Genomic DNA, 44777 nt, shown 5'->3' with positions numbered 1-44777 from the left:
AGGAGTTCAGACGTGTCGACCAAGATTCCCCTGCTGGTGCTCAACAGCCTCTCGAGCGCCCACCAGGCCCAGATTGCCGAGGTCTACGACGTGACCTACGCCTTCGACCCCGCCGCGCGCGCGGCAGCCGTTGCGGAGCACGGCAAGAAATTCCGCGCGGTGCTGACCATCGGCGTGATCGGCATCACCCCCGATGAAATCGCAGCCATGCCGGCCCTGGAGCTGATCTGCTGCCTGGGCGCGGGCTACGAAGGCGTGCCGCTCGAAGTGACGCGTGCGCGCGGCATCGCCACCGCCAACGGCGCGGGCACCAACGACGACTGCGTGGCCGACCACGCCTTCGGCCTGCTCATCGGCATCGTGCGCGAGTTCCGCAAGCTCGACCGGCTGTGCCGCGAAGGCGTGTGGCGCGAGGCCATTCCGCAGCCGGCCAACGTGTCGGGCAAGAAGCTCGGCATCCTGGGCCTGGGCACCATCGGCCAGAAGATCGCCAAGCGCGCCGCCGCGTTCGACATGGAGATCGGCTATCACAACAGGAAGCCGCGCGAAGGCGCGACGCACCGCTACTTCGACGACCTGAAGTCGCTCGCCGCCTGGGCGGACTTTTTGATCCTCGCTGCGCCGGGCGGGCCTGCGACGAAGCACCTGGTCAACGCCGAAGTGCTCGATGCGCTGGGGCCGCAGGGGTATCTGGTGAGCATCGGTCGCGGCAGCGTGGTCGATACCGAGGCGCTGGGCGCTGCGTTGCGAGAGCACCGCATCGCGGGCGCCGGTGTCGATGTCTACGAGAGCGAACCCGAGCGGCCCGAGCCGCTGGTTGGCCTCGACAACGTGCTGCTCACGCCGCACATGGCCGGCTGGTCGCCCGAGGCGACGCAGAAGTCGGTGGACCACTTCCTCGCCAACGCCCAAGGGCACTTCGCGGGCCGCGGCGTCCTCACGCCGATCTGAAGGTCTTGCTTCTTCCCCCTCTGGGGGAAGGTTGGGATGGGGGCAGACGGCGCTTGCAACGCAGGCAGCGCTTGATCAGCGGCCGCTTGCCCCCACCCCAACCCTCCCCCAGCGGGGGAGGGAGTCAATCCAGAGCCGGGGGGCGCTGCGAACCCCAGCCGCAGGCCTGGTCATACGCATGACCGAGCCGCAGCACGTCGAGGTCGGAGTGGATCGGCCCGGCCAGCTGCAGGCCCATCGGCAGCCCGCCTTCGCCGAAGCCGGCGCGCACGTTCAGCGTCGGCAGCCCCGCCAGCGTGAACGGCGTGACGATCTCCATCCAGCGGTGGTAGGTGTCGCTCTTCACGCCATTCACTTCGGCGGGCCAGTGCAGTTCGGCGTCGAACGGAAAGACCTGCGCGGTCGGTGCCACGACGAAATCGAAGCGCTCGAAAAGCTTCAGGAACGCGCGGTACACGTTCGAGCGATAGAGCGAGGCCTGGTACAGCGAGGCCGCATCCAGGTGCTGGCTCTGCTCGATTTCCCATTGCGCCTCGGGCTTCAATTGCGCGAACAGCTTCGGATCGCTCAGGTACGCGCCGAGCTTGCCGCCGACCAGCAACTGCCGCAGCCGCAGCCAGGCGCTCCAGTTGTGCTCGCGCGGCACGTCGAGCGTGCAGGGCTCGACCTCGCAGCCGATGGTGCGGAACGTGTCGAGCGCCTTCTCCCCGAGCTCGCGGATGCCGGGCGCCAGCGGCAGGTCGGGCCAGATGCTGCCGAGCCAGCCGATGCGCAGGCCCTTGCCGTCGCCATCGAGCGCGATGTCGTCGGGCGAGGGCAGGGCGTGTGGCGACGAAAGCGGCACGCGCCCGTCGAAGCCCGACTGCACCGCGAGCAGTCGCGCGGTGTCTTCCACCGTGCGCGCCATCGGGCCTTCGCAACCCAGTTGCTGGAAGAACAGCTCCTGCTCCGGGTCGCCGGGTACGCGCCCGCGCGAAGGACGCATGCCGATCACGTTATTGAAGGCGGCGGGGTTGCGCAGCGACCCCATCATGTCGCTGCCGTCGGCCACTGGCAGCATGCCCAGTGCCAGCGCCACGGCCGCGCCGCCGCTGCTGCCGCCCGCGCTGCGCTCGGGCGCGTAGGCGTTGCGGGTGATGCCGAACACGGCGTTGTAGGTGTGCGAGCCGAGGCCGAACTCGGGCGTGTTGGTCTTGCCGATGACGATGGCGCCGGCCGCGCGCGCGCGGGCAACGTGCAGGCTGTCGACGCGCGAAGGCGACCGCGGCGACAGGGGCGAGCCCATCGAGGTCGGAAGTCCCGCGGCGTGGCTCAGGTCCTTCACCGCGAGCGGAAAGCCGTGCATCCAGCCGCGCCGCTCGCCGCGTGCCAGTTCGGCATCGCGCTCGCCGGCTTCGGCCAGCAGCCTCTCGGGTTCGCGCAGCGAGACGATGGCATTGAAGCGCGGGTTCAGCGCCTCGATGCGGGCGAGCGAGGCCTGCATCAATTCGCGGCAGGACACCTCGCGGGCCGCGATGCGGCGCGAGAGGGCGGTGGCGCTGAGGGCGAGCAGGTCGTCGGAAGGCATGGCGGATGCGGAAATGGGAGGGGGCGCCCAGTATGGCGCGGCGCTCGCATAATCGTCACTCATGGAAACAAAGTGGCTTGAAGACTTCATCAGTTTGGCGGAGACCCGCAGCTTCAGCCGCTCGGCCCAGTTGAGGCACGTGACGCAGCCGGCGTTCTCCCGCCGCATCCAGGCGCTCGAAGGCTGGGCCGGCACCGACCTCGTCGATCGCAGCTCCTACCCCACGCGCCTCACGCCCGCGGGGCAGACGCTCTACAGCCAGGCCATCGAGATGCTGCAGTCGCTGCAGAGCACCCGCGCCATGCTGCGGGGCCACTCGGCCGCCGGGCAGGACGTGATCGAGATCGCCGTGCCGCACACGCTGGCCTTCACCTTCTTCCCCTCGTGGGTGACCAGCCTGCGCGAGCACTTCGGGCCGATCAAGAGCCGGCTCATCGCGCTCAACGTGCACGACGCGGTGCTGCGGCTGGTCGAAGGCAGCTGCGACCTGCTGATCGCCTACCACCACCCCTCGCAGCCGCTGCAGCTGGACAACAACAAGTACGAGATGGTCAGCCTGGGCGAGGAAACCGTGGCCCCTTGGGTCAAGGCCGATGCCGACGGCGCGCCGCGCTTCCGGCTGCCGGGCCGACCGGGCCAGCCGCTGCCCTACCTGGGCTATGCGCCCGGCGCCTACCTGGGCCGGGTGGTCGACCAGTTGCTGAAGGAATCGGGCACGGCCATCCACCTGGACCGCGTCTACGAGACCGACATGGCCGAGGGCCTGAAGGTCATGGCGCTCGAGGGGCATGGAATCGCCTTCCTTCCGCAGAGTGCGGTGCGCAAGGAAATCAAGGCCCGCAAGCTGGTGAGCGCGCTGCCGCCCGAGATCGACAGCCTGGAGGCGACCATGGAAATCCGCGCCTACCGCGAGCGGCCGAGCGCGCCGGTGCCGGTGAAGACCGGCAACGGACGGTCCGCCAAGATCGCGGCGGTGTCCGAGGGCACGCAGCCCAAGCGCACGGCCGACGCGCTGTGGTCGTACCTCGTCGGCACCCAGCCGACGGCCGGCTGACACCGGATTTGTGCGCCGCACAATCTATAAATGCCGTGCATGAGGCCTCCCGGATTCAGCATTGGCGCCATGAGCACCGCGGTACTACAGTCGCGGCAGTTTTTACCGCTGTCACAGCATCCTTCCCAGGCACGCTCCCCTTGCGTGCTTTTTTTTAAACCGAGGAATCCCGTATGAGCTCCAATTTCAGGACCGAGCACGACTTCCTCGGCGAGAAGCAGATTCCCGCCGCCGCCTACTGGGGCGTGCACACGGCGCGCGCCGTCGAGAACTTCGCGATCTCTGGCACCCGCATCTCGGCCATGCCCGACCTCGTTCGCGCACTGGCCTACGTGAAGAAGGCCGCGACACGCGCCAATGCCGACCTGGGCGCCATCGACCGCGACCGCGCCGCCGCGATCATCCTGGCCTGCGAAGACCTCATCGAGGGCAAGCTGCTCGACGAGTTCGTGGTCGACGTGATCCAGGGCGGTGCCGGCACCTCGACCAACATGAACGCCAACGAGGTGATCTGCAATCTCGCGCTCGAAAAGCTCGGCCACGAGAAGGCGCGCTACGACGTGCTGCACCCCAACGACCACGTCAACGCCTCGCAGAGCACCAACGACGTGTACCCCACGGCGGTGCGCCTGGCGCTGTGGTTCGCCATCGACAAGCTGCTCCAGGCCATGGCCGCGCTGCGCCGCAGCTTCGAGGCCAAGGCGCTGGAGTTCAAGGACGTCCTGAAGATCGGCCGCACCCAGTTGCAGGACGCGGTGCCCATGACGCTGGGCCAGGAGTTCCTGACCTACGCGATCATGATCGGCGAGGACGAGGCGCGCCTGGGCGAGGCCCGCGCGCTCATCGAGGAAATCAACCTCGGCGCCACCGCCATCGGCACCGGCATCAACGCGCCGCACGGGTACGCCAACCTCGCCTGCCAGTACCTGGCCGAGCAGACCGGCGTGCCGCTCAAGCAAGCCGCCAACCTCATCGAGGCCACGCAGGACACGGGCGCGTTCGTGCAGCTGTCGGGCGTGCTCAAGCGCGTGGCCACCAAGCTCAGCAAGACCTGCAACGACCTGCGCCTGCTCTCCAGCGGCCCGCAGGCCGGTTTCGGCGAAATCCGCTTGCCCGCGCGGCAGGCGGGCTCCTCTATCATGCCGGGCAAGGTCAACCCGGTGATCCCGGAAGTCATGAACCAGGTGGCCTTCGAGGTGATCGGCAACGACATCACCGTGACCATGGCGTCCGAGGCCGGGCAACTGCAGTTGAACGCCTTCGAGCCGATCATGGGCTGGAGCCTCTTCAAGAGCATCAAGCACCTGGGCAACGCGTGCAACACGCTGCAGCTGAACTGCGTGGACGGCATCGAGGCCAACCGCGAGTTCCTTGCCAAGCGGGTGCGCGAGTCGGTCACGCTGGTCACCGCGCTCAACCCGCTCATCGGCTACGAGAAGGCCGCGCTCATCGCCAAGACGGCGCTGGCCACCGGCGGGCCCATCGACCTGGTGGCCGAGTCGCTCGGGATCATGACGCGCGCCGAGATGGAGGCGCTGCTCGTGCCCGAGAACCTCACGCAGCCGGTGCGCCTGTCGGCCGCACCCGTTCCGCCCGCCGCCGAGCCTTCGGGCACAAAGGCTGCTTAGTGAAAGTCGGACAATGCCAGGAGGCAGGATCGCACCACGCTGGCGCTGCAATGCGCGCGGCCGGTGCAATGCACGGCGGGATGCCCCCCGGATGCACCGGGTTGGTCCGGGTATCACGCAAAATGTGAATGTCTAAAATTTCGTTGTATCTGTTTCAGTCACCCTCAGGAGTTTTCTGTATGAAAAAACAAGTAATGGCATTGGCAATCGCGGCGCTCGCCACCAGCGGCGCCTTCGCTCAAGCCAATGACACCCTGGCCAAGATCAAGGCCTCGGGCACCATCACCGAAGGCGTGCGGGAATCTTCCGGCCTGTCGTACACGCTGGGCAACGGCCAGTACACCGGCTTCCACTACGACGTCTGCGCCAACATCATCAAGGACCTGGAGAAGGCCGCTGGCAAGAAGCTCGAAGTCAAGTACCAGCCCGTCACCTCGCAGAACCGCATCCCCCTCGTGCAGAACGGCACCGTGGACATCGAGTGCGGCTCGACCACCAACAACGCCACCCGCCAGAAGGACGTGGCCTTCGGCGTGACCACCTACGTCGAGGAAACCAAGATCGTCGTGAAGGCGAACTCGGGCATCAACTCGCTGGCCGACCTGAAGGACAAGACGGTTGCCACCACCACCGGCACCACGCCGCTGCAGACCGTGCGCAAGCAAAAGCGCGCCGAGAACCTGACCTTCAAGGAGGTCTACGGCAAGGACCACTCCGACAGCTTCCTGCTGCTGGAAACCGGCCGTGCCGACGCGTTCGTGATGGACGGCTCGATCCTGGCCGCGCTCGCCGCCAAGTCGAAGTCGCCCAAGGACTACAAGATCCTGAACGACGTGCTGGCCGTGGAACCCATCGGCATCATGATCCGCAAGGACGACCCCGCCTTCAAGAAGGCCGTGGACGACAGCATCAAGGCACAGGCCAAGTCGGGCGAGCTGGCCAAGCTCTATGACAAGTGGTTCCTCAAGCCGATTCCCCCGGCAAACGTCGTGATCAACCTGCCGCTGGGCGAAGCCACCAAGAACGCCTGGGCCAACCCGAACGACAAGCCCGCTGAAGAGTACGTCACCAAGGAATAAGCACGCGTCGCTGCGTGAATGACGCCCACCTTTCGCGGTGGGCGTTTCTTTTCAAGGGACGGTTTCGTCGAAGACGGTGAAGGAGTAAGAAATGGGAAACTGGGATTGGCAGGTGTTCCTGCAGGACCCGGGTGGGGACTATCCGACCTACTGGCAGTGGATGCTCTCGGCCTGGGGCTGGACGGTGTCCGTGGCGCTGCTGGCGCTGGTCGTGGCGCTCGTGCTGGGCTCGCTGATCGGCATCACCCGCACGCTGCCCGACAGCCCGTGGCTGGTGCGGTTCGGCAATGCATGGGTGGAGCTCTTTCGCAACATCCCGCTCTTGGTGCAGATCTTCCTCTGGTACCACGTGATTCCAGCGCTGATCCCGGTGATGAAGGGCGTGCCGAGCTTCATCCTGGTGGTGCTGGCGCTGGGCTTCTTCACCTCCGCGCGTATCGCCGAGCAGGTGCGCTCGGGCATCCAGGCGCTGCCCAAGGGCCAGCGCTATGCGGGCATGGCGGTGGGCTTCACCACCACGCAGTACTACCGCTACGTGATCCTGCCGATGGCCTACCGCATCATCATCCCGCCTCTCACGAGCGAGACGATGAACATCTTCAAGAACTCGTCCGTCGCGTTCGCCGTGTCGGTCACCGAACTCACCATGTTCGCCATGCAGGCGCAGGAAGAAACCTCGCGCGGCATCGAGGTCTACCTGGCGGTGACGGCCTGCTACGTGGTGTCCGCCCTGGCCATCAACCGGCTCATGGCATTCATCGAGAAGAAGACCCGCGTGCCGGGCTTCATCGTCTCGGCCAGCGCCGGCGGCGGAGGTCACTGACATGATGAATCTCGACCTGTCGTTCTACAACTGGGACGTCATCAGCAACTTCGTCATCAAGGGCTTCTACTTCAGCATCATGCTGACGGTGGTGGCCACGATCGGCGGCGTGATCTTCGGCACGATCCTGGCGCTCATGCGCCTGTCGGGCAAGAAGTGGCTCGATGCGCCCGCCGCCATCTACGTCAACGGCATGCGCAGCATTCCGCTGGTGATGGTGATCCTGTGGTTCTTCCTGCTCGTGCCGGCGTCGTTCTATTCGCTGTTCGGCTCGCTCGGTTCGAACTACCGCTCCGAGATCTCGGCCGTGATCACCTTCGTCGCGTTCGAGGCGGCGTACTTCTCCGAAATCATGCGCGCGGGCATCCAGTCGATCCCGCGCGGCCAGGTGAATGCGGGCCAGGCGGTGGGCATGACCTACGGCCAGAACATGCGCCTGGTGGTGCTGCCGCAGGCGTTCCGCAACATGCTGCCGGTGCTGCTCACGCAGACCATCATCCTGTTCCAGGACACCTCGCTGGTCTACGCCATCGGTGCCTACGACATGCTCAAGGGCTTCGAGACGGCGGGCAAGAACTTCGGCCGCCCGATCGAGGCGTACCTGCTCGCAGCCGTCGTGTACTTCGTCATGTGTTACGCCCTTTCTTGGCTGGTCAAGCGCCTGCACAAGAAGATCGCCATCATTCGCTGAGTGGCTGAACCGGAGAGAAAGAAATGTCCGAAAAAATGATCGAAATCAAGAACGTCTCCAAGTGGTATGGCCCGGTGCAGGTGCTCAACGACTGCTCGGTGAACATCGCCAAGGGCGACGTGGTGGTGGTGTGCGGCCCGTCGGGTTCGGGCAAGTCCACGCTCATCAAGACCGTGAACGCGCTGGAGCCCTTCCAGAAGGGCGAGATCACCGTCAACGGCATCCCGCTGCACGATCCCAAGACCAACCTGCCCAAGCTGCGCTCCAAGGTCGGCATGGTGTTCCAGCACTTCGAGCTGTTTCCGCACCTGTCGGTGACCGAGAACCTCACGATCGCGCAGATCAAGGTGCTGGGCCGCACGCCCGACGAAGCCAAGACGCGGGGCCTGAAGATGCTCGACCGAGTGGGCCTGATGGCGCACAAGGACAAGTTCCCGGGCCAGCTCTCGGGCGGCCAGCAGCAGCGCGTGGCGATCGCCCGTGCGCTGTCGATGGACCCGATCGTGATGCTGTTCGATGAGCCCACCTCGGCGCTGGACCCCGAGATGGTCGGCGAAGTGCTCGACGTGATGGTGAGCCTGGCCAAGGAAGGCATGACCATGATGGTGGTCACGCACGAGATGGCCTTTGCCCGCAAGGTCGCGAGCCGCGTGATCTTCATCGACGTGGGCGGCAAGATCCTGGAAGACTGCCCGAAGGACGAGTTCTTCAATCACCCCGAGAACCGTCAGCCGCGCACCAAGGATTTCCTCAACAAGATCCTCCAGCACTGATCGGCTGCGACACCAAAACAAAAGCCACGCTGTTCTGCAGCGTGGCTTTTTTCATGGGGGCAGGTGCGATCAGGGCAGCCGCGAGATCCGCTGCGTCAGCAGATCGAAGAAGCCCTGCGCATCGCCCTCGGCGATCCAGTGCACGTTGGCCGGGCGCTTCAGGCCGCCGTACCAGTCGACCGCCGTCTGGCCGAAGCCCATGCCTTCGCGGCTGTCGACCTCCACGTTCACCTGCCTGCCCTTGAAGAGCGACGGCTGCAGCAGGTAGGCGATCACGGTGGCGTCGTGCACCGGACCGCCGGGCAGGCCGTAGTACTGCATGTCGTGCTGCACATAGGCATCGAGGATGTCGGCCACCGTCTTGCCAGCCTGGTTGCCGAGGCCGCGCAGCTTGGCGATGCGCTCGGGGCTCGTGAGGATCTTGTGCGTCACGTCCAGCGGCAGCATGGTGATCGGCACGCCGCTCTTGAGCACGATCTCGGCCGCATGCGGATCAGCGAACACGTTGAACTCCGCGGTCGGTGTGATGTTGCCGCCGTTGAAGTGCGCGCCGCCCATGAGCACCAGCTCGCGCAGCCCGCGCACGATGTCCGGGGCCTGAGTGAGCGCCAGCGCGAGGTTGGTCTCGGGGCCGAGCATCGCGAGCGTCACGCTTTTCTCGGGCGCGGCGCGCAGCGTGCGGATCAGGTAGTCGACCGCATTGCCTTCGGCCAGCGGCTGCTTCGGCTCGAACACCTTCACGCCCGTGATGCCTTCGCTGCCGTGCACGTCGGCCGCGTAGATCGGCGTGCGCAGCAGCGGGCGCGGCGCACCGGCGTAGATCGGGATGTCGGGGCGCCCGGCCCATTCGCGCGCGAGGCGCGCATTGCGCGAGGTCTTTGCGAGCGGCACGTTGCCGGCCACCGTGGTCAGCGCCTGGATCTTCAGCCGCTCGGGCGATGCCATCGCGAACAGCAGCGCGATCACGTCGTCTGCGCCCGGGTCGGTGTCGATGATCAGCGTGTGCACCGTGGTGGCGTCGGCGGCGTGCGCTGCGGTCGGGGCGATGCTGATGGTCATCAAGAGGGCGAATCCCGCGAGAAGGAAAGAGGAAAGGTCGGCTTTCCAACGCGAAGACAGGGGCATGAAACGGCTTCCTTCAAGCGCGAAAGAACACGCGTTGAAAACCAGTCTGCCAGAGCAATTCGCGTTGGCGGCATGAAATCGAAGGCGTGTTTTTCGCCGCTGCCGCAGGGCATCGGTCGGTCCGCAAACCAAGGATTTCGCCCGCCATTTTCGTTGCAGTTGAAAGTGCGCAAGCGGCAAGGAAAAAGCCCCGCAAGCGGGGCTCCGGCGAGGCCATCGAAGGCCCTGCAGTGTTGTGAAAACGCTGCTTACTTCTTGCGTGCGGCGATCGCCTTCTCGGCCTGCGCGACGAGGTCGGCACCCACCGTCGACTTCCACTTGTCGTACACCGGCCGCGTCGCCTTCACGAACGCATCGCGCTCGGCCGGCGTGAGGCTGGTCACCGTCACGCCCATGGCGGCGATGTCTTTCAGCACCGGCTTGTCGGCTTCCACGAGGCCCTTGCGCGCAATCGCGATTTCCTGCGTGCCCGCATCGACGGCGGCCTGGCGCACGATGGCCTGGTCGGCCGGCGTCCACGAGGCCCAGATTTCCTTGTTCACCACGAAGACCAGCGGGTCGGCCACGTAGCCCCAGGTGGTCACGAACTTCTGGCCCACGGTGTGCATCTTGAGCACGGTGAAGAGGAAGAGCGGGTTTTCCTGCCCATCGACCGCGCCGCTCGCGAGCGCCGGCTGCGCATCGGCCCAGCTCATCTGCGTCGGGTTGGCGCCCAGCGCGGTGAACATGTCCGAATAGATCGGCGAGCCGACCACGCGGATCTTCATGCCCTTCAGGTCTTCGGGGGACTTGATCGGCTTCTTCGAGTTGGTGATCTCGCGGTAGCCGTTCTCGCCCCAGGCGAGCGGCACCACGCCGGCCTTGTCGAGCGTCTTGAACATTTCCTTGCCCACGTCGCCTTGGGTGAGCGCGTCGATGGCCGCGTAGTCGGGCATGAGGAAGGGCATCGAGAACAGGTTGAGCTGCTTCACTTGCGGCGACCAGTTGATGGTCGAGCCCACGGCCATATCGATCACGCCCTGGCGCAGCGCGCTGAACTCGCGCGTCTGGTCGCCCTGGATGAGCGACACGCCCGGGTACAGCTTTATGTTGATGCGGCCCTGGGTGCGCTCCTTCACGAGGTCGGCCCAGATCTTTCCGGCCTGGCCCCAGGGCGTGGGCGGGCCCAGCACCAGCGACATCTTGTATTCGGGCTTGTAGGCGGCCTGCGCCATGGCGCCGGTCGAGAACATGCCCAGGGCAGTTGCCACGGCGGCGAGGCCCAGCAGGGTGCGGCGGAATTTCATGGAAGGTCTCCTCTTTGAAGATGGAACGAATGTGGAACGAAATGCGGAACGAAAAAATCAGTAGCCCAGCTTGCGTGGCAGCCAGAGCGCCAGCTCGGGGAATGCGATGACCAGCACCATCACCACGAACATCGAGAACAGCATCCAGCCCACCCAGCGCACGGTCTCTTCCATGCGCACCTTGGCGATGCGGCACGAGACCATGAGGTTGACCGCGAGCGGCGGCGTGAACTGCCCGAGCGCGACCTTGAGCGTGAGGATCACGCCGAACCACACTGGGTCCCATTTGTAGTACTGGACGATGGGCAGCAAGAGCGGCACGAAGATCAGGAAGATCGACACGCCGTCGAGGAACATCCCCACGGTGATGAGCAAGAGGATCAGCAGCGCGAGGATGCCGTACTCGCCAAGGCCCGAATTCACGATGGCCCGCGTGACCGGATCGATGATGCCCAGCGTCGAGAGCGAGTACGCGAAGATGCCTGCGAGCGACACCACCAGCAGGATCACCGCCGACAGCTCGCCCGACTCGCGCAGGATCACGAAGAGGTCGCGCACCTTGATGGTCCGGTGGATGCACATGCCCACGAAGAGGCCGTAGAACACCGCGACCACCGCCGCCTCGGTCGGCGTGAACCAGCCCGCGCGCATGCCGCCCAGAATCAGCACCGGCGCCGCGAGGCCCCAGATCGCTTCGCGAAAGCTCTTCCAGAACGGTGGGCGTGGCAGCGTCGCCTCGAGCGCGCCCATCTTGTGCGTGCGGGCCAGCCACACGGCCGGAATCATCAGCGCGAGGCCCGCCATGATGCCGGGGATCATGCCGGCCGCGAACAGCGCCGGCACCGAGGCGCCGGGCACCAGCACCGAGTAGACGATGAACGCGACCGAGGGCGGAATCAGGATGTCGGTGGCCGCCGCGGCGCCCACCACGCTGGCCGAGAACGCGGCCGGGTAGCCGGCGCGCGACATGGCCGCGATCATCACCGCGCCCACGGCCGCGGCGTTGGCCGGGCCCGAGCCCGAGATGCCGCCGAGGAACATGGCCACCGCAATCGCCACCAGCGGCAGCATGCCCGGGCCGCGCCCCACGATGGCGACCGCGAAGTTCACCAGCCGCAGCGCCACGCCCGAGCGGTCGAAGATGGAGCCGACCAGCACGAACATTGGAATGGCCAGCAGCGGGTATTTGCCCAGGCCCGCATAGAAGTTCTGCGGCACGGCCAGGAGGCCGAACCACTGGGCGTCGCTGTTGGCGAGCGCGATGCAGGCGGCGCCTGCCAGGCCGAGCGCGGCGCCGATGGGCACGCCCACCAGCATCATGAGCACGAAGGCGACGAAGAGCAGGGTGGCGATCACTTGGCGTCGCCTTTTCTGCTATTGCTGCTGTTGTCGGACTCGTAGTTCGTCTTGCGCCCGCGCCGGACCATGAGGCCGATGGCCCGCCCCGCGATGGCGAAGGACACGATGGGCAGCCAGATCGAATACCACCACGCCGGCAGCCCGATGCCCGGCGTGGTTTCCTCGAAGCGGTAGTCGTCCCAAACCATGCGGATGCTGAGCGCGCCGATCAGGCCGAAGAGGATGGCGATCATCAGCGCGCCGAACTGCGCGAGGCGCTTGCGCCGCGCCATCGAGCCGCTCTCGGAGAAGTACTCGATGCGGATGTGCCGGTCGCGCGCCACCGCGGCCGAGCCGGCCACCAGGGCCAGCATGATCATGAGGAACACCGAGAACTCCTCGGTCCAGGCGAACGACGAGCTGGTGAAGTAGCGCACCAGCACGTTGGCAAAGGTGATGAGCGCCAGCGCGCCCATGATGATGACGGTGAGCCAGTCTTCGATGGCGAGCGGCACCTTGGTCGGTTCGTCGGCGGCTTCGATGTCGGGGGGAAGGGGGCTGGCGGCGTCCAGCGTGGGGCCGGACTCGGGAGGAGTTGTCATCGCAGGAAGGGCAGGTGAGGCAGGCGCCATGTCACCGGGCGGACGCCGGGACGCGGTCCGTACACCTCGACAGGGGGGAGCAGCCGCCGATGCTAGAGGGTCGATGACCATTCATGTATCGGGGGTTTCCTTAGCTGGGGTCTTCCTTTCGGGGCTTGTGCGAAGAGGCGACCGGGTACTTCACACTCAAGCGATCCGAGCGCAGTGAGTTCTGGCGACGGTGGAGGGGCTGAAAGCGGTCATCGAGTTCATGCCAGCCGCCGTGGGCTCAAGTCAGCCAAACATGTGATGACGGGACCTTCGCTTCTGCGAACTGGATGGCCACTATGAGGTGCTCGAAGTGCAGTCACTTGGGTGCTGGCTTCGCTCGCGATCTTTCGTCAGGTCCGTCGAGCCAACAATCCAAACCGCCCTTCGCTGGGCTGGCCTGTGAGGACTTCAATGCGCGCTAGCGACCGGATAGTCTCTGGTGGGTCGGAGTTCTCTATAACGACAATCTGCACGTGCTCCTTAAGGCTGGCTAGGTGCCGGTAGAAATGCTCCGCAAGCGAACTGACCTTGAGGGCCTGCTCGTCCTGCGACAACTCTCCGTGTTTGGAGGTCAACGGCTCGCGATAGGTCAGAAGAGGCGTGTCTAGCACTAAGAAGCCGGGGTGCGGGAGCTTGTTGTCAATGCAATGCACGAACATTGCAACGTTGAAAGCTGCATGCAGCACGGCTCTCACTCCCTTGCCATTGGCTGAGCGCGGCTTGCCGCCGATAGTGATGTCGTTAGTAACAGCGTCGAATTGCACTTTCTCAGCGTCTGGAAACTTCCAGGCAGTCAACACGGCCTTTACCGTCTCACCAAAATCAAAAAGTGTGGTCGAGTCTGGGCCGACGGGCGGGGCCTCGCCCTCGCGTCGGGTGGGAGCGGCACCGATTTCCGCCCGGCGTGCGGCCAGCTTGGCGCGGTGGTCGAAGAGGTCGAGCACTTTTAGGACGCTGGTACGTGTCGTGTTGTAAGCCTCGTAGCTTTCCCGGAGGGACGCCTCCTGTGGACGAAGCGCCTCTATGCTGCGGTCCAGCGATTTGGCGCCATCCTCGAGCTGTTGCTGGGTCCTGCGCAATCCGATGGCCTCGGCCTCCAGCGAGGCGACTACGTGAGCCAGTTCGCGCTGCTCACGCTCGATCTTGCGCGCTTCGGCTGCAGCAGCGGTGTGTGCTACCGAGATCTCTTCCACCGCGTGGTTGTGGGTTTGCGCGCTAGGTGGCGCGCCGCAGACCGGGCAATCTCGGCCGGCCATCGCTGCCAGTACATAGCCTCCCTCCTCGATCGACTGTAGGCGCTCCAAGTCCGAGGTGTAGACCGCATGTAACTTGGCGAAGCGCTGTAGCGTGAGATCCAGCTCCCCGGCGTGCTCCTTTATCTCACGTGCCCGATCCAATGCGTTGCGCCGTTGAACTACAAAGCCATCGAGTTCGCTCTGTGCAGTCTGCAATCGGATCAATAGGTTGCCGGCGCTGGTGTCCAGGCGCTCCAGCTGGTCCTTGGTACCCCGCTCATCCGGAGGCTCCTTGCCAAGCTCGACATCCAACTGTGCCAATAGTTCGTCGACCAGTTCGATCTTCGCGGCTTTGGCGGCCTTGCGCTCCATCTCCTTAGGTATCGTCACGACCGCAGCATCGTCCTGACCCGTTAGGAGAAGCTTGAAGAGGTTGCGTTCGAAGGTGCGATCAGCAGGTGTGCCAGACAAGAAGACCGGGCTATCCTCGGACATGATGTCGTTCTCGGCGACGACGGCATACTTCGACAGTAAGCGGATGGACAGCGAGTCCTTCTTGCCGTTACCGTCACGCACCACCCATTTTTGGGCAAGGCCAATCACATCGAGCAATCGATGGGAGACGGTGTCTTTACGTTTACTGTCATGTGCCTGCCGCAGTACCTCGCCTTTGCTTAGTGGCGTCTGCTTGACAAGTCCTGGGTAAAGCTTGAGGTGGCCGCCTTGAGTCGCTCGATAGAGCGTGAAGTCGCCCTCATCTCCTAAAGTGATGCCTAGCCAAGCTGCGTCATAGGCTGGGATTTCATCGGTTTGAGGAAGGCTAGTGCTCGCACCCAGCATAAAGAGGATGGTCTTGGACGCAAATGACTTGCCAGTGTTAGACGCTCCGTAAATGATGTTCAAGCCATCGGCGAATTCGAGCGCGGCTGATTCGATGTCTGGACCAGTGAAAACCAAGTGGCGTAGTCGGATGCCGTTCATGGTTCGATCCTCGGGGCCTTCTCAATAATTTGAAAATCTGCGGTCCAGCGTCCGATGCGGGTCTCGATCAGCGCACGCATCTCGTCGGTCGTTAGGCCCGCGAACTGTTCGGCGATCCAGCGGGCTCGTTCCTTGAGAGCTAGCGAATACGGCGTCTGCAGCAGGTCTAGGTAGCTGGGAGCATCCTCACTGGACCCGAATGCGATGCCTTCTTCGGTTTCGTGTACGTCCACAAGATGCACCTGCTGCATGAGCCGCAGGCTCTTCTCCACCAACTGCCGACGTACCAGCAGTTCACCGGCGCGGTTCGGCAGGTCCGGATGTAGGCTCTGTGGCACGTCAAGGCCGTCCAGATCGCCGGTGTGCACTACGAGATGGTCCAGCCAAGTCATCTCTAGCAGATCGCAGTGACGCGGATGAAAGGCTTCCAGCACCACCAGGGCCCGGATCCCGGTCTCAAGTGTGCTGTTAAATGGATGGGAAGGCGCCGCAGCGTTACGTTCTAGCGATCCCATGGCAGTAGCCCCTCGTTGGCTAGCAAGTGGCATGTGCCCTGCTTGACAGGCGGGCTGGCATGCTTACCCAGAACGCCGGACGCCTGTAGCACCGCGGCCTGCTGCATAACTCGGCTGAGGCGAGCGTAGCGGTCCGCATGCGTGCCCTCGTGAACATCCACTACGCCAAGGTAGATCTCGTCCCTGAAGTTCTCCAAGTATTCCTTGGGCGTGGAGTCGCGGTAGAAGCGCTCAAAGGCGATGGAGTCGAAGAAACGCGTGCGCTGCTGGCGCAGATTTGGGCCAACCTCCGGGCAGGCTAGAGCTGCGACTGCGTCTGGGTAGATGCCTGGCCCCTTCTCACCGTAGACCTTGAGCAACTGGCCAATATAGGCCGATTCATTGGCCTGGATCGCATCGGGCACAGTGCCGCGAGGCCAAGGCCCAGGATCCTCGTCGAACCACTTGACCAGAGCAGGTTTGCAGGCTGGGTGCTTGGCTAGGCGCGTTGCGTCTAGCCAGTCGATCTTGGCGAAGTCAAAGGTCTTGATCTTGGCTGCGATGGCCGGCGTCAGCTTGATGAATTGGTTCTGAACTAAGTAAGGGGCGATCTCAGTGTCCCAGTCAGCAAGGAATGTCTGTCTGAACTTCTCGGGTTGCGCGATAAAGTCGCGCGCATTGCGAACCAAACCATACGGCGCGACGAAGTAGAAAGCCCTGGGTAGCGCGAACTCGCCGTTGGCGGCGTGCATGAAGATTTTTCCCAGTTCGACGAAGGCCGAACGCTCCGACAGCCTGGAGGTGAGTTGCTTGCACTGGAAGTTATCCCACTCGCCTTCGAGGCGACGGTCAGTCACGTAGCCGGTGACGTCGCGACCCATATCTCCCGTGCCTCGCCAGAGTTCATGGCCGTGGTATTCCTTAACACGCTGGACAATCCAGTCGTCAACGAATTCTTCAAGCTGCGACGCTGACAGCGAGCAGATCTGCGCGGCAAGGTTCAGTCGCAAGCTTGTCCCCTCGGATTAGATTTTTGTATGAGCCTATGTGCTAGCGACGAGAATGATACAGATCGTCATGATCTGCGATCCCTTGTATGAATGAATGTCTTCTATTTGGTCGCAGGCGTACGCACAGGCTCCAGTTTTCATAGTCGTCAATTGATGCGTCTCAGATGTGCGGTGCATTTCGGGCATATACCCACCTTCTTCGGGTTGAATCGCGGCCGAATGCGACCTATCCCTTGTCAGAGTTTCCAATGGACAACGCGGCCTCGGCAACCGCGGCATCCAAGATATCGCCCGCGTTCTGAACCCTTCTTAACCAGTAGTTCATTTCGTCCCGAGAGAGCGCTAAGCTTGACCATATGATGGCTCTTCGATCCCAAGGTGAGTTGTTCTGCCAAGTCTCCTTGCGCTCGCGAACCCAGTCTACTTGGCGCAGCTCCTTGGCAAGAAGTGCGCGCGACCTAAGGTTGAGATCTACCGGACTCCCATCAGTGAAGGTTTCGATCTGTTTATGCATGGAGGGCTGAAGGCGATGGAAGAGCAAGTCGATAGCCCAAGCTCTCGTGAATCGAAGATAGTCTTGTCCGCAGCTTGCAATGGCCGTTAGCAAACGTTCGGCAACGTCTGCCGCGTACTTGTCATTCGTCGTCGCCTTAAGATAAACGGCGACCTCTCTGAGGATCGGCAACAAGGTCGTGAAGTTCTCGAATACGAGTTCTCGAACTACGCCTGTCCTGAGGGACGTGGCGCGCCGAAGGAGGTATTTCGCCACGCCAATCTGCGGCTCTGCGCCGATCAGAGCCAACTCGAAAAGCTCTTGAATGTTTTCCCGAATGACGTCTTTGGTGTATTTTTCCAAATCCTCTCCAGGCTCTCCGTAGATGGCCGCCAGTTCTGCCAGCATCTCAAGACGTTGGTCTTTTGATGCAGATTCAAGTTGTTCGGGATCTACTAGTTCTTTGTCGATGAAATGTTCGACATCTAGCATCTTTGTCTTTGCCGATTGAAGAGCAAGGCGATGCGCGGTATAGAGGTACTCGGTCAGATCGTGAAGCGCCCGCCAAGCGGTTGGCTCGTCTTCACAAAAGATCCGGAAGTCATCCACGTATCGCGTGTGCGTGTACCCCTTCCGTATCAAGAACATATCAACGTCGTTCAGGCAAGCCTCTGAGAACACGATTGAGGCGGTCGGTCCAACCGGCAATCCGCGTGACTGGCCGCCTGTGAAATTCATCAGCAACTGCTCAACGTTGAGTGCACGTTGAGCAGAAAGACCCGCCTGCTCAAGGGCATTGCGCACACGGTGATGACCAACTTGATTGTAGAAGTCTGCGATGTCTGCGGTGATGACCCGCTTGTACTTACCAGAAGTCGCTAGCTCTTGGCCGCGACTGTGAAAATCATCCCACCCGTTGTTCTTATCAAAGAGATGTCCGTTTGCATTCTTCTGAAAGCGGTACGAACAGGCGACGCGCTGCTCCTTCGAGATCCGCGCAGCTTCGACGGCATCAGCACATTCGTATGCAAGCGCCGTATAGATGATCGTATCGATTGGATCGAGTTGAAGAGCCACTCGGAATCCGAATGTGTGCTTTGGCAGCAACATGCGAATGGCCGGTCGTACCTCATATGTACTTAGATCAATTGAGGATATCTTTTGCCTTAGGCCGTTCCAAGTGAGTCGAATCGCCTCGTACTCAAACGGAATGGGGAATAGGTCGGTATCTCCATGCTTTTCGACATGGGTCAATGCCCAATCAATTGAAGCTAGATCCAATCTATCTGGCGCAGGTGCAGGTGGCGGCATTGCGGTCCCTCTCTCCTATCGGATGCCGCGAATCGTATCTGAAGCAAGTAGCTTTCCCCGCTATGTAGGCTACGACGACGCATGCGCACGGTTGTGGATATCACCTCCGTCGAGGCCAAAGCTCCCTGTCATACGGGAAAGTAGAGGCCGCAAAGAAGGGGGAGCAGTCAATTGATGATGGATCGGCGACCGCCCGGAACCGCTGCAAAGCGAATGCTTGCACCGCCTAACGACGATCAGCACGGAAAACATAGCTGCCAATGGGGTCTACCTCTCGAACCTGAACCGAGCCGAATTCCCTCCATCACAAAGGCTTCAGCCGTCCCACTTCAAAGCACCTGTTCCCCAAGCAGGCCGCGAACCCGCAGCCCGCAGACCAGCCGCTAACCGCCAGCCTCAAGCGCTCCACGTCGCGCCATCTCACTCACCTGAAACAGCTCCCCAGCCTTGCGAGCAAGCTCAGCCGCAAGCCAAAGCAGGTTGTCCAGTTGTCGAGGCCCATCCCCGCTGCACCAGTCGATGTCTTCCCCATGGCAGACCCACAGGAGAGCTTCGAGTTGAGAGAGGGTGTTTTCGAGAAGATCCGCCGCGTCCTGGGCGTTGTCTTCGGAAGCTACCGGCGTGCGAGGCCGGGCTATAGTCTTGGTAGCCATTTTTGTGCGGTCCTTTAGAGGTAGTTGCACGAACTTGGTTAGACGGCTGGGGTGCTCTAACACCCTGGCCGTCGCCTTTTGATACCTCGCATCTGCATCGCTGCTTTCGCACCGACAACCTGCCGCGAGGCAAGCAGCCTTCAAACATCTCGGTGGTGGCTTGGTGTGTTGCGCCTTTCTTCCCCCCTTGTTGGGGTATCGAGTGACAGGGGCATTCACTCTAAAGAAGAACCCGGCAAGTCGCCGTGTCATGCAGCACGAAGTCTCGGCAACCGCCAACAAATGCAGCTTCTGCAATGCGCCGTAAGCGGACCTCATGGGCTCCATGCCGTGCCAGTCCACAGCGACTCCAAACGCTCACGCCGATGGGGTGCCTTGCGCAGCGAAATCAAGGAGGAGGCCGCAGGCCGGGGGACATTCGCGGAGCAAGGTACCCCGTCGGCGTGAGCGCCCCCGGACGCGAGCAGAAAGACTCAGTCCATCCAGGACCGCGCCCGGTCCAGGTGCTCCCGGCACTCGCGCACCATGCGCTCGATCAACTCCGCGCAGGTCGGCACGTCGTCGATCAGCCCGATGCACTGGCCAGCCGAGACCACGCCGTTCTGCACTTCGCCCGACTCCAGCGCCGCGCGGCCGCGCGCGCCGGCCACGAGTGGCCGCACTTCCTCGAACTCGCAGCCGCCCGGGCGGTTCTCCGTCGCCACCACCTCTTCGGAGATCGCGTTGCGGAACACCCGCGCGGTATTGCGCATGGTGCGGAACATCAGCTTGGTGTCGCGCTCGGTCGCATCGACCAGCGCCTGCTTGATGTTCGGATGGATCGGTGCTTCCTGCGTCACGCAGAAGCGCGTGCCCATGTTCACGCCCTCGGCGCCCAGCGCCAGCGCGGCGGCCATGCCGCGCCCGTCGGCGATGCCGCCCGAGGCAATGATCGGAATGCGGAGCTTGCGCGCCGCGATCGGCAGCAGCACGAGACCGGGCACATCGTCCTCGCCCGGATGACCCGCGCACTCGAAGCCGTCCACTGACACTGCATCGACGCCGTTGCGCTCCGCCGAGAGCGCATGCCGCACCGAGGTGCACTTGTGGACGATCTTCACGTCGTGGCGCTTCAACGCTTCGATGAAATCCTTCGGGCTGTTGCCCGCGGTCTCGACGATCTTGATGCCGCTGTCGATGATGGCCTGCACGTACTCCGCATACGGTGGCGGCTTCACCGCCGGCAGGATCGTGAGGTTCACGCCGAAGGGCTTGTCGGTCAACGTGCGGGTGCGCGCGATCTCGCTGCGCAGGTCGTCGGGCGTGGGCTGCGTGAGCGCCGTCACGATGCCCAGTCCGCCGGCGTTCGACACGGCCGCGGCGAGCTCAGCGCGGCCCACCCACTGCATGCCGCCCTGGATGATCGGGTAGCGAATGCCGAGCAGTTCGGTGATGCGGGTCTTCATCGGCTCACAGTGCCTTGACGAGTTCCGGCACGGCCACGAACAGGTCGGCCACGAGGCCGTAGTCGGCCACCGAGAAGATCGGCGCCTCTTCGTCCTTGTTGATCGCCACGATCACCTTGGAGTCCTTCATGCCGGCCAGATGCTGGATCGCACCCGAGATGCCCGCTGCGATGTACAGCTGCGGCGCGACGATCTTGCCGGTCTGGCCCACCTGCCAGTCGTTCGGGGCGTAGCCCGCGTCCACCGCGGCGCGGCTGGCGCCCAGGCCCGCGTTGAGCTTGTCGGCTAGCGGGGCCATCACCTCGGTGAACTTCTCGGCGCTGCCGAGGGCTCGGCCGCCCGAGACGATGATCTTGGCGGCGGTCAGCTCGGGGCGTTCGCTCTTGGTGACTTCACGGCCCACGAAGCTGCTCTTGCCGCTGTCTGCGATGCCTTCAGCTGTTTCGACCGTTGCGCTACCGCCCGTTGCTGCTGCGGCGTCGAAGCCGGTCGTGCGCACGGTGATCACCTTGGTGGCGTCGCTGCTCTGCACGGTGGCAATCGCGTTGCCGGCGTAGATCGGACGCTCGAAGGTGTCCGGGCTGTCCACCTTGGTGATGTCGCTGATCTGCGCCACGTCCAGCTTGGCGGCCACGCGCGGTGCGACGTTCTTGCCGTTGGCGGTCGAGGGGAACAGGATGTGGCTGTAGTTGCTGGCGATGGCCAGCACTTGGGCGGCCACGTTCTCGGCGAGGTTCTCGGCCAGGCCCGGGCTGTCGGCCACGATGACCTTGGACACGCCGGCGATCTGCGCGGCGGCCTTGCCGGCCTCGGCTGCATTGGCACCGGCCACGAGCACGTGGACGTCGCCACCGCAGGCCAATGCGGCGGTCACGGTGTTGAGGGTCGCGGGCTTGACGGTCGCGTGGTCGTGTTCGGCAATAACAAGTGCGGTCATTTTTTGTTCCAAAAAATCTTGATCGGTTGGGGACAGAGCTTGCGGCTGCGCCGCGGCGGTCTGTCCCACAACAACTTCAAATCACCTTCGCTTCGTTCTTCAGTTTGTCCACCAGCGTCGCCACGTCAGGCACCTTGATGCCGGCACCGCGCTTGGGCGGCTCGCTGACCTTCAGGGTCTTCAGGCGGGGCTTGACGTCCACGCCCAGGTCTTCGGGCTTGAAGGTGTCCAGCTGCTTCTTCTTGGCCTTCATGATGTTGGGCAGCGTCACGTAGCGCGGCTCGTTCAGGCGCAGGTCGGTCGTGATGACGGCCGGCAGCGTGAGGGAGATGGTCTCCAGGCCGCCGTCCACTTCGCGGGTCACCGTGGCCTTGTCGCCAGCAACTTCGACCTTGGAGGCGAAGGTGGCCTGGGGCAGGTCGGCCAGCGCAGCCAGCATCTGGCCCGTTTGATTCGCGTCATCGTCGATGGCTTGCTTGCCGAGGATGATGAGCTGGGGCTGTTCCTTGTCGACCAGCGCCTTCAGGAGCTTGGCGACAGCCAGGGGCTGCAGCTCTTCGGTCGTCTCGACCAGGATGCCGCGGTCGGCGCCGATGGCCATCGCGGTGCGCAGGGTTTCCTGGCACTTGGCATCGCCGCAGGAGACAGCGATCACTTCCGTGACCACGCCCTTTTCCTTCAGGCGAACCGCTTCTTCGACAGCGATCTCGTCGAAGGGGTTCATGCTCATCTTGACGTTGGCAATGTCCACCCCGGTGCCGTCGCTCTTGACGCGCACCTTCACGTTGTAATCGACGACCCGTTTGACAGGTACAAGAATCTTCATGGTTGGTCCTTCACAAATCAGATGAGGTTCACTCGAGCTTCGCGCCCGATTGCTTGATGAGCCGCTCCCACACCGGGCGTTCCTGCTTCCAGGCGGCGGCGAAGAGTTCGGGCGAGCTGTCCTTCAGCTCGAAGCCCATGGCCGCCACGCGCTCGCGCACGTCGGGCTGCTGCGTGGCCTTGCGCACTTCCTCGGCGATGCGGTCCACGATGGGCTTGGGCGTCTTCGCAGGCACCGCGAAGGCGAGCCAGCCAGTCACGCGGTAGGCCTCGTCCTTCAGGCCCTGCTCGGCCATCGTCGGCACGGTGGGCAGCGCGGCCATGCGGCGTTCGCCGCTCACGCCGATGGCCCGCACCTTGCCCGCATCGATGTGCGGCTTGGCCACGAGCGCGCTCGCATAGGCCATCTGGATCTGTCCGCCGATCAGGTCCTGCATCATCGGCGCCTCGCCCTTGTAGGCGACGTGGTTCATGTCGGCCTGCTGCGTGAGGCTCATGTGGGCGCCGGCCAGGTGGGGGTAGGCGCCCACGCCGTAGGAGCCGTAGGCGATCTTGCCCTTGTTCGCGGCAACGTGCTTGAGCAGTTCGGGCGCGGTCTTGGCCGGTACGCTCGGATGCACCACCAGCACCAGCGGGCCCATCGCCACCTGGTAGACCAGCGTGAGGTCGCGCTGCGTGTCGTAGGGCAGCTTCTCGTAGAGGAATTCGTTGGTCAGCAGCGCGTTGCTCAGCGAGAAGACGACGGTGTAGCCATCGGGCGCCGACTTGGCGACCGCATCGGTGCCGATGATGCCGGCCGCGCCCGGCTTGTTGTCGATGACGACGGGCTGGCCGAAGCCCGCCGACATCTTCTGGCCCAGCACGCGCGCGAGCACGTCGGTGGCGCCGCCGGCCTGGAAGGGAACGACCATGCGGATCGGCTTGTTCGGATAGGGCGCTTGTGCATGCGCGGGCGCCAGCGCGAAGAGCGCGGCGGTCGATGCGGCAGCGCACAGCAGGGCGCGGCGATGGAATGGTGGATGGGCCATTGGTCTTGTGTCTCCCTTGCGGTTTCAGAAAATCTCGAAGCGGCAAATCACTTCAGCGCGATGCGCGTCTTGAAGGGCAGCGGCGCCAGCGCCTTCTGCAGCCGCTCCTGCAGCGTCGCGGCCAGTGCGCTCGCCGCGGGGGCGTCGATCTGCACGTGCACGAGGCTTTCGCCTTCCGTGGTCACCGCGGGCTTTGCGGCATCGCTCGCGCCGAGTTCGGCGCACACCTCGGCGACGGTCGCGGCCACCACCTGCCGCGCCGCCATCGCGCGCAGCTCGGGCTTGTAGATCTTGCCGACGTTGGTCATCGGCATCGCGCCGATCACCGACACCCACTTGGGCTTGGCGGGTGCCTCGTCCACGCGTTCGGCGGTGAAGGCAAGCAGTTCTTCCTCGGTGGCCGAGGCGCCGGGCACCAGCGTCGCGAAGATCACCGGCAACTCGCCCGCGTAGGCATCGGGCGCGCCGACCGCCGCGCACAGCTGCACCGCAGGGTGCGCGCCGAGCGCGTCTTCGATCGTCTTCGGATCGATGTTGTGGCCGCTGCGGATGATCAGGTCCTTCGACCGTCCCGTGAGATTGAGCCGCTCCTCGCTGTCCATCCAGCCGAGGTCGCCGGTCGCGAGCCAGCCATCGGCGGTGAAGGCCTTGGCGTTGTCCGCCGGATCGACGAAGCCCGAGAACACGTTGGGCGACTTGAATAGCACCATGCCCTGCTCGCCGGGCGTGACATCGCGATCGCTTGCGTTGCCGTGGTCGTCGAGCGCGACGATGCGGATCTGCGAATACGGCAGGCGAAAGCCGACGCAGCCCGCGGGCCCGTTCACACCCGGCGGCGTGATGGTCGAGATGCCGGCCATCTCCGTCATGCCCAGGCTCTCGTGCACATGCAGGCCGAACAGGCGCTCGAAGCGTGCAGCCAGCTCGGGCGCGAGCACGGCGGCGCCGGTGCGGCAGTAGGTGATCGAGGAAATGTCCGCGCCGTCCAGCGGCACGTTGGCCAGTGCCGCCAGCACCGTCGGCACGGCCGAGAGCGAAGTCGGCCGGTACTTCGCGACCAGCTTCCAGTAGTTGGCCAGCACCTCCTTGTTGCGCAGCAGCGAGGGCGTCGGAATGATCACCTCCACGCCCGCCGACAGCGACGAGAGCGAGGCCGGCAGCACGCCCGCCACATGAAAGAGCGGATAGCCGTTGATCGAGATGCCCTGCTCGTTCATGCCCGCCAGCTGCACGCTGGCCCAGGCGGTGAACACCTGCGCGCCGTGGCTGTGCCGCGCGAGCTTGGGGGCACCCGTGGTGCCGCCGGTGTGGAAGTAGGCGGCGATGTCGGTGGGCGCGATGTCGCGGCCGCTCACGAGGCGGTCGCTCGGTTGCGCGGCGCGCAGCACGTCGAACTCGGCCACGCCTTCGGGCAACGCGCCCGCAGCGCCCGGCGCTTCGTCGTGCGGCGCCACGCGCAGCACTGTCGTGAGCGTGGGCACCTGGCCGCGCAGGCGCATCGCCTTGGACCACATGCCCGATTCGGCATCCGAGCCGTAGGCGATCAGCACCTTGGCGCGCGCCGCGGTCATCAGCGCGACGAGCTTCTCGTCGGTGAGCAATGGGTTGAGCGGCTGCACGATGCCGGCCGCCTCGCCGCCCCAGAGCGCCAGGTGGTATTCGAGGCAGCCGGGCAGCAGCACCGCGACCGCGTCCTGCGGTCCCACGCCCAGCGTGTGCAGCAGGTTCGCGGTCTGGTGGATGCCTGCGAGCAGCTCCGCATACGACCAGCGGATCGGTTCGTCGGCCGGATTGCCGGAGCGCAGGAAAGTAAGCGCGGTCTTGTCGCCGAAGGCAGCACCGGAATTGCGGAACAGCTCGTAGGTGCTGCGCACCGTGAGCGCTTCTTCGAGCGGCGTTTCTTCCAGCCGCCGGATGTCGGCCAGGCCTCGCACCGGGAACAGGGGGCGGAACGGCGCACCGGCCGTTTCCATGTTGTTGTGCTTGTCGTTGCCTGTTGTCATGTTGTCTCCTTGAGGTCGTCTTGCCGGCTTCGGACTGCGGTTTTACTGGTTCGTGATCTTGTTGTCGCGAATGACCTTGCCCCAGCGCTCGAAGTCTTGGCGCATGCGCACGCCGGTCTGCTCGGGTGTGCGGTAGGCCGCGAAGGAGCCGACGCTCTCGAGCTTTTCCTGCACCTGCTTGTCGGCCAGCGCGGTCTTCAGTTCGGCGCTCATGCGGTCGATCACGTTCTTGGGCGTGCCGGCCGGCGCCAGCAGGCCGCCCCACGAGGTCGCGTCGAAGCCGGGAAAGCCTTGTTCGGCCACCGTCTTCACGTCGGGCAGGAGGCTCACGCGCTGGCCCGAGCCCACGGCGATGGCGCGCAGCTTCTCGGCGCGGATGTGCGGCAGCACGCCCACGAGGTCCGAGAACATCGCGGGCACCTGGCCGCCGATCAGGTCGGTCACGGCCGGCGCGCTGCCGCGGTAGGGCACGTGCTGCATGTCGAACTTGCCGATGGTCTTGAGCTGCTCGGTCGTCAGGTGGCCGAAGCTGCCGGCACCGGCCGTCGTGTAGTTGAGCTTGCCGCCTTCGGCCTTGGCCTTGGCGATCAGGCCCTGCAGGTTGGTCACGTCGGGCAGCGACTTCGGGTTCACCACCAGCACGATCGGCAGGTCGTACACCGAGCCCACGGGCGTGAAGTTCTTGAAGATGTCGTAGCTGGTCGGGCCGTAGAGGTGCGAGGCCAGGAGCGTCGGCGTGGCCAGCATCACGAAGGTGTAGCCGTCGGGTGCGGCGCGTGCCGCGGCGGCCGCGCCCACGGTGCCCGAGGCGCCGCTGCGGTTGTCGATGACGATGTTCTGCTTGAGTGCGACCGACATCTTCTGCGCCACGATGCGCGAGGCCACGTCGGTCGGGCCGCCGGGCGGGAAGGGCACGATCAGCGTGATCGGCTTGGCGGGCCAGTCCTGCGCGAAGGCAGCGCCGGCAACGAGGGGAAGGGCCAGGGCGACGAGTGCACGGCGAAGAGGATTGCGAAGGGAACGGGGAGCGGAGCGGGAAACGAGGGAGGCCATGGACTTCAGTTGCTACTTCTTCAAGGGTCAGGAATGCACAGGCGTCTTCTTCAGACGACGCCGCTTGTTTTCAGCGCGGCCAGCTTGTCGTCCGACAGGCCGAGCAGGGACCGGAGCACGTCGTGCGTGCCTTCGCCCAGGGTGGGCGGCGCGCTGCGCACCGGCAGGCGCTCGCCGTCGAAACGGTAGGGCGGCGCGAGCACGTTGACCGTGCCCGCCACCGGGTGCGGCTGGGTGGTCACGAGGCCCGCATCGGTCGCGCGCTTCGATTGCAGCGCTTCGAGCAGGCCCAGCACCTCGCCGCACGGAATGCCCGAGGCGGTGAGCCTGGCGAGCAGGTCGGTGCGCTGGCGCTTCGCGAGTTCGGCGTGCAGTTCGGGCAGCAGCACCGCGCGGTTGGCCGAGCGCAGGATGTTGGTCTTGAAGCGCTCGTCGGCCGCGAGATCGGGCCGCTCGATCACGTCGGTGCAGAAGCGCGCGAACTGCGCGTTGTTGCCCACGGTGATGACCAGCGGGCCGTCGGCCGCGTCGAACACGCCGTAGGGCACGATCGACGGATGCGAGTTGCCGTAGCGCGGCGGGTCTTCGCCCATCAGGAGCGCTTCGAGGCCGTAGTAGGCGGTGATCATCAGGCCGCAGTCGAAGAGCGCCATCTCCACGTGCCGGCCCTTGCCGGTCTTCTCGCGCTGGTAGAGCGCGGCGAGCACGGCCTGCGCCGAATACATGCCGGTGAAGAGGTCCACCGCGGCAACGCCGAACTTCAGCGGCGGCTGGTTGGCTTCGCCGTTCAGCGCCATCAGGCCCGCCTCGCCCTGCACCACGAGGTCGTAGCCGGGGCGCGCGGCCTCGGGGCCGGTGCGGTCGTAGCCCGAGATCGAGCAGTAGATGAGGCCGGGGTGCTCCTTGCTCAACTGCTCGTAGCCCAGGCCCAGCTTGTCGATGCCGCCGAACTTGAAGTTCTGGATCACCACGTCGCACTGCTTCGCGAGATCGCGCGCGATCTGTTGGCCCTCGGGCGTCTGCAGGTCCAGCGTCACCGAGCGCTTGTTGCGGTTCACGCTGTTGAAGTAGGCGGTCTCGGTCTTGCCGACACGCAGGCCCCAGTCGCGCGTGTCGTCGCCGCGGCCGGGGTGCTCCACCTTGATCACCTCGGCGCCCATGTCGGCCAGCACCATGCCGCACCAGGGGCCCGCGAGGATGCGGGACAGATCGAGGACGCGCACGCCGGCGAGCGGCAGCGAGGAAATGGGCGAAGGCATGGTGGCTCCAGGAAGACGTGACACCGGATGGGGTCCAGCAAATGATCCAGAACCGTTCACGCTGAGCGTGTCGAGGCGCTGCGCGAGGCTTCGACAGGCTCAGCCCGAACGGTTCGGGGTTCGAGTTCGGCGAGGGGGAGGCAGGTCGTCAGGACGCGTCCTGCTTCGTGTGGCGCAGCGCGACGAAGTCCGCCTTGCGCTTGCCGAGGAACGCGCCGATGCCTTCGGCCGCTTCGGCGTCGGCCTGCGACTCGACCATGTAGATGGCCTCCGCGTCGAGTTGTTCCTCCAGCGTGGCGCGGTGCGCCTGGCGGCACAGCGTCTTGATGCGTGCGCTCGCACGTTGCGGGCCGTCGGCCACCTTGGCCGCGAGCGCAACCGCTTCGGCCAGCGCCGCGCCCTTGTCGGTCAGGCGGTTGACCGCGCCCAGCGCATGCAGGCGCTCGGCCGGCATGCGGTCGCCGGTGAGGCACATCTCGGTGAGCACCTGGCGCGAGACGAATTCCGCGAGGAAGGCGGTCGCGCCGCCGTCCGGCGTGAGTCCGACCTTGACGTAGGCCACGGTGTAGAACGCATCGCGCGCCGACACCAGCATGTCGCAGGCCAGCGCCATCGACAGGCCGGCACCCGCAGCGCCGCCTTCGACGGCTGCGATCACGGGCTTGCCGCAATCGCGGATCGCGCGAATCAGGTCGTGCAGGCCTTCGAGTTTTTCGCGGCGCTCCGAGGCGGGCAGCTCGCGGCGCTTGGCCAGCAGGTTGAGGTCGCCGCCCGAGCAGAAGAAATCGCCCGCGCCGGTGAAGACGATGGCGCCCACTTCGGGGTCGTTCTGCGCGTCGGTGAGCGCGGCTGCGAGTTCGGCATACAGCGTCGGCGTGATCGCGTTGCGCGCGCCGGGGTTGCTGTTGGTCAGGATGCGGACGGCGCCCTGCTGCGAGATCAGAACCGTCTTGTCCGTCATGCGGTCACCTCCTTGCCGAGCGCGATGTAGCGCTGCAGGTGATGGTCTTCGTCGCCGAGCTGGTGGTCGATCATCACGAGCCGCTTCGCGTAGTGGGGCAGCGGCAGCTCCCACGTCATGCCGATGCCGCCGTGCATCTGGATGCTTTCTTCCGCCACCAGCGCGCCGATGCGGCCAATGCTGAACTTGGCGGCCGACAGCGCGCGCTCGCGCGCCACGCGGTCCGTGCCGTCGATGGCGGCTGCCGCGTTGATGACCGCCGAGCGCGCCTGTTCGATCTCGAGCAGCAGGTCGGCCATGCGGTGCTGCAGCGCCTGGAAGCTGCCGATCAGGATGCCGAACTGCTTGCGCGTGCGCAGGTACTCCAGCGTCGCGGTCTTGGCGGCTTCCATGGCGCCCACGGCTTCGGCGCAGAGTGCGAGCACGCCGCGGCCGATGGCGCGTTCCAGCGTCGCGGCGCCCTCGCCCTCGGTGCCGAGCAATGCGTCGGCGCCGAGCTTCACGCCGTCGAATGCGAGTTCGGCGACGCGGCCGCCGTCGATGGCGGGACAGCCGCGCACCGTGAGGCCCGCAGTCTTCGCGGGCACGAGGAACAGCGAGATGCCGGTTTCGTCGTCCGCGTTGCCCGAGGTGCGCGCAGAGACCAGGAACAGGTCGGCCTGTTCGCCCTGCGGCACCGCGGACTTGGCACCGTGCAGCACCCAGCCGTCGCCGCTGCGCTCGGCGCGGGTCGCCACGCGTGTGCGTTCGTAATGCGTGTCGGCTTCGTCGTGCGCGAAGGCCGCGACGGTCACGCCATTGATGATCTCGCCGAGCTGTTCCTTCTGTGCGTCGTTGCCGGCGGCGCTGAGCGCCTCGCCGAACATCACCGCGCCGAGCAGCGGCTCGACCACGAGGCCGCGGCCCAGTGCTTCGAAGACCACGGCGATGTCGAAGCCGCCGCCGCCGAAGCCGCCATCGGCCTCGCCGAACAGCGCGCCGATCACGCCGAGCTCGGCGAACTGCTGGAAGATTTCCTTGCTGAACCCGTGCGCGGACTTCGCGATGCGGTCGCGCGCATCGAAGGCGTACTGCTCCGCGATGAAGCGGTTCAGGCTGTCGGCGAGCATGCGCCGGTCTTCGGTGTGTTCGAAGTTCATTGCATGTCTCCTTACAGGCCCAGGATCATCTTGCTGATGATGTTCTTCTGGATTTCATTGGAGCCGCCGAAGATCGACAGCTTGCGGTTGTTGAAGTAGCGCGCGGCGGCTGCCTTCGCGTAGGCGGGGCCGAAGGTCTCGCCGTCGAAGCCGTCGTGCAGCGCTTCCTCGATGAAGGGCCGTCCGTACACGCCCATCGCGCGGCGGGCCAGCGAAGAAATCTCTTGCCGGATCTCCGTGCCGCGAATCTTCAGCATCGAGCTCTCCGCACCCGGCACGCCGCCGCCGGCCACTGCCGCAATCACGCGCAGGTTGGTCGTCTTCATGTTCTCCAGGTCGATTTCCACGCGCGCGAGGCGCGCGGCGAACGACGGGTCTTCGGCGAGCGGCTTGCCGTTCTTCACCTGCTTGGCCGCAATGCCCTTGAGCTGTTCGAGCGCAGCCACCGAGAAGCCCACGCCCGCGATGTTGGTGCGCTCGTAGGTCAGCAGGTACTTGGCGCAGGTCCAGCCCTTGTTCTCTTCGCCCACGAGGTTTTCGGCGGGTACGCGCACGTCGGAGAAGAACACTTCGTTGACTTCATGCTCGCCGTCGAGCGTGATGATCGGGCGCACTTCCACGCCGGGCGAGGTCATGTCGATCAGAAGGAAGCTGATGCCTTCCTGCTTCTTCGCCTCGCGGTTGGTGCGCACCAGGCAGAAGATCATGTTGGCGTGCTGGCCCAGCGTGGTCCAGGTCTTCTGGCCGTTCACGATGTAGTGGTCTCCCTGCGCATCGATGCCGCGCACGGCCGAGGTCTTCACCGCCGCGAGGTCGGAGCCCGCGCCCGGTTCCGAATAGCCTTGGCACCACCAATCGGAGCCGTCCAGGATGCGCGGCAGCCAGCGCTGCTTTTGCGCCTCGTTGCCGTACTTGATGAGCACCGGCCCCAGCATGTTCACGCCGAAGGGCACGATGCGCGGCGCAAACGCCAGCGCGCATTCGTGTTCGAAGATGAACTTCTCCACCGCCGTCCAGCCCGGTCCGCCGTACTGCTCGGGCCAGTGGTTGGCCAGCCAGCCGCGCGCATTCAGGATGGCGTGCCATTCCTGCATGTCGGCCTTGCTGAGGATCTTGCCGCCGCTGACCTTCGCCGAGAGGCGCGCGGGCAGCTTGTCGGCCAGGAAGGCGCGCACTTCCGCGCGGAAGGCTTCTTCTTCGGGGGTGAAGTTCAGGTCCATCGCTGGCTCCTCAATAGATTTCGAACAGGCCTGCCGCGCCCATGCCGCCGGCGATGCACATCGTGACCACCGCGTACTTCGCGCCGCGGCGCTTGCCTTCGATCAGCACATGGCCCGTCAGGCGCGCGCCGGTCATGCCGAAGGGGTGGCCGATGGAGATTGCGCCGCCGTTCACGTTGAGCAGCTCCGACGGAATGCCCAGCTTGTCCTGGCAGTAGATCGACTGCGAGGCGAAGGCTTCGTTGAGTTCCCACAGGCCGATGTCCTCGACCTTCAGGCCGTGGCGCGCGAGCAGCTTAGGCACCGCGAACACCGGGCCGATGCCCATCTCGTCGGGCTCGCAGCCGGCCAGTGCCAAGCCGCGGAAGGCGCCCAGGGGCTTGATGTTGGCGCGCTCTGCGTCCTTGGCTTCCATCAGCACGCAGGCCGAGGCGCCGTCGGAAAGCTGCGAGGCATTGCCGGCGGTGATGAACTTGTCCTCGCCCATCACCGGCTTGAGCTTGGCGAGCGCTTCGTAGGTGGTGCCGCGGCGGTTGCAGTTGTCTTCGGTGGCGGTGACTTCGCGGTGAGTGACTTCCTTGGTCTCCTTGTCGGTCACGGCCATCGTGGTGGTGCAGGCGACGATCTCGTCCTTGTAGCGACCGGCCAGTTGCGCCTCTTCGGTCTTGCGCTGGCTCTCGGCGGAGAAGCGGTCCTGCGCCTCGCGGCTGATGCCGTAGCGCTTGGCGACGATGTCGGCCGTGTCGATCATCGCCATGTAGAGATCGGGCTTGTGCTCGACGATCCACGGGTCCAGGCTGAGGTCGCCGCCATCGCCGGGGCTGCGGCCACGGATCTGCGAGATGCTTTCGACGCCGCCGGCGATCATGGCCGGCGCGCCGTCCACCACGATGCGGCCCGCGGCCATCGCGATCGCCTGCAGGCCCGAGGCGCAGAAGCGGTTCACCGTGGTGCCGGCGATGCTGATCGGCAGGCCCGAGCGGATGATGGCCTGGCGCGCGATGTTGCGGCCCGTGGTGCCCTCGGGGTAGCCGCAGCCGAGGATCGCGTCCTCGATCAGTGCCGGGTCCAGCCCCGAGCGTTCGACGGCGGCCTTGACTGCGAAAGACGCCAGCGTGGCGCCGGGGGTGATGTTGAATTCGCCGCGGTGCGCCTTGGTGAGCGGGGTGCGGGCGGTGGAAACGATGACGGCTTCACGCATGGGGTTGCTCCTGTTTATTCAGATTGGTTCAAGCTCGAAAAATCGGCACCGCGTTCGACCAGCTCCACGAGCAGCGGCGACGGCTTCCAGAAGATCGGGTCTTCCTTGGCGAACTCGCGGATGTCGGCCAGCACCTTCGGCAGGCCCACGGTGTCCGCGTACTTCATCGGGCCGCCGCGGTGGCGCGGGAAGCCGTAGCCGTAGAGGAAGGTCACGTCCACGTCGAGCGGGCGCAGCGCGATGCGCTGGAGCACGACGTTGGCGCCTTCGTTGACCATCGCGGCCATGTAGCGGCGGATGATTTCCTCGTTCGTGAAGCTGCGCCGCACGATGCCCGCGCGCTCGCGCTCGGCGTCGATGATGGCCAGCACCGCCGGGTCGGGCGAGCCGGTGCGCGCGCCTTCGGGATACAGGTAGTAGCCGCGCTGCGTCTTCTGGCCGAACCAGCCGCGCTCGCAGATGCGGTCGGCGATCTGCACGTAGCGCGCCTCCGGGTCGCGCGTGGCGGCCTTGCGCTTGCGCGTGGCCCAGCCGATGTCGCCGCCTGCGAGGTCCGACACCTGGAACGGGCCCATCGGGTAGCCGAACTCGCGCACGGCCTCGTCGATCTGGTAGGGAGAGGCGCCGTCTTCCATCATGTGGTCGGCGGCCTGGCGGTACACCGCGAGGATGCGGTTGCCGATGAAGCCGTCGCACACGCCGGCGCGCACCGGCACCTTCTTCAGTTTCTTCGCGAGCCCGAAGCCGGTGGCCACCACGTCGGCGCTCACCTTGGCGGGCACCACGATCTCCAGCAGCTTCATGATGTTGGCCGGCGAGAAGAAGTGCAGGCCCACCACGTCCTGCGGGCGCGAGATGCTCGCGGCGATTTCGTCGATGTCCAGGTACGAGGTGTTGGTTGCGAGCACGGCGCCGCTCTTGCACACGCGGTCGAGTTCGGCGAACACGGCCTTCTTCACGCCCATCTCTTCGAACACCGCCTCGACCACGATGTCGACGCCGGCCAGCGCGTCATACGACGTGGAGCCGCTGAAGCGCGCCATCACCGCGGCCTTGGCCTCGGGCGTCATGCGGCCCTTGGCGATGAGGCCGTCGTACACCTTCTCGACATGCTGGCGGCCGCGCGCGAGGCTGGGCTCGTCGCGCTCGATCATGGTCACGGGCAGGCCCGCGTCGAGCATTGCCACCGCGATGCCCGCGCCCATGGTGCCGCCGCCGACGATGCCGGCGGATTCGAGCTTGCGCGGGCTGGCCGAGCGCGTTTCGGGCGCCTTGAGCACTTCGCGCTCGGCGAAGAAGGCGTGGATGAGGCCCGCGCGCTGCGGGCTGTCGATGCATTGCATGAAGAGCTTGCGCTCCAGCGCCATGCCTTCGTCGAAGGGCAGCGTGAGCGCTCCCTCGACGGCTTCGATGATCTTCATCGGCGAGAAGAGGCCGCGGCTCTTCTTGGCGGTGTCGGCGCGCGCGGCATCGAGGGCGGCCCGGCTGGCTTCCTTGTCGGCGAGGCCTGTGGCTTCGCGCGTGCGGCGCACCGGGGCGTTGGCAGCGATGAGTTCCTGCGCGTAGGCGAGGCCTTCGGCGCGCGCGTCGGCGTCGGTGGCGAGGCGGTCGACGAGGCCGAGCGACAGCGCCTCCTTCGCGCCCGCATGGCGGCCGCTGAGCATCAGTTCGAGCGCGGGCTTCACGCCGATGAGGCGCGGCGCGCGCTGCGTGCCGCCCGAGCCGGGCAGAAGGCCCAGCGCCACTTCGGGCAGGCCCAGCTTGGCCGTGGGCGAGGCGATGCGGTAGTGCGCAGACAGCGCCACTTCGAGCCCGCCGCCGAGCGCGGCGCCATGGATGGCGGCGACCACCGGCTTCGAGCAGTTCTCGATCGCGAGGCACGCCTCGGGCAGCGACGGCGCCTGCGGCGGCTTGCCGAATTCGCGGATGTCCGCACCCGCGATGAAGTTCCGGCCCGCACCGACGATCAGCACCGCCTTCGCACCGCTGTCGGCCTCGGCCGCGGCGATGGCGGCCACGAGGCCGCGGCGCACATCCACGCCCAGTGCGTTGACGGGCGGGTTGTCGATGGTCACCACGAACACGTCGCCGTGAACGTGGGACGGCTCGAAGGTGACGGGACCGGAAGACGTGGAGGGGCTCGGAGTGGTGGTGGCCATGTGCTTGTCTCTCGCGTTGGCGGGCCCTCGATGCGGATGCAAGGCGAGGGGCCCGAGGCTCTGGGGGTGAACCCCGCATTCTTCGCCCGCACCGGCGCTTTGACAATTGCATAGACGGTTGACAGACTGTCAAAGGATTTTTGACACAATCGCCGGATGGACCTCCAATCGCTCACCCTGCTGGTGGAAATCCTTGACGCCGGCAACCTGAGCGCCGCCGCCCGCCGGCTCAAGATGAGCCGCGCCAACGTCAGCTACCACCTGAACCAGCTGGAGCGCTCGGTCGGCGCGCAGCTGGTGCGGCGCACCACCCGGCGCGCCGAGCCGACCGAAATCGGCCTGCGCCTGTACCAGCACGGCGTGGCCATCCAGACCGAGCTGCTGGCCGCGCGCGAATCGGTCACCACGCTGGGCGAGGGCCTGCAGGGGCGCGTGCGGCTGAGCGTGCCCAGCGGCTACGGGCAGCTCGTGATGGCCGACTGGCTCATCGACTTCAAGCGGCAGTACCCCGGCATCGTGCTGGACGTGGTGTTCGAGAACCGCATCGAAGACCTGCTGCGCGACGAAGTCGACATCGCGGTGCGCGTGATTCCCGAGCCGCCGCAGAACCTGGTGGCGCGCGACCTGGGGCCGGTGCGCTACGTGGCATGCGCCTCGCGCGCCTATGCCGAAAAACATCCGCTGCCCGTGCAGCTGGACGAACTGCAGGGCGCGCCGGTGGTCACGGCCGCCGTCATCGGCCGCCAGCTGCGCGTGTCGGCCTACCAGGGGGAAACGAGGCGCGAGGTCATCCTGGAGCCGACGCTGATCTCTGAAAACTTCCTGTTCCTGCGCCAGGCGATCCTCGCGGGCCTGGGCATCGGCCTCGTGCCCGACTACGTGGTGCAGGAAGACGTGCGCAGGGGCGAGGTGCTGACCACGCTGGACGACTGGCGCCTGTCCATCTTCGGCACGCAGATGTTCATGCTCTACATGCCGAACCGCCAGCACACGCGCGCGATCCGCACCTTCATCGACTTCATCCTGGAGCGGGTGCGGGCGACCGGTGCCCCGCCGGCCGGTCAGTCGCAGCGGTAGGTGACTTCGCCTTGCGGCGCCACGCGCGCCGCCTTCGGATCGAGGTAGCGCAGCGGCGCCCCGAAGTTGCGGCAGTAGGCCTCGGCGTCCTGCGCGGTGGGCGACTTGAAGACGCCGTCGCCCAGGAAGCTCACGCGCGGCGCGGGCCGCGAGGAGGCGGCGCAGCCGGCGATGACGAGCGTGGCGGAAAGAAGAGCGAGGAGTGCGGGAAAGCGGCGCATCGGTGGATGCGCATCGCTGCGCATGTGTGACGTGAAAGGAGCCTTCGACTTTAGCGGCTGTACAGCCCGACCACGCTCTGCCCGCCGAGAGCGTGGCCCTTGAGTGCCGCGAGCAGCGCATCGCGCGTGAGCCCGGCCGGCAGCGCCCCCGGCGCGAGATCGGTAGCCACCACGGTCAGCACGTAGTGGTGCGGGTGGTCGCCCACCGGCGGGCACATGCCGCGGTAGGCCGTGGCGCCCGCCACGTTGGTGCCCACGGTGAAGCCGCCCGTCTCGTTCGCCTTGAGCTGGCCGCGCTCGGCCGGGATGTTGTAGGCCACCCAGTGCGAGACGCCCAGTCCCAGCGCGCCGTCCGGGTCCGACATCAGCACCGCGACCGACTTCGCCTTGGCGGGCAGCTGCGTCCAGGCCACCGGCATCGAGACGTTCTTGCCGCCGCAGTCGCCCACGCCGGCGTATTCGGCCGGGATGACGGTGTTGTCTGCAAAGGCGGTCGAGGTGACCTTCATGCCGGTCGGGGCCTTGCCGCCGGTGGCGGGTGCCATGGCGCCGCAGCCGGCGAGCAGGGCGGCTGTGAGGGCGAAGGTCGGGATCGAAAGGGTGCGCATGTGCTTTCCAGGGGTGGTGGTTGTCATTCGGTGAGCCAGACGTTGCCCTCGGCATCCTCGCGCAGCGTCACGGGGGTGAGGCGCGCGCCGCGGCAGGGGCCGCCGACGCACTTGCCGGTGTCCGGCTCGAAGATCGCGCCATGCCGCGCGCACATGAGGAAGCGGCCCGAGCTTTCGAGGACCTGGCCTTCGAAATCGAGCGGGCCGCCCGCGTGCGGGCATTGGTTGAGGTAGCCGTGGACGCCGCCGTGCCACCGGACGGCGAAGGCTGGCGTGCCGTCGGGCATCGCGAACGTGGCGGCCAGGCCGCCGTCGGCAAGGTCCGGGGAAATCAGGCGCGGGGTTGTTGCGGTGTCGCTGGGGGCGGGAGACGTCATCTGCGGCGGAGCGTAGCCCAGGCGGCAGGCACCGCGCAATGCAACCCGGCCAGCTTGCGCCTTCTTCTGACACAGGTATTCGAAAACTGTATATTCATACAGCATTTCCCAGCCCAGGACGCCCGTGGACCTCCAGCGCAAACTCGCCATCCTTGCGGACGCCGCCAAGTACGACGCCTCGTGCGCGTCCAGCGGCTCGCAGCCGCGCGACTCGCTCGGCGGGCGCGGCATCGGCTCGACCGAGGGCGCCGGCATCTGCCACAGCTATGCGCCCGACGGCCGCTGCATCTCTCTTCTCAAGGTGCTGCTCACCAACCATTGCCAGTACGACTGCCTTTACTGCGTCAACCGCGCGTCGAGCAACGTGCCGCGCGCGCGGTTCCGCGTCGAGGAAGTGGTGCAGCTCACGCTCGATTTCTACCGCCGCAACTGCATCGAGGGCCTCTTTCTCTCCAGCGGGATCATCAAGTCGCCCGACCACACGATGGAGCAGGTGGTCGAGGTGGCGCGCCAGCTGCGCGAAGACCACGACTTCCGCGGCTACATCCACCTGAAGACCATTCCCGACGCGAGCGACGAGCTCATCGCGCGCGCCGGCCGCTACGCCGACCGGCTCAGCATCAACGTCGAGATGCCCACGACCGAAGGCCTGCAGGCGCTCGCGCCCGAGAAGGACGAAAGCGCGATCCGCCGCTCGATGGCGCGGCTGCGCCTTCGCATCGACGACACGCGCGAGGAGGCGCGCCGCGTGGTGCCGATCCGCGCGCTGCCCGGCGCAGCGCCCGTCGCCGCCAAGCCGCCGCCGTTCGCGCCCGCGGGCCAGAGCACGCAGATGATCGTGGGCGCCGACGCCACCGACGACCGGCGCATCCTCGCCTCCAGCGCCACGCTCTACGGCGCCTACAAGTTGAAGCGCGTCTATTACTCGGCCTTCAGCCCCATCCCCGATGCGGCGCGCGCGCTGCCGCTGGTCGCGCCGCCACTGATGCGCGAGCACCGGCTCTACCAGGCGGACTGGCTCATGCGCTACTACGGCTTCGAGCACCAGGAGATCGTGGCCGCGCCCGACGGCCTGCTGCGGCTCGATGTCGATCCCAAGCTGGCCTGGGCGCTCGCGCATGCCGAGCGCTTTCCGGTCGACCTGAACCATGCGCCGCGCGAGATGCTGCTGCGCGTGCCGGGGCTGGGCGTGAAGGCGGTCGAGCGGCTTCTGCAGGCGCGGCGCGTGCGCCGGGTGCGCGCGGACGACCTGCGGCGCCTGCACGTGCCGGCGCGCAAGGTGCTGCCGTTCGTGGTGGCCGATGGGCACCGGCCCGCGGCAGGTGCCATGGCTTCGGCGGCACCTGCCGCGCAGCCGCCGCGAGCGGCGCAGGCTTCGTTGTTCTGAGCGCGGCGGCCATGCACATCCAGCTCGATGACCCGGTCGATCTCGATGCGTTCCGCGGGCATGCGCGGCAATTGCTGGCGGCGGGTGTTTCGCCGGACCGCGTTGCATGGTGCGGAGACCGGGCGGGCGAGGGCGCCGGCGATCTCTTCGGTGCGTCGGATGGCGCCGCGCCGCCTGCCGCGGCGGTTGCCGGCGCCCGGCATGCGGTGCCCGCCTCGTTCATCGCGCTGTGCGGCGACGTGATCCTGCACCGCGACCCGCAGCGCTTCGCGCTCCTGTACCGCCTGCTCTGGCGCCTCGCGCACGAGCCCGCGCTGCGGCACGACCCGCTGGACGCGGACATGATGCAGGCCCAGCTGATGGCCAAGGCCGTGCACCGCGACATCCACAAGATGCGCGCGTTCGTGCGCTTCACGCGGGTCATGGGCGACGACGGGCTCGAGCGGCACGTCGCGTGGTTCGAGCCCGACCACCACATCGTGGAGGCCAACGCGCCCTTCTTCGCGCGCCGCTTCGCGCAGATGCGCTGGGCCATCCTCACGCCCGAGCGCTGCGTCGAATGGGACGGCCAGGCCCTGGCTTTCGGCGAGGGCGCCGACCGCCGCGAGAAGCCGCCGCCGGATGCGGGCGAAGCGCTCTGGCTCACCTACTACGAACACATCTTCAACCCGGCGCGCTTGAAGGTCGCGATGATGCGGCGCGAGATGCCGCGCCGCTACTGGCACAACCTGCCGGAGGCCGCGCTGATCCAGCCGCTCACGGACGCGGCCGAAGCGCGCAGCCAGTCGATGATCGACGCGCCGCCCACGCCGGCACGGCGCATCCGCGCGCCCATCGCGCTGCATGTGCGGCCGGCCGATGGCGTGGCGCCCGCCGATTTGGCCGAACTGCGCGCCGCCGCGCACGCCTGCCGCGATTGCCCGATCGGCGCGCTCGCCACGCAGGCCGTCTGCGGCGAAGGGCCGCTGGCGGCGCAGCACATGCTCGTCGGCGAGCAGCCCGGCGACCAGGAGGACCTGGCCGGCCGCCCCTTCGTCGGCCCGGCCGGCCAACTGCTCGACCGCGCGATGGCGCAACTGGGCTGGGCGCGCGACACCGTGTACCTCGCCAATGCCGTGAAGCACTTCAAGTACGAACTGCGCGGCAAGCGGCGCATCCACAAGACTGCGGCGCAGCGCGAGGCCGACGCCTGCGCGCACTGGCTCGACAGCGAGATATCGCTCGTGAAGCCGCAGGGTCTGGTGGCGCTCGGCGCGACGGCGGCGCGCGCGCTGCTGGGCCGGCCGGTGGCGGTGCAGGCCGAGCGCGGGGCGTGGCTGCATGAGCGCCGCGACGGCAGGCCCGTGTTCGTGACGCTGCATCCTTCCGCCCTGCTGCGGCTGGCGGACAACGAGCGCGCCGAGGCCTACGCCCGCTGGCTGGACGACCTCGAACGCGCGCGGCGCTTCGAGGTCGGGCCTGCCGCGGTGGCCGGCTGATCAGGCCACGGGACGCAGCTGGTCCGCGAGCGAGCGCGTCTTTTCGGTGACCGTGGTGCCGGTGTGAAGCGTGGTCTTGCGCTCGATGAGCATCAGGTGGCATTCCTCGTCGGCGACCGGGTTGTGCCGCACGCCCTTGGGCACGACGAACATCTGGCCCTCGCCGAGCTCGACCGCGCCGGCTTCCATCTCGATGCGCAGGTGCCCCTTGAGCACGAGGAAGAGTTCGTCTTCCTCCTCATGGCTGTGCCATGCCAGCTCGCCGTGGACCTTGGCGACCTTGATGTAGGCGTCGTCGACTTCGGCGACGACGCGCGGCGACCAGAATTCGGTGAGCGAGGCGGCAACTTCCTTGGGAGTGGTGACCTGTGTGTTGTTCGACATGGGGCTTGTGGCTTCTGTACGGGACGGGGGCGTCAGACTAACCCAAGCTGCACGACCTCGCATTGCCACGTGCCGGCCCCGCATTACCCCGCAAGGAAGGCGCTCACTCTGGTTTCCAGAATGCAGCCGCTGCGCATCGAGAGTCGGCGTTGCCAGGGCGAGGGGCAGGAATCGATGACGACACCGAGCCAAGGCTCGCGCGGGGCCGCCGAACAAGGGTTCGCAGCTCGATGAATCACGCGAAGTGGCGCCAGCAGGTGCAGGAAGGCATCTGCCGGGTCTTGCTGCACCTGTAGCCCGATGCAAGGGCGCCCGGGGAGGCGGTGCGACAATTCCCGCGCCATGACAGACACCCTCACGATCACCCGCCCCGACGACTGGCACCTGCACGTGCGCGATGGCGCCGCGCTCGAAGCCGTCGTACCGCACAGCGCGCGCCAGTTCGGCCGCGCGCTGATCATGCCCAACCTGCGTCCCCCCGTGACCACCGCCGCCCAGGCCGTGGCCTACCGCGACCGCATCCTTGCCGCCGTGCCCGAAGGCAGCGCTTTCGAACCGGTGATGTCGCTCTACCTCACCGACAAGCTGCCGCCCGAGGAAATCGCCCTGGCCGCCGAAGCCGGCGTGCGCGCGCTCAAGCTCTACCCGGCCGGCGCCACCACCAACAGCGATGCCGGCGTGACCGACATCCGCAAGACCTACAAGACGCTCGAAGCCATGCAGAAGCACGGCCTCCTGCTGCTGGTGCACGGCGAGGTGACCGACCCGGCCATCGACCTGTTCGACCGCGAGGCCGTCTTCGTCGACCGCGTGATGATCCCGCTGCGCCGCGACTTCCCCGAGCTCAAGGTGGTGTTCGAGCACCTCACCACCAAAGAGGGCGCCCACTACGTGCGCGATGCCGACCGCTTCACGGCAGCCACCATCACCGCGCACCACCTGCTCTACAACCGCAACGCCATCTTCACCGGCGGCATCCGCCCGCATTACTACTGCCTGCCGGTGCTCAAGCGCGAGACGCACCGCGTGGCGCTGGTCGAGGCGGCCGCGAGCGGCAGCGACCGGTTCTTCCTGGGCACCGACAGCGCACCGCACCCCGCACACCTGAAGGAACACGCACTCGGCTGCGCCGGCTGCTACACCGCGCTCACCGCCATCGAGCTGTACGCCGAAGCCTTCGACAGCGTGAACGCGCTCGACAAGCTCGAAGGCTTCGCGAGCTTCCACGGTCCCGATTTCTATGGCCTGCCTCGGCACACCGACACCGTCACCTTGAAGCGCGAGACCTGGACCGTTCCGGAGACCGTGCCTTACGGCGACGCCACGCTCAAGCCGCTGCGCGGCGGCGAAACCATCAATTGGAAACTCGTATGACACCGACGCTGCGCGTGATGCTCCTGATCGACGCCGACAACGTCTCGGCCGACGTGATCGAGCAGGCCGTGCAGCGCACGATGGACGAGTACGGCGCCATCCATGTGCGCCGCGCGTACTGCAACGCCGAGATGGCGGTCAACCGCCAGGGGCTCTTCAAGCAACTCTCGGTGCGGCCGATGGTGAACCTCTCGGCCGGCAAGAACAGCACCGACATCGCGCTCGCGGTCGATGCGATCGACCTCGTGATCGCCGAGCGGCCCGACGTGGTGGTGCTGGTGTCCTCGGACTCCGACTTCGCGCCGCTCGTGAGCCGGTTGCGCGAAAAGGGCTGCCGCGTCTGCGGCATCGGCCAGCAGGGCAAGACGGGCGACGAGACGGTGGGCATCTACGACACCTTCATCGACCTCGCGCACCACAGCGCGAAGCCGGCTGCCCGCACCGCTGCGGCGAAAAAGGTCGCGGCGAAGGTGCCGGCCGCCAAGACCGCACGCGCCAAGAGCGCGACGGCGCCTGCCAAGAAGGCCGCGACGAAGACCGCCGCGCGCAAGACGACCCGCGCCGCCGTCGCCAAGCCCGCGCCCCGGCCGACCTCCGAGGCCGCCGAGTTCATCCTGCAGGCCGCGCCGGCCCTGCGCAGCGGCGCCGACGTGCCGCTCAACGACGTGGCGCAGGCCCTGCGCGCGGCTGGGCTGCTGGGCAAGCACGGCAGCTCGCTCAAGCTCTTCGACAAGCTCACCGCGGAATTCGCCGTGCTGCAGCACCCCGACCGCATCCGCTGGACGGGCGCTTCCGCGTCCTGACGCGATGCTGCCGGCGGTCGATTGGGCGCAGCCCTGGCTCGCGCCCTATCGTGCCCACGGCGAGGCGGCCGCGCGGGCCGCGAGCGGCACATCGGTCGCCCCGGCGCTCCAGGCCATCAAGCCGCCTTCGGCGCCTGATTTTGTGCACCAGGGCCATCTGCCCGCCGGCCAGGCCTACGAAGCGCACATCTTCCAGACCCGCACCGTGCCGACGCGCGACAACCTGCACGACTTCTTCAACGGCCTGGTCTGGCTCGCCTTTCCCGAGGCCAAGCGGCGCCTGAACGCGCTGCAGGCCGCCGAGATCGCCCGCACCGGCATCGGCGCCACGCGCGGCCCGCTGCGCGACGCGCTCACGCTGTTCGACGAGAACGGCGCGGTGCTCGATGCGCCGCCCGCACTGTGGGAGGCGCTGGTGGCACGCGACTGGCACGCGCTGTTCGTGACGCGGCGCGCCCTGTGGGCGGAGGCGCGGCTGCTCGTGTTCGGCCACGCGCTGCTCGAGAAGCTCGTCGTGCCCCGCAAGGCCGCGACGGCGCACGTGCTACTGCCGGACGCGGCGCGCTCGAACGCCCTCGACGATGCCGCCCTGGCGCAGCGCCTGGGCCCGGAATGGCTCGCGCGGAAGCCCTTCGTGCCGCTCCCCGTGCTGGGCGTACCGGGGTGGTGTGCCGAGAATGTGTCGACCGAGTACTACGACGATCCGAAGGTCTTCCGGCCCCGTCCGTAGAACTTTTGCTCCTATCATTGCTCTACCCGCAGCCGCCATGCCGGGGCCGCGTCAGTATCCAAACAACAAAGAAGCGCCCGCACACCGCATGGCTTGAAGAGGGCCCGCCGGCCCTCATCTGAGCGGCAGTTCCCCACGGAGAATTCAACTTGAAACGTATCCTTCTGTTCGTTTTGACCAATGTGATGGTCGTTGCAGTGCTCGGCATCGTCGCGAGCCTGCTCGGCGTCAACCGCTTCCTCACGGCCAATGGCCTGAACCTGACGGCGCTGCTCGGCTTTGCGCTCATCATGGGTTTCGGCGGCGCGTTCATCTCGCTGCTCATCAGCAAGCCGATGGCCAAGTGGACCGCAGGCCTGCGCATGATCGACAACCCCCAGTCGCCCGACGAGGCCTGGATCGTTGCCACCGTGCGCAAGTTCGCCGACAAGGCCGGCGTCGGTATGCCCGAGGTCGGGATCTTCGAGGGCGAGCCCAACGCTTTTGCCACCGGCGCCTTCAAGAATTCGTCGCTCGTGGCCGTGTCCACGGGCCTGCTGCAGAACATGACGCGCGAAGAGGTCGAGGCCGTCATCGGCCACGAGGTGGCGCACATCGCCAACGGCGACATGGTCACGATGACTCTGATCCAGGGCGTGATGAACACCTTCGTCGTGTTCCTCTCGCGCGTGATCGGCTATGCGGTCGACAGCTTCCTTCGCCGCGGCGACGACCGTTCGTCCGGCCCCGGGATCGGCTACTACGTGAGCACCATCGTGCTGGACATCGTGCTCGGCTTTGCCGCCGCGATGGTGGTGGCCTGGTTCTCGCGCCAGCGCGAGTTCCGCGCCGACGCCGGCGCCGCCGCGCTCATGGGCCAGAAGCAGCCGATGATGAACGCGCTCGCGCGCCTGGGCGGCCTGCCGGCCGGCGAACTGCCCAAGGCCGTGGAAGCCATGGGCATCACCGGCAGCATCGGCAAGCTGTTCGCGACGCACCCGCCGATCGAAGAGCGCATCGCCGCGCTGCAGAACGCGCGCTGATACCGACAGCGGCACTCTGCCGCCGGATGTAAAAAAAACCGCCAGCTTTGCGTGGCGGTTTTTTTATGGGCCGTTGCGGCCCAGGGGCGGCTGGCGTGTCAGTCGGCAGCGGGTTCGGTGGGCTCGACCGGTGCAGCCTCTTCTGCGACAGCCGGAGCCGGTACCCCAGCCGGAGCCGGAGCCTGCCGCTCGGCGCGCGCATGCTGCAGCGTGCGCGCGACCTCGCCCGGCTTCATGCCGTACATGTCGGCGAACTCCTGCTCGGTGCGGCCGCTGGCCTCGAAGGCGCGCAGCAGCGCCTCGCGCTTGGCGGCCTGCTGCGCGAGCTCGGCAAGGGCCTCGTCGACCACCGCGTTGTTGTTCGCGTCGCGCGAACGCACGAGCACGGCATAGGCCTCGCGATCGAGGCCCGAGGCTTCGATCGCCTTGGCGATGCGCGCCACGAGCTGCGGGCGCAGGTCTTCGCCGGGGTTGCGATGCAGGCGGCGGCGGTGCAGCTCGAGGATGGCGTGGTGCACATGCTCGGGCGCAACGGGGTCGAGCGCGTTGCCATCGAGGTCATGGCGCGCAAGGCCCGCGGCCACGCTTTCGAGGTAACGGGTGGAGCGCGCATGCTGGCCCATCGCGATCTTCAGGTCTTCGGCCTTGAAGTCTTCCGGATGGCGCGCGATCAGCTCTTCGTACACGCCGAGTTTGAGCGGCACGAAGCGGGCGCCGAAGAGCTGCGGGTACAGCTCGAACAGGCGCTCGAGCACCGGGTTGACCTTGCGCGGCGCGCGCTGGGGTTGCTGCTGCGCCTGCGGCTTGCGGGCCTGCTGTCGAGGCTGCTGACCTTGCCCTTGTGGGCGCGGCTTCTTCTCGCGTGGCGGGCGCTGTTGTTGCTGCTGCGGTTGTTGCTGTTCCGCGGACGCTTCGGCGCCCGCGTCTGTGCCGCTCTTCAGCTGTTGCAGCTGCTCGGCGAG

40 protein-coding genes (1 of these 40 cut by a window edge) are annotated in these 44777 nt (G+C 66.3%); 14 read left to right on the top strand and 26 right to left on the bottom strand.

What is annotated here, in order from left to right; all coding sequences use genetic code 11:
* The first annotated feature begins 12 nt into the window (after positions 1 to 12).
* Positions 13 to 951, top strand: coding sequence for a 2-hydroxyacid dehydrogenase (locus RT97_RS12020; RefSeq protein ID WP_042579011.1), 939 nt, complete (start codon positions 13 to 15; stop codon positions 949 to 951).
* 124 nt (positions 952 to 1075) lie between these two features.
* Here the strand turns inward: RT97_RS12020 and RT97_RS12015 are convergent, their stop codons facing one another.
* A complete protein-coding gene (locus tag RT97_RS12015; RefSeq protein WP_042579010.1) occupies positions 1076 to 2518 on the bottom strand; it encodes an amidase in 1443 nt (480 codons plus the stop codon).
* 61 nt (positions 2519 to 2579) lie between these two features.
* On the opposite strand from RT97_RS12015, the gene RT97_RS12010 reads away from it, so the two are divergent.
* The 6 genes from RT97_RS12010 (at position 2580) to RT97_RS11985 (ending at position 8566) form a co-directional block, all read left to right on the top strand.
* The gene (locus tag RT97_RS12010; protein WP_042579009.1) at positions 2580 to 3572 is read left to right on the top strand and encodes a LysR substrate-binding domain-containing protein; all 993 of its coding nucleotides are present in this window, start codon (positions 2580 to 2582) and stop codon (positions 3570 to 3572) included.
* A 173-nt stretch (positions 3573 to 3745) separates the two neighbouring features.
* A complete protein-coding gene (locus RT97_RS12005) occupies positions 3746 to 5200 on the top strand; it encodes an aspartate ammonia-lyase (protein ID WP_042579008.1) in 1455 nt (484 codons plus the stop codon).
* A gap of 179 nt (positions 5201 to 5379) precedes the next feature.
* Positions 5380 to 6279 (top strand): amino acid ABC transporter substrate-binding protein, encoded by a 900-nt coding sequence (locus RT97_RS12000; RefSeq protein WP_042579007.1) that lies wholly within the window; start codon positions 5380 to 5382, stop codon positions 6277 to 6279.
* Positions 6280 to 6370: 91 nt separating this feature from the next.
* Positions 6371 to 7102 carry an amino acid ABC transporter permease gene (locus RT97_RS11995; RefSeq protein WP_042579006.1) on the top strand — a complete coding sequence of 244 codons (732 nt, stop codon included), beginning with the start codon at positions 6371 to 6373 and terminating at the stop codon, positions 7100 to 7102.
* Position 7103: 1 nt separating this feature from the next.
* Positions 7104 to 7793: an amino acid ABC transporter permease gene (locus RT97_RS11990; RefSeq protein ID WP_042579005.1), complete on the top strand. Its 690-nt coding sequence runs from the start codon at positions 7104 to 7106 to the stop codon at positions 7791 to 7793.
* A 35-nt stretch (positions 7794 to 7828) separates the two neighbouring features.
* Positions 7829 to 8566, top strand: a complete 738-nt coding sequence (locus RT97_RS11985; protein ID WP_042579004.1) for an amino acid ABC transporter ATP-binding protein — start codon at positions 7829 to 7831, stop codon at positions 8564 to 8566.
* A gap of 69 nt (positions 8567 to 8635) precedes the next feature.
* Here the strand turns inward: RT97_RS11985 and RT97_RS11980 are convergent, their stop codons facing one another.
* From RT97_RS11980 to RT97_RS11880, 20 genes are all read right to left on the bottom strand, one after another.
* Positions 8636 to 9625, bottom strand: coding sequence for a nucleoside hydrolase (locus RT97_RS11980; protein ID WP_042579021.1), 990 nt, complete (start codon positions 9623 to 9625; stop codon positions 8636 to 8638).
* 314 nt (positions 9626 to 9939) lie between these two features.
* Positions 9940 to 10977, bottom strand: coding sequence for a DctP family TRAP transporter solute-binding subunit (locus tag RT97_RS11975; protein WP_042579003.1), 1038 nt, complete (start codon positions 10975 to 10977; stop codon positions 9940 to 9942).
* A gap of 57 nt (positions 10978 to 11034) precedes the next feature.
* Positions 11035 to 12333 carry a TRAP transporter large permease gene (locus RT97_RS11970; protein WP_042579002.1) on the bottom strand — a complete coding sequence of 433 codons (1299 nt, stop codon included), beginning with the start codon at positions 12331 to 12333 and terminating at the stop codon, positions 11035 to 11037.
* Positions 12330 to 12917 (bottom strand): TRAP transporter small permease, encoded by a 588-nt coding sequence (locus tag RT97_RS11965; RefSeq protein WP_042579001.1) that lies wholly within the window; start codon positions 12915 to 12917, stop codon positions 12330 to 12332. The genes RT97_RS11970 and RT97_RS11965 overlap by 4 nt, the downstream gene beginning before the upstream one ends.
* Positions 12918 to 13297: 380 nt before the next feature.
* Positions 13298 to 15163: a hypothetical protein gene (locus tag RT97_RS11960; RefSeq protein WP_042579000.1), complete on the bottom strand. Its 1866-nt coding sequence runs from the start codon at positions 15161 to 15163 to the stop codon at positions 13298 to 13300.
* Positions 15160 to 15678, bottom strand: coding sequence for an ABC-three component system middle component 2 (locus tag RT97_RS11955; RefSeq protein ID WP_042578999.1), 519 nt, complete (start codon positions 15676 to 15678; stop codon positions 15160 to 15162). Before RT97_RS11955 ends, RT97_RS11960 begins: the two co-directional genes overlap by 4 nt.
* Positions 15666 to 16667, bottom strand: coding sequence for an ABC-three component system protein (locus tag RT97_RS11950; RefSeq protein ID WP_042578998.1), 1002 nt, complete (start codon positions 16665 to 16667; stop codon positions 15666 to 15668). Before RT97_RS11950 ends, RT97_RS11955 begins: the two co-directional genes overlap by 13 nt.
* 226 nt (positions 16668 to 16893) lie before the next feature.
* Positions 16894 to 18237, bottom strand: a complete 1344-nt coding sequence (locus RT97_RS11945; RefSeq protein ID WP_172672194.1) for an RNA-directed DNA polymerase — start codon at positions 18235 to 18237, stop codon at positions 16894 to 16896.
* A 1360-nt stretch (positions 18238 to 19597) separates the two neighbouring features.
* Positions 19598 to 20569, bottom strand: a complete 972-nt coding sequence (locus tag RT97_RS11935; RefSeq protein ID WP_042578995.1) for an NAD(P)H-dependent flavin oxidoreductase — start codon at positions 20567 to 20569, stop codon at positions 19598 to 19600.
* A 4-nt stretch (positions 20570 to 20573) separates the two neighbouring features.
* Positions 20574 to 21506: an electron transfer flavoprotein subunit alpha/FixB family protein gene (locus tag RT97_RS11930; protein WP_042578994.1), complete on the bottom strand. Its 933-nt coding sequence runs from the start codon at positions 21504 to 21506 to the stop codon at positions 20574 to 20576.
* Between the two features lie 76 nt (positions 21507 to 21582).
* Positions 21583 to 22332: an electron transfer flavoprotein subunit beta/FixA family protein gene (locus RT97_RS11925; protein ID WP_042578993.1), complete on the bottom strand. Its 750-nt coding sequence runs from the start codon at positions 22330 to 22332 to the stop codon at positions 21583 to 21585.
* Between the two features lie 28 nt (positions 22333 to 22360).
* On the bottom strand, positions 22361 to 23359 hold the full coding sequence (locus RT97_RS11920; protein WP_042578992.1) for a Bug family tripartite tricarboxylate transporter substrate binding protein: 999 nt from the start codon (positions 23357 to 23359) through the stop codon (positions 22361 to 22363).
* A gap of 47 nt (positions 23360 to 23406) precedes the next feature.
* Entirely contained in the window at positions 23407 to 25362 is a 1956-nt protein-coding gene (locus RT97_RS11915; protein ID WP_253278213.1) for an acyl-CoA synthetase, read from the bottom strand.
* A 42-nt stretch (positions 25363 to 25404) separates the two neighbouring features.
* Positions 25405 to 26415, bottom strand: coding sequence for a Bug family tripartite tricarboxylate transporter substrate binding protein (locus RT97_RS11910; protein WP_042578991.1), 1011 nt, complete (start codon positions 26413 to 26415; stop codon positions 25405 to 25407).
* A 50-nt stretch (positions 26416 to 26465) separates the two neighbouring features.
* On the bottom strand, positions 26466 to 27674 hold the full coding sequence (locus RT97_RS11905) for a CaiB/BaiF CoA transferase family protein (RefSeq protein ID WP_042578990.1): 1209 nt from the start codon (positions 27672 to 27674) through the stop codon (positions 26466 to 26468).
* 148 nt (positions 27675 to 27822) lie between these two features.
* Positions 27823 to 28635 carry an oxepin-CoA hydrolase, alternative type gene (locus tag RT97_RS11900; protein WP_042578989.1) on the bottom strand — a complete coding sequence of 271 codons (813 nt, stop codon included), beginning with the start codon at positions 28633 to 28635 and terminating at the stop codon, positions 27823 to 27825.
* Complete coding sequence (locus tag RT97_RS11895) at positions 28632 to 29774, bottom strand: acyl-CoA dehydrogenase family protein (RefSeq protein WP_042578988.1); 1143 nt, start codon at positions 29772 to 29774, stop codon at positions 28632 to 28634. The genes RT97_RS11900 and RT97_RS11895 overlap by 4 nt, the downstream gene beginning before the upstream one ends.
* Positions 29775 to 29785: 11 nt before the next feature.
* Positions 29786 to 30994, bottom strand: coding sequence for an acyl-CoA dehydrogenase family protein (locus tag RT97_RS11890; RefSeq protein ID WP_042578987.1), 1209 nt, complete (start codon positions 30992 to 30994; stop codon positions 29786 to 29788).
* A 10-nt stretch (positions 30995 to 31004) separates the two neighbouring features.
* Positions 31005 to 32195, bottom strand: coding sequence for an acetyl-CoA C-acyltransferase (locus RT97_RS11885; RefSeq protein WP_042578986.1), 1191 nt, complete (start codon positions 32193 to 32195; stop codon positions 31005 to 31007).
* 14 nt (positions 32196 to 32209) lie between these two features.
* Positions 32210 to 34354, bottom strand: a complete 2145-nt coding sequence (locus RT97_RS11880) for a 3-hydroxyacyl-CoA dehydrogenase NAD-binding domain-containing protein (RefSeq protein WP_042578985.1) — start codon at positions 34352 to 34354, stop codon at positions 32210 to 32212.
* A gap of 156 nt (positions 34355 to 34510) precedes the next feature.
* Here RT97_RS11880 and RT97_RS11875 point away from each other — a divergent pair, with 156 nt between their 5' ends.
* Positions 34511 to 35431 carry a LysR family transcriptional regulator gene (locus tag RT97_RS11875; protein WP_042578984.1) on the top strand — a complete coding sequence of 307 codons (921 nt, stop codon included), beginning with the start codon at positions 34511 to 34513 and terminating at the stop codon, positions 35429 to 35431.
* On the opposite strand, the gene RT97_RS11870 is transcribed toward RT97_RS11875, so the two are convergent.
* Genes RT97_RS11870 through RT97_RS11860 form a run of 3 tightly spaced genes read right to left on the bottom strand, consistent with a single transcriptional unit; the run spans position 35416 to position 36637 of the window.
* Positions 35416 to 35652: a hypothetical protein gene (locus RT97_RS11870; RefSeq protein WP_042579019.1), complete on the bottom strand. Its 237-nt coding sequence runs from the start codon at positions 35650 to 35652 to the stop codon at positions 35416 to 35418. The two genes, RT97_RS11875 and RT97_RS11870, sit on opposite strands and share 16 nt — an antisense overlap.
* A gap of 50 nt (positions 35653 to 35702) precedes the next feature.
* Positions 35703 to 36260, bottom strand: a complete 558-nt coding sequence (locus RT97_RS11865; RefSeq protein ID WP_042578983.1) for a YbhB/YbcL family Raf kinase inhibitor-like protein — start codon at positions 36258 to 36260, stop codon at positions 35703 to 35705.
* 23 nt (positions 36261 to 36283) lie between these two features.
* Complete coding sequence (locus tag RT97_RS11860; protein ID WP_042579018.1) at positions 36284 to 36637, bottom strand: Rieske (2Fe-2S) protein; 354 nt, start codon at positions 36635 to 36637, stop codon at positions 36284 to 36286.
* 124 nt (positions 36638 to 36761) lie between these two features.
* On the opposite strand from RT97_RS11860, the gene RT97_RS11855 reads away from it, so the two are divergent.
* Together RT97_RS11855 and RT97_RS11850 are read left to right on the top strand one after the other, a co-directional pair.
* Positions 36762 to 38024, top strand: coding sequence for a putative DNA modification/repair radical SAM protein (locus RT97_RS11855; RefSeq protein ID WP_042578982.1), 1263 nt, complete (start codon positions 36762 to 36764; stop codon positions 38022 to 38024).
* An 11-nt stretch (positions 38025 to 38035) separates the two neighbouring features.
* A complete protein-coding gene (locus RT97_RS11850) occupies positions 38036 to 39502 on the top strand; it encodes a UdgX family uracil-DNA binding protein (protein ID WP_042578981.1) in 1467 nt (488 codons plus the stop codon).
* On the opposite strand, the gene RT97_RS11845 is transcribed toward RT97_RS11850, so the two are convergent.
* A complete protein-coding gene (locus RT97_RS11845; RefSeq protein ID WP_042578980.1) occupies positions 39503 to 39886 on the bottom strand; it encodes a cupin domain-containing protein in 384 nt (127 codons plus the stop codon). It abuts the gene before it with no gap.
* 342 nt (positions 39887 to 40228) lie between these two features.
* Between RT97_RS11845 and pyrC the strand changes: the two genes are divergently transcribed.
* The 4 genes from pyrC to htpX all read left to right on the top strand — a co-directional run bounded on the left by pyrC (position 40229) and on the right by htpX (position 43815).
* Positions 40229 to 41260 carry a dihydroorotase gene (gene pyrC / locus RT97_RS11840; protein ID WP_042578979.1) on the top strand — a complete coding sequence of 344 codons (1032 nt, stop codon included), beginning with the start codon at positions 40229 to 40231 and terminating at the stop codon, positions 41258 to 41260.
* On the top strand, positions 41257 to 42063 hold the full coding sequence (locus tag RT97_RS11835; protein WP_042578978.1) for an NYN domain-containing protein: 807 nt from the start codon (positions 41257 to 41259) through the stop codon (positions 42061 to 42063). The genes pyrC and RT97_RS11835 overlap by 4 nt, the downstream gene beginning before the upstream one ends.
* Before the next feature lie 4 nt (positions 42064 to 42067).
* The gene (locus tag RT97_RS11830) at positions 42068 to 42793 is read left to right on the top strand and encodes a DUF3025 domain-containing protein (protein ID WP_042578977.1); all 726 of its coding nucleotides are present in this window, start codon (positions 42068 to 42070) and stop codon (positions 42791 to 42793) included.
* Between the two features lie 149 nt (positions 42794 to 42942).
* Entirely contained in the window at positions 42943 to 43815 is an 873-nt protein-coding gene (htpX, locus tag RT97_RS11825; RefSeq protein ID WP_042578976.1) for a protease HtpX, read from the top strand.
* A gap of 98 nt (positions 43816 to 43913) precedes the next feature.
* Here the strand turns inward: htpX and RT97_RS11820 are convergent, their stop codons facing one another.
* On the bottom strand, positions 43914 to 44777 hold the 3' portion of the coding sequence (locus tag RT97_RS11820) for a ProQ/FinO family protein (RefSeq protein WP_042578975.1). 66 nt of this gene lie beyond the right edge of the window; 864 of the gene's 930 nt are visible here — the last part of the coding sequence; the start codon falls outside the window, past its right edge — the gene reads right to left on this strand; it ends in the stop codon at positions 43914 to 43916.

The sequence above is a fragment of the Variovorax paradoxus genome (genome assembly GCF_000834655.1).
Classification (GTDB): Bacteria; Pseudomonadota; Gammaproteobacteria; order Burkholderiales; family Burkholderiaceae_C; genus Variovorax; species Variovorax paradoxus_F.
The sequence above is the reverse complement of the archived record's forward strand: the minus strand, read 5'-3'. Positions and strand labels throughout refer to the sequence as shown.

Bases quoted from the DNA above. Each gene is read 5' to 3' on its own strand.
- RT97_RS11930 (WP_042578994.1), bottom strand. From the start codon at position 21,506: ATGACCGCACTTGTTATTGCCGAACACGACCACGCGACCGTCAAGCCC.
- RT97_RS11865 (WP_042578983.1), bottom strand. From the start codon at position 36,260: ATGCGCACCCTTTCGATCCCGACCTTCGCCCTCACAGCCGCCCTGCTC.
- RT97_RS11990 (WP_042579005.1), top strand. From the start codon at position 7,104: ATGATGAATCTCGACCTGTCGTTCTACAACTGGGACGTCATCAGCAAC.
- RT97_RS11960 (WP_042579000.1), bottom strand. From the start codon at position 15,163: ATGAACGGCATCCGACTACGCCACTTGGTTTTCACTGGTCCAGACATC.
- RT97_RS11885 (WP_042578986.1), bottom strand. From the start codon at position 32,195: ATGCGTGAAGCCGTCATCGTTTCCACCGCCCGCACCCCGCTCACCAAG.
- RT97_RS11900 (WP_042578989.1), bottom strand. From the start codon at position 28,635: ATGACGGACAAGACGGTTCTGATCTCGCAGCAGGGCGCCGTCCGCATC.
- RT97_RS11910 (WP_042578991.1), bottom strand. From the start codon at position 26,415: ATGGCCTCCCTCGTTTCCCGCTCCGCTCCCCGTTCCCTTCGCAATCCT.
- RT97_RS11880 (WP_042578985.1), bottom strand. From the start codon at position 34,354: ATGGCCACCACCACTCCGAGCCCCTCCACGTCTTCCGGTCCCGTCACC.
- RT97_RS11835 (WP_042578978.1), top strand. From the start codon at position 41,257: ATGACACCGACGCTGCGCGTGATGCTCCTGATCGACGCCGACAACGTC.
- RT97_RS12010 (WP_042579009.1), top strand. From the start codon at position 2,580: ATGGAAACAAAGTGGCTTGAAGACTTCATCAGTTTGGCGGAGACCCGC.
- RT97_RS11920 (WP_042578992.1), bottom strand. From the start codon at position 23,359: ATGGCCCATCCACCATTCCATCGCCGCGCCCTGCTGTGCGCTGCCGCA.
- RT97_RS12005 (WP_042579008.1), top strand. From the start codon at position 3,746: ATGAGCTCCAATTTCAGGACCGAGCACGACTTCCTCGGCGAGAAGCAG.
- RT97_RS11980 (WP_042579021.1), bottom strand. From the start codon at position 9,625: ATGACCATCAGCATCGCCCCGACCGCAGCGCACGCCGCCGACGCCACC.
- RT97_RS12015 (WP_042579010.1), bottom strand. From the start codon at position 2,518: ATGCCTTCCGACGACCTGCTCGCCCTCAGCGCCACCGCCCTCTCGCGC.
- RT97_RS11915 (WP_253278213.1), bottom strand. From the start codon at position 25,362: ATGACAACAGGCAACGACAAGCACAACAACATGGAAACGGCCGGTGCG.
- RT97_RS11830 (WP_042578977.1), top strand. From the start codon at position 42,068: ATGCTGCCGGCGGTCGATTGGGCGCAGCCCTGGCTCGCGCCCTATCGT.
- RT97_RS11955 (WP_042578999.1), bottom strand. From the start codon at position 15,678: ATGGGATCGCTAGAACGTAACGCTGCGGCGCCTTCCCATCCATTTAAC.
- RT97_RS11845 (WP_042578980.1), bottom strand. From the start codon at position 39,886: ATGTCGAACAACACACAGGTCACCACTCCCAAGGAAGTTGCCGCCTCG.
- RT97_RS11975 (WP_042579003.1), bottom strand. From the start codon at position 10,977: ATGAAATTCCGCCGCACCCTGCTGGGCCTCGCCGCCGTGGCAACTGCC.
- RT97_RS11890 (WP_042578987.1), bottom strand. From the start codon at position 30,994: ATGGACCTGAACTTCACCCCCGAAGAAGAAGCCTTCCGCGCGGAAGTG.
- RT97_RS11850 (WP_042578981.1), top strand. From the start codon at position 38,036: ATGCACATCCAGCTCGATGACCCGGTCGATCTCGATGCGTTCCGCGGG.
- RT97_RS11995 (WP_042579006.1), top strand. From the start codon at position 6,371: ATGGGAAACTGGGATTGGCAGGTGTTCCTGCAGGACCCGGGTGGGGAC.
- RT97_RS11860 (WP_042579018.1), bottom strand. From the start codon at position 36,637: ATGACGTCTCCCGCCCCCAGCGACACCGCAACAACCCCGCGCCTGATT.
- RT97_RS11875 (WP_042578984.1), top strand. From the start codon at position 34,511: ATGGACCTCCAATCGCTCACCCTGCTGGTGGAAATCCTTGACGCCGGC.
- RT97_RS12000 (WP_042579007.1), top strand. From the start codon at position 5,380: ATGAAAAAACAAGTAATGGCATTGGCAATCGCGGCGCTCGCCACCAGC.
- RT97_RS11870 (WP_042579019.1), bottom strand. From the start codon at position 35,652: ATGCGCCGCTTTCCCGCACTCCTCGCTCTTCTTTCCGCCACGCTCGTC.
- RT97_RS11965 (WP_042579001.1), bottom strand. From the start codon at position 12,917: ATGACAACTCCTCCCGAGTCCGGCCCCACGCTGGACGCCGCCAGCCCC.
- RT97_RS11985 (WP_042579004.1), top strand. From the start codon at position 7,829: ATGATCGAAATCAAGAACGTCTCCAAGTGGTATGGCCCGGTGCAGGTG.
- RT97_RS11895 (WP_042578988.1), bottom strand. From the start codon at position 29,774: ATGAACTTCGAACACACCGAAGACCGGCGCATGCTCGCCGACAGCCTG.
- RT97_RS11905 (WP_042578990.1), bottom strand. From the start codon at position 27,674: ATGCCTTCGCCCATTTCCTCGCTGCCGCTCGCCGGCGTGCGCGTCCTC.
- RT97_RS11925 (WP_042578993.1), bottom strand. From the start codon at position 22,332: ATGAAGATTCTTGTACCTGTCAAACGGGTCGTCGATTACAACGTGAAG.
- pyrC (WP_042578979.1), top strand. From the start codon at position 40,229: ATGACAGACACCCTCACGATCACCCGCCCCGACGACTGGCACCTGCAC.
- RT97_RS11935 (WP_042578995.1), bottom strand. From the start codon at position 20,569: ATGAAGACCCGCATCACCGAACTGCTCGGCATTCGCTACCCGATCATC.